The following is a 51,306-nucleotide window of genomic DNA, read 5'->3' on the forward strand; positions in this document are numbered from 1 at the left end:
CTGGCATGGGTAAGGCGGTGTTGGGGTCCGCTCAGTGTTGAGTTGTGGGGTGCTCGTCGGGCAGGGCACGGGGGGTAACGGGGCTGCGGCGGTGCTCGATGGGGCCTGGGGTGGGTTGCGATGGGGGGGCGTGATCGGCTACCCGAACGTGGCCGGTGCCCGAGGGTGGTGCCCGCTCGCTCTACTCACGGCATGGTCTGCGGGCAGATGGTGTGGGGATATCGCCCGGTTCGGCGATGTGCTGTCCTCGACCGGCTACGCTGGGCCACCTCGTCGGCCGGACTTTCGGGTGGGGGCGTCACCATGCAGGCAGCTGTCGCCCGTGGGGTGCGGGGCTCGGTGATGTCCTGGCGCGGCTGGCCCGCTCGCTGGGCGATGTGGGTGGTCGCGCGGCGGCGGTGGATCGGGTACGCGGTGGCGTGCGAGGTGGTGGCCGTCGCGGTCACGGTCACCGGGCTGGTGACCGGGTTCGGCGGGCCGGTACGGCCGGTCTGGTTCGGTGCGCTCGTCGCGGTGGGGGTCGCGCAGGCGGAAATGTCGCGACGGATCGAGCGGCTGCGACGGTGGATGAGCGGTCAGACGCACATCAACGTCACGTCTGTCTGGTACCTCTCTGGTGCGTTCCTGCTGCCGCCTGCGTGGGTCGCGTTGCTCGCGCTCGTGCTGTACCTGCACCTGTGGCTGCGCGTGTGGCGAAACGTACGTACGCGTCCTGCGCACCGCTTCGCGGCGAGTACCGCGTGGGCGATGCTGTCGTGCTTCGCGGCCTCCGCTGTGCTCACAGTCGGCGGACTGGACAACGTGGGCATCGACAGCTGGTACGGCCTCGGCGCGCTGGTCCTCGCGGCCGCGGTGTTCGAGGTCGTGAACGCCGGGCTCGTCGCAGCCGGGATCTTCCTGTACACGAACAGCCGCTCGCCCGCGGACCTCATCGGTACCTGGGAGGACAACGCCTTCGAGTTGGCCACGCTGTGTCTCGGCGGACTCGCCGCGCTCACGCTCGTGTGGCAGCCGGTGTTGGTGGTGTTCGTGTTGCCGCCGCTTCTGCTCCTGCACCGGTACCTGCTGCTGAAACAGCAGCTCCAGGTGGCTGCCGTGACCGACGAGAAGACCGGTCTGCTCAACACGGCAGGCTGGCACGACCTGGCCACTCGTGAGTTCACCCGCGCGCGCCGCCGTGGACAGGGCAGTGGGTTCGCCGTGCTGATGATCGACCTCGACTACTTCAAGCGCATCAACGACACCTACGGCCACCTGACCGGTGACGAGGTGCTCGCCGCGGTGGCTCTGGCGATCGAGCGCTCGGTGCGGCAGACCGACACCGTCGGCCGGTTCGGTGGCGAGGAGTTCGTGGTGCTGCTGCCGGCCACCGGTGGTACGCACGTGCTCGGCGTGGCCGAACGGGTGCGCAACACCGTGGGGCAACTGACCGTCGCGGTGGGTGGTGCGGTGCGGATCAGCGGACTGTCCGTGTCGGTCGGGGTCGCCTGCTACCCGGACGCGGGTGACACCCTCGACGAGGTCCTCCGCACTGCCGATGCCGCGCTCTACCGCGCGAAGGACGCAGGCCGCAACCGCGTATCGGTGTGATCCGACGCCCGAAATACCGGGCGCGGAGAGTTGTTGAACGTTGTATGAGTACTGCGGACCACACCACGGACGTCGTGGTGATCGGGGCGGGACAGGCCGGTCTCTCGGCGGCGTACCACCTGCGCCGCGCCGGCTTCGCCAACGACACCGGCTTCGTGGTCCTCGACCACGGCAAACGCGCCGGAGGAGCGTGGCAGTACCGGTGGCCGTCGCTGGTGCTGGGCAAGGTCCACGGCATCCACGACCTGCCCGGCATGGCTTTCGGCACGCCCGACGTAACGCAGCCGGCGAGCGAAGTCGTTTCGCAGTACTTCGCGCGCTTCGAGCGGACTTTCGACCTTCCGGTGCACCGTCCGGTGGATGTCACCGCGGTGCACAGCGTGGGGGAGCGCCTCTTGGTCGAGACGCCCGCGGAGACGTGGGCCGCGCACGCCGTGATCAGCGCGACCGGGACCTGGGACCGTCCCTTCCTGCCGTACTACCCGGGTAGCTTCGCCGGTCGCCAGCTGCACACCGCCGACTACCGGGGGGCCGACGAGTTCCGCGATCGGCGCGTAGTGGTCGTGGGCGGTGGTACGTCCGCGGTACAGCTGCTCATGGAGATCGCGCCGGGCGCACGGTCGACCACCTGGGTCACGCGCCGTCCTCCGGTGTGGCACGACGAGCCTTTCGACGAGGACTGGGGACGCCGCGCGGTCGCGAAGGTGGAACGGCGAGTGCGCGCGGGCCTGTCGCCGGAGAGCGTGGTCAGCGTGACCGGCTTGGCGGTGACGCCCGAGGTCCGCGCGGCCCGTGCGGCTGGGTATCTCGACCGTCTGCCGATGTTCGACCATCTTGTCCCCGAAGGCATCGTCTGGGCCGACGGCCGGTTCGAGCCCGCCGACGTCATCCTGTGGGCGACGGGCTTCCGAGCGTCGATCGACCACCTGGCCCCGCTGCACCTGCGGGCGCCCGGCGGTGGCATCCGCCTGGACGGCACGCGGGTGGTCGCCGAGCCCCGGTTGCATCTGGTCGGTTACGGCCCCTCGGCCAGCACGGTCGGGGCCAACCGTGCCGGCCGCGCGGCGGTCCGCGAAATCCGCCGGCTGCTGGGGAAGTGACCCGGGTCAGCAGCCCTGGAAGTGCCGGTCCCCGGACCAGCCCGTGTTGGCCCAGCTTTCCGGCGCCGGGGGCTGGAAACCCGGGTACTGCTTCGCCAGTTCCGCGAGCAGCCAACGGGTGAAGCGGGCCGCCCCTTGCGGACAGGTGTGGATGCCGTCCGCGCTGCGGTCGGGTTTGCCGTCCTTCACCTGGTGATAAGCGGGGCCCCAGACCTGGCCGGCGTCCAGCGCGCTCGCCTGTCCTCCGGAACCGGCTGCGACGGTCCGGGCCACGTCCGGCGTGCGATTCAGCTCCGCCATGTGCGGCTGGTAGAACTCGTCCGCCCGGATCGGCGGGGCGGTCACGAACACCGTCTTCGCGCCGGAACGGCCGGCCGTGGCCAGCAGCTTCCGGTAGCCGTCCTGTTGTTCCCGCTCGCTGCCCCAGTCGTAGGTGGTGGACTGGTAGATCACCACGGCCGGTTCGGCGGCGGCGATCTTGCCGGGCAGTTTCTTCCAGTTCTCCGCGGAGAACGGTCCCACGACGTTCCCGCCGCCGTCCGAGGCGATCGACTCGAAGCCGACACCGGCCGCCCGGAAGGCGGCGGCCATCGGCAGGGCTTCGCCCACCGCGATGGAGTCACCGAGGAAAAGAACCTTGGACAGTCCCGGATTCCCGGTGGCGGCGGACGGTTCCGAACAGGCGGTCGCGGTCAGCAGCAGCCCGGCAAGGCCGAGCACGAGAGTGCGAGTCTTGATCATGGCTTCGATGGTGCGGTCGAGACGTCCCGGACACCTCGCCGCCGTGTCGCGGTTGTGTCGCAAGAGCAGCCGAGAGCCCGGCGTGGCCGCCCCGCGTTGTCCATACTGGACCCGTGGCCGCAATACTGCTCATCGAGGACGATCCGCTGGTGCGGCGCGGACTGGAGCTCGCGCTGTCCCGGCACGGGCACGACCTCCGCAGCGCGGGAACCGGGGAGGCCGGGCTCACCGCGTTCCGTTCGTGCACACCGGAACTCGTGGTTCTCGACCTGATGCTGCCGGGCATCGACGGCTTCGAGGTGTGCCGGCAGATCCGGCAGGACGGCGACGTCCCGGTGATCATGCTCACCGCCCGCGGTGACGATCTCGACGTCGTCAGTGGGCTCGCCGCGGGCGCGGACGATTACGTCGTCAAACCGGCCCAGCCGACGGTGCTGGACGCGCGGATCCGCGCCGTGCTGCGCCGGACCAACGGCGGTTCCGACGGGGTCCGCGCGCACGGCGAGCTCAAGATCGACACCGCCGCGCTCACCGTGTCACTGCGCGACCGGGAGGTGTCGCTGACGCCGACCGAGCTGCGCCTGCTGCTGACGATCTCCCGCGGCCCCGGCCGGGTGTTCAGCCGCAGGCAACTGCTGGAAGCGGTCTGGGAGCACGACTACCTCGGCGACTCCCGGCTGGTCGACAACTGCGTGCAACGGCTGCGGGCGAAGATCGAGACCGATCCGGCGAACCCGGTCTACGTGCAGACGGTCCGCGGGTTCGGCTACCGGTTCGGGCCGGTATGCGGCTGAGCCGGCCGAGCCGGTGGCGGCCGCGGGGATTGCGGGCCCGGCTGCTGGTCGCGTTCGTACTGGTGACCGTGCTCGGCGCGGCGGTCGCGGCCTGGTCGAGCGCGGGGTCGGCGAGCACCGCGCTGGTGAATTCGACGCAGCAACGGGTCAGCGCCGCCCTCGCCGGCCAGATCAACGCGAGCGCGCCCCAGCTGACCTACCCGCCGGACCAGGACGCGCTCGACCGGCTGCGCACGGCGGTCGGCCCGAACGCGCTGGTCACCTACCGAAACCTGCGCTCCGAAGGCGGTGCCGACCTCGCCACCGACGCGCTCCGCGCCGCCGTGCGCACCCAGCAGCGGCTCGTCGCGGAGCGGATTACCGTGGACGGCACGCCGTGGCTGGTGCTCGGCACGCCGGTGATGATCACCGTGCCGGACGGCGCCCGCACTCCGTCCGGGATCGAGGTGTACTCGGCGCACGATCTCACCGGCATCGAGCAGCAGATCGACGGGCTCACCACGACCGCGGGCAGCACCGCCGGGGTGGCATTGCCGCTCGCTGTGGTGCTGGCGTTGCTGGCCGCGCGCAGTGTGCTCCGTCCCGTGCGGGAACTCCGGGACACCGCACGCCGGCTCACCGAAGGCGATCTGGACGCACGTTCGCCTCCACAAGGTGCTGACGAACTGGCCCAGCTGACCGCCAGTATCAACGAAATGGCCGAGTCGGTGCAGACGTCGATGACCGCGATGCACCGGATGCAGTCCGACGCCAGGCGGTTCGCCGCGGATGTTTCCCACGAGTTGCGCACGCCGCTCAGCACGCTGACTGCGGTCATGGAGGTACTGGCCACCGCGGCCGGCGGGATGGAGCCGGACGTGCGCGAATCCGCGCAGCTGGCGATCACCGAGACCCACCGGCTGGTCCGGCTCGTCGAGGACCTGATGGAGGTCTCCCGGTTCGACGCCGGCACTGCACAGCTACGGATCGAGGAGGTGGATGTGGTCACCGCGGTGCGGGACTGCCTGCGCGCGCGGGGCTGGACCGAGCAGGTCGAGCTGACCGCGGAGCAGGACATCGTGCTGGGGCTGGACCGGCGCCGGCTGGACGTCATCGTGGCCAACCTCGTCGGGAACGCGCTGCGGCACGGCGCGCCTCCGGTGCGGGTGCGGGTTTCGGCGGACGCTGCGCAGGTACGGATCGAGGTCACCGACCGTGGTCCCGGGCTCTCCGAGGAGGCCCTGCCCCAGGTGTTCGAGCGCTTCTACAAGGCCGACGCCGCCCGGACCCGCACTCCCGGCAGCGGGCTGGGGCTGGCGATCGCGCTCGAGAACGCCCGGCTGCACGGCGGCAGTCTCACCGCGGAGAACGCCGAGGGCGGGGCACGTTTCGTGCTGCGCCTCCCGCGAGCGGGGGAGGGCCGGTGAAACGGATCTGGCCGGTGGTACTGGCCTTGCTGCTTGCCGGATGTGGCGTCGAGCCGTCCGGGCCGGTCGTCGCGGGCGACGCACCGACCGGCCTGGCACCCGGCGTCACGCTGTACTTCCTCGACGCGCAGCGGCACCTCCGGCCCCAGCTGCGGGAGACCGGACGGCTGGGCACCATCCCGGAAGCGGTGTCACTGCTGCTGACCGGCCCCGGGCCCGACGCGGAACTGCACACGGAGATCGCGGCGGTCTCGGTCACCAGGATCCAGCTGAGCACCGCGCCGGAGCTGATCCGGCTCCGGCTCCCGCTGACCGTCCGGGACGTCACCCCGAGCGGGATCGACCAGATCGTGTGCACTGCGCTCGGCGTCCACGTGCAGAGCGGCGGGTCGCGCACGACGCGGGCGCAGGTGGTCTTCGTCCAATCCACACCGGAGTCGGAAAAGCGGCGGACCTGCCCGCTGTTCAGCCGAGCCGGGTGAGGTCGATGGCCGGCGGTGCCGGCGGCGGCACCGCCAGCCACAACGCCGCGAGCGCCACGGTCGCGGCGGCGAACACCAGCGTTCCCCGGCTGCCCCTCGCCCAGCGTGCCCGAAACCGGATCGGGTCTTCCACCAGGTACTTCGACAGTGCGGCCAGACCGATCGACACCGTGCAGACCACCGCTGTGCGAGGCCAGCCGTCGAGTCCCGTCCGTGCTGGGGAGAGCACTACGAAAACGGGCCAGTGCCACAGGTACAGGCTGTAGGAGACCAGCCCGAGCCAGCGGAGCGGGCGACCGGCGAAAAGCCGCGACACCAGCGCACGAGGATGCCCCGCGAAAAGCCCGATGAGCAGCGCCGCGACCAGCGAATGCGCGAAGAGACCACCGGTGTAGAGCCATCCGGAACCTGTTCCGTCGGCGAACACCCACAACGCCGCGATTCCGGCGGACAACACCAGCATGGCGATCCCGGCCCACCGCCGGGGCACCCGCGACAGTGCGCAACGCACCGGCTGGGTCGCTACCGCCGCGCCCAGCAGCAGGGAGGACGCCCGGGTGTCGGTACCGGTGTAGACACGGGTCGGATCCGCCGGATACACCAGCAGGACCATCAGCACCAGGGAGGCCACGGAGATGAGCACCGCGGCGACCGCGACGCGGCGCTCGACCGCGCCCCGCCGTCCCACCGCGGCCGCGATCAGCACCAAAACCGGCCACCCCAGGTAGAACTGCTCCTCCACGGCAATGCTCCACAGGTGCTCGAACACCCGGCCCTGGCCGAAGCGGTCCCAGTAGCCGGCCGATTCCGCGAGAAGGTGCCAGTTGACGAGGTTCAGCTGCACCCACGGCCCGTCGGCGAGCGTCGTCCGCACCACCCCCGCCTCGGCGAACACTCGTACCAGCACGGTGACCACGGCGAGCATCGTGGCCAGTGCGGGGAACAACCGCCGGATCCGTCGGCCCCAGAAGGCGGACAGCGATACCTTCCCAGTGGTCTGGACCTCGCGGAGCAGCAGATCGGTGATGAGGTAACCGGAGAGGGCGAAGAACAGGTCCACGCCGAGGAAACCACCGGGCAGGTGACCGGTGTGGAACAGCAGCACCCCGAGGATCGCCGCTCCGCGCACCCCGTCGAGCGCGGGGAGATGCGGTCCGGCGGCAGGGCGCGGCCTGTGAGCGGTGGTTTCGGTGGTGGCTGGCGGGCCTGGCTCGGCTTCGGCGGTCGTGGGTGGCTGGACATCCGGCATGGTTCGACCGTCCTGCTCGCCGGTGGCGGTGCCGTCTTCGCCGTGTCGCGATTGTGTCGTAGTGAGGATGGAGTTCCGGGTGCGCTCTACGATGATCGTGTCCCGGGTGTTTCGGAGAGGTACGAGGTCCTATGTCGACTGTGTTGATACCGGTTCCGGCGAGGGACTCCGACCCGACCGAAGTGGCGGTCAGCCATGCGGTGCTGGTCGGCGCGGGGCATCGCGTGCTCTTCGCGACTCCCGGCGGTGAACCGGCCGAATGCGACGAGATCATGGTCTCCGGCGTGGGCCTCGATCCGTGGAGCCGCAGTGCGAAATCGGCGCGGACCGCGGTGCTCGGCCGGCTGCTGCGCGCCGACAAACGGGCTCGGACCGCTTATACAGCACTGCAAAACGACGCGTCCTGGCAAGAACCCCTGCCGTGGCACGACATCACCGGCAGTCAGTGGGACGGCCTACTGCTGCCCGGCGGCCATCGAGCCCGCGGAATGCGCGAATACCTGGAAAGCCCGGTGCTGCAGAGGGCCGTCGTCGGCGCATTCCGGGACGATCGGCCGGTCGCCGCGATCTGTCACGGAGTGCTCCTGGCGGCGCGGAGTATCGATCCGCGGACCGGCCGGTCGGTTCTGCACGGACGGCGCACGACCGCGCTGACCTGGCGCCTCGAGTCCACCGCGTGGCGGCTGTCCCGCCGGACGCGGTTCTGGGACCCCGACTACTACCGCACCTACCTCGAAGCCGACGCTCAGCCGCCCGGGTATCTGTCCGTGCAGCAGGAGGTGACCCGCTCGCTGGCTTCGCCGTCCGACTTCCTCGACGCGCCCCGTGCAGATCGGCGCGCATCGTCGGGCATCTTCCGCGATCGCCCGGGGGACGAGCGGCCGGCCTTCGTGGTCCGGGACGGCAACTACGTTTCCGCTCGCTGGCCGGGGGACGCGCACACCTTCGCGAGGACATTCGCCGCCCTGCTGTGAGACTCGACAACTCGATACGCCGTAAACTATCATGCCCGATGACTGTTTGCGACGTAAAGAGATGAGTCATGCCCGAACTGACTTTGCCCGGCGGAAGCCGGCTGGCCGTCGAGGTGCACGGCGATGGCCCGGTGGTGCTGATGCCCCTCGACCCGCGCCCGGCCGAGGGGGAACAGGCCGAGACGATGCGGCAGTGGGGTGCCGACCCCGCACTCGGCCGTTCGCTGATCGACGGGCTGAACGGATTTCGCGTCGTCGCCTTCGGCTACGAGGGGCACGTGCTCGCCCATCCGCGGCCGGACACCCTGACTCCCGCAGCCATCGCGGCCGATTTCCTGGCCGTCGCCGATGCGGTGGGCGCGGAGAGGTTCGCCTACTACGGCTACTCGTGGCTCGCCCTTTCCGGATTGCAGCTGGCATTGCGCACCGACCGGCTCGACGCACTGGTGATGGGCGGATTCCCGCCGCTGGCCGGGCCGTACCGGGAAATGCTGGCCGTCACCCGTGCCACGCACAGACTGTCCACAGCGGAACCACCGGGGACCGGACCGGAGCCGGGCGACTGGGATTCCGTGCAGGTCACCATGTCCCCCGCGCAGACAAGACAGTTCGTGACATTGTACGAGGCTCTGCAGGAGTTCGACGACGAGGCCGCCCGCCCGTTGTGCCCGCGCCTGTGCTTCGCCGGATCGGCCGACCGGATCGAGTACGGCGAGCGCTGGGGCGGGGTGACGGTGGACATCGCCGGTCCGTTCGAACACCGCCGCGGCGACCTGCTCGGCCGCGGCTGGACAGTCGAAACCCTCGACGGGTTGGACCACCTGCGGGCGATGCAGGCCGCCGCGGTGCTGCCGATCCTGCGACCGTGGCTCGCCGAAGTGCTGGGCCAGACGGTGCCCGGTCCGGTTTGAGCCGGCGCTGAGGGATGTCTCGTGATGCGTCATCCGGGGCGGGGGTGTGCTCGACGCGAGCGCGGACTTTGCGTCGGGGTCTTCGTTTCAGCCCGGCAGCTCGGTGCTGTCCCGGGGTGTGCGATCAGGCGTGTCGGTATTCGAGTGCCCGCCTAACGACGCAGGTACCGCACCTGGCGGGGCTTGGCGGCATCGAGCTCGGCGCGGCCGGTCAAGTGTTCCGGTACTCCGACCTCCCACCATGCGCCCGCCTCGGTCCAGGCGGCCGGCAGCGTGCGGACCACGACCACCGCGGGGCGCCGGGTTGTGCGTGCAACGGAGCGGGCTCGTGCGTAGGCCTCGCGGACCTCGGCAAGTGAGTGCGCTTCGAAGGCCGCACAGCCCATCGACTCGGCGTGCCGGGCGAAGTCCACCCGGGGTGGTTCGTCGTGTCCGGTGTGGCAGTCGGGGTAGAAGTTGTTGAAGGGCTTGCCACCCTGGCCCTGCTGCAGCCGTGCGATCACCGCATAACCGTCGTTGTCGCAGACCACCGCGACGAACGGGTGGCCGGCGAAGGCGGCCGAGAACAGGTCCGAGTTGAGCATCAGGTACGAGCCGTCGCCGAGCAGGGTCGTGACCAGCCCGCCGTCGTGTGCCATGGCCGCGCCCCATGCGCCGGAAAGTTCGTAGCCCATGCAGGAAAAGCCGTATTCGACGTCCATGCTCACCTCGCCCGAGCCACGCCAGCCGCCGATGAGCTCGCCCGGCAGACCGCCGGACGCGGTCATCACGTAGTCGCGGGGTTCGGACAGCTCGTTCACCACACCGACCACCTGGGCGTAGCTCGGGATCTCCGACGACGCCGAGCGCAGCGAATCGATGTGCGCGTCCCAGCGGGCCCGTTCGCCTGCCGCCCGCGTGGTCCACTGTGGATCGGCCCGCCAGCTCTCCAGCTGCGCGCCGAGGTCGGCCAGCCCTGCCGAGGCATCGCCGACCACGGCCAGTGCGCCGTGCTTGACCGCGTCGAACCGGGCTGCGTTCAGCGAGACCAGGCGCATCTGCGGGGAAAAGACGGTCCACGACGCCGTGGTGAAGTCCTGGAGCCGAGTGCCGACGGCGAACACCACGTCGGCCTCGGCGGCGAGCACGTTCGCCGCTGTCGAGCCGGTGATGCCAAGCGGACCGGCGTACAGCTCGTGCTCGTGCGGCACGAGGGTCCGCCCGGCGGTGGTCTCGGTGACCGGAATTCCGTGCCGTTGCGCGAATTCCAGCGCCTGTGCACCGGCTCCGGAATAGCGGACGCCGCCGCCGAGCACCAGCAACGGCCGTTGCGCCGCGCGGAGTGTCGCGGCCGCCGCGGTGAGCGAACGCCGGTCCGGGCGGGTCCTCGGCGGCCGGTGGGTGACCGGTTCGAACAGCGCATCGGGGAAGTCGTACGATTCGGCCTGCACGTCCTGGGGCAGGGCCAGGGTGACCGGCCCGGAGTCGGCCGGATCCGTGAGTACTCGGGCGACCTGCGGTAACGTCGCGAGGAGCTGTTCGGGCCGGGTGATCCGGTCGAAATAGCGGCTGACTGCGCGAAAGGCGTCGTTCACCGTCGCGGTGCCGTCGTGGAAGGGTTCCGCCTGTTGCAGCACCGGATCCGGTGCCCGGCTGACGAACGTGTCACCCGGCAGCAGCAGGAGCGGCAGCCGGTTCGCGTGCGCGACGCCCGCCGCGGTCACCATGTTCAACGCCCCCGGCCCGATCGACGACGTGACCACCCCGACCTGTCGCCGGTGCGTGGCTTTCGCGTAGCCGACCGCGGCGAGCGCCATGCCCTGTTCGGTGTGCCCGCGCCACACCGGGAGTTCGTTGCGGTGTTCCTCCAGCGCGGTACCGAGGCCGAGTACGTTGCCGTGCCCGAAGATCGCGAACACACCGGGGAACAGCGGCACCTCACCGCCGTCGAAAGTCTCCGACCGCTGCGCCAGCAGCCAGCGCACCAAGGCCTGTGCCGTCGTCAGCTTCACAGCAGCTCCTCGATCTCGGCGACGGTGGGCATCGCGTCGGCGCAGGCCAGCCGGGCGGCCACGATCGCGCCCGCGGCATTCGCGTACTCCGCGATCCGCACCGGATCCCACCCGGACAGCAAGCCGTGCACCAGCGCGCCGCCGAAGCCGTCGCCCGCGCCGAGGCCGCACACCACCTCGACCCGCTGTGGTGGCACGGTCCGGCGTCCTTCGGGCGTCGCGATCAGCACCCCGTCCGCGCCCTTCTTGATCACCGCGAGCCGCAGCCCGCGGGCGAGCATCCGATCCGCAGCTTCGTCCGGATCGGCGGTGCCGACGGCGACTTCCACCTCGGTCCGGTTCCCCACCGCGACGCTCACGTGGTCGAGCATCCAGCCGATCTCCGCCCGTGCGGCCTCGGTGTCCGGCCAGAACATCGGCCGGTAGTCGAGGTCGACGACGGTGTGCTCGCGACGGCCGCGCGCCTCCAGGATCTTCCGCTGTGTGGCCCTGGCCGGTTCTGCCGAGACGCCGGTACCGGTCACCCACAACAGCGGCACTTCACGCACGAGGTCCCACGGCACGTCGGCACCGGTGAGCGTGAGGTCCGGCGCGATCGGGTCGCGGTAGAACAGCAGCGGCGGATCCGCGGGCGGGTTCAGCTCGCAGAACACCGCCGGCGTGTGCAGCTCCGGCGAAGTGCCGACGTGGTCCGGCGAGACGCCGAAGCCGGACAGCGCTTGCCGCACGTAATCGCCGAACCCATCCGCGCCGACCTTGGTGAGCACGGCGCTCCGGCGGCCGAGCCGCGCGGCGGCGACCGCGACGTTGGTCGCGGTACCGCCGAGCGATTTGGCAAAGGTGGTCACCTCGGCCAACGGCACCCCGCTCTGCTGGGGGTAGAGGTCGACCCCGACCCTGCCGACGGTGAGCGCCTCGATCCGCCTGGTCACGGCCGAGCCCGTGTCGGTCTGCTTGGCGTCGGCCGGGTCGGTGCCGGTCTGCTTGACCCCGGCCGAGCCCGTGTCGGTGGACCCGGTCACGTCGATTCCACCTGCCGCAGTTCGTGTTCCAGTGCTTCCAGTTCCGCGCCGCCTGCCATCTGGCGGGTCAGTTCCGGCAGCCCGATCTCGGACTTCTCGTACGAGCCGAGTGCCGCCCCGCGTTTGAGCAGCAGGAACCGGTCGGCCACCGGATAGGCGTGGTGCGGGTTGTGCGTGATCAGCACGACGCCGAGACCGCGGTCGCGGGCCTGCGCGACGTACTTGAGCACCACCCCGGCCTGTTTCACGCCCAGCGCCGCGGTCGGTTCGTCCAGGATCAGCACCTTGGCGCCGAAGTGCACGGCCCGCGCGATGGCCACGCACTGCCGTTCGCCGCCGGAGAGCGTGCCCACCGGCTGTTCCACGTCGCGCAGGTCGATGCCCATGTCCGCGAGCGCCTTCTTGGTCAGCTCGCGGCCCTTCTTCCGGTCCAGCGCGCGGAACGGGCCGAATCCGGCAGTGGGTTCGGAGCCGAGGAAGAAGTTGCGCCACACGCTCATCAGCGGCACCACTGCGAGATCCTGATACACCGTGGCGATCCCGCGGTCCAGTGCCTCCCGCGGCGAGGCGAACCGCACCGGCGAACCGTCCACCAGGAACTCGCCGTGGTCGTGCTGGTGCACCCCGGCCAGTATCTTGATCAACGTGGACTTACCCGCCCCGTTGTCGCCGAGCACGCAGGTGACCTGCCCGGCACGGACCACAGTGGACACGTCGCGCAGGGCCACCACACTGCCGTAGTGCTTGCCGATGTCGTTGACCTCGATCAGCGGAGCGTTCATCGCCGCACCCTTTCCGCGCGTCGCCGGAAGGCGTTGTTGACCAGTACCGCGGCCAGCAGCATGATGCCGAGGAACAGCATGAACCAGTCGCTGTCCCAGCCGGCGAACACGATGCCCTGGCGCGCCATACCGAAGATCAGCGCGCCGATCGCGGCACCCACTGCCGAGCCGAACCCGCCGGTGAGCAGGCAGCCGCCGATCACCGCGGCGATGATGTACTGGAACTCCAGCCCGATGCCCTGGTTCGCCTGCACACTCGCGAACCGCAGGATGTTGATCGAACCGACCAGCCATCCGGCCAGCGCGGTACCCATGAACAGCAGGATCTTCGTGCGCACCACCGGCACGCCGACCGCGCGCGAGCTGGCCACCGAACCGCCGACGGCGAAGATCCAGTTGCCGAACCGGGTGCGCACCAGCAGCCACGAGGCCACCGCGGCCACCCCGATCCACCACACGATGGAGATCTGGAACGGCGTGCCGCCGATGTCCACTGTGGAGGCGAACACGAACCCGGACGAGGCGTAGCCCTCGGCCGAGCGCATCCCGGAAACCTGCACGGTGCCGGTCACCAGCCGCGTCACGCCGAGGTTGAGGCCCTGCAGTGCAAGGAACGTGCCGAGGGTGACGATGAAGCTGGGCAATCCGGTCTTCATCACCAGCCAGCCGTTGAACGCGCCCACCGCCAGTGCGAACACCAGCGACACGAGCAGCGCGAGCCACACGTTCCAGCCTGCCGCCGTCGCGAGGATCGCGGTGACCAGTGAGGTGGACGCGGTCAGCACCCCCGCGGACAGGTCGAATTCGCCGCCGACCATCAGCAGGGACACCGCCACCGCCATGATGCCCAGCGTTGCCGCGTCGTCCAGCCAGGTGGCCGCACCGCTGGCGCTGAAGAACTTGTCCGTGACGAAGGAGAAGAAGAGGAAAACCACCACCGCACCGAGCAGTGCGCCGATCTCCGGCCGGACCACGAGGCGGTCGGCCAGCCGCGGTTTCAGGAACCGCTCGTCGAGGGTCGTCATCGGGTGCCCCTTTGCACGTACTGGCCGACCTGGTCCACTGTGGATTTGTCGACCAGATCGGGGCCGGTGAGCACCGGCTTGCCGCCGCCGACGACGTTCGCGTTGTCCCGGTAGAGCTTGAGGAACTCCACCGGCAGGTAACCCTGCTCGTACTGCTGCTGGTCGACCGCGAAGACCACGTCCCCGGACTTGATCGCGGCCACCACGTCGGAGTTCAGGTCGAACGTGCCGACCTGCGCCCGCGAGCCGACCGACTTGATCGCGCTCACCGCCCGCGCCGCGACCTGCGAGTTCAGCGTGAGCACGGCGTCGATCGCCGGATCGGTCTGCACCGCGCCGCGGATGCGTGATTCGGCGTCGGTCGGGTTGGTGATGTCCACCTGCAGCATCTGCACGGCGCCGGCGAACCCGGTCTTCGCGCCGTCGCAGCGCTGCGCCTGCCCGACGTTGCCCGCCTCGTGGACCACGCACAGCAGCTTCTTCTTGCCGAGGTCCTTGAACTTCTTCCCGGCTTCCACACCCGCGATGGACTCGTTCTGCCCGACGTGGGTGAGCGCGCCGTACTCCGCGCTCTTGTCCTCACCGGAATTGATGGTGATCACCGGGATCCCGGCGCGTACCGCGGCCTCGATCGAGGGCCGCAGTGCCTCCGGGTTCGCCATCGAGACGACCAGGCCACCGGTCTGCTGCGCGACTGCGTTGTCGATCAGCTTGGCCTGTGCGCCGGGATCGCCGTCGGCGGTGTACTCGACCTGCACACCCAGATCCTTGCCCGCCTGCTCCGCGCCGTTCTTCACCACGTTCCAGAACGCGTCGCCCGCGGTGCCGTGGGTGATCACCGAAACCTTCAGCGGCCCGGATTCCACCGGGGCGGCGGCGGGCGCGGTCGCCTTCGGCTCGGCGGCCGGCCCGGTACACGCCGCCAGCGCCAGGCCGGTCACCAGCAGGCCCGTCACCAGGCGGCCGGAGCGCCGTGCGCGCTCCCAGCGATGGGACATCGTCGTCTCTCCTCGCTCTTGCGTCTCCCTATCCGGCCAGGCGGCCGGCGATGCCCGTGAGGCAGGCGAGGCTGATGGCCACATCCCGTCCCGGGCGATCCATGGGGCTGTCGTCCCCGAGTGCGGTATCCTGCTCCAGGACGTACCACCCGGTATAGCCCGCCTCGGCGACGAAGCGGACCATGGCCTCGATGTCCACATCGCCCTCGCCGAGCGGCACGAACAGACCCCGGCGCACCGCCTCGGTGTAGGGCAGTTCGCCCGCGCGCACGGCCTCGGCCAGTTCGCCGCGCACGTCCTTGAGGTGCAGGTGGCCCACCCGCGACGGATGCTCGCGCGCCAGCGCGACCGGGTCGGTGCCGCCGATCAGCAGGTGCCCGGTGTCCAGGCACAGCGCCACGTCCGAATCGGCCAGGAACCGCTCGACCTCGGCCGCGGTCTCCACGTGCGTGCCGACGTGCGGGTGCAGTACGGTGCTGAGCCCGTGTTCGCGTGCCACGTCGCGGATCCGGCCGGTCGTGGTGACCAAAGTGGACCATTCGGCGGCGGAGAGCGAGGGTCGTTCGTCGTAACCGGCCAGCCCGGTCGCCGCGGCGAGCACGAGCACGTCCGCGCCGCACGCGGCGAACAGTGCGGCGGATTCGGCCGCTTCGGCGACCGCGGCGTCCGGATTCTCGTGCAGTGCCACGGCGAGGAAGCCGCCGACCAGCTGCAGCCGGTAGTCCGCCAGCAGTGCTTTCAGCTCGGCCGGATCACGCGGCAGATAGCCGGGCGGGCCCAGCTCGGTCGCGGCGATACCGAGCCCGGCCATCTCGCCGAGCACGGTCGAAGCGTCGAGCACCCGGCCCCAGCCGGGTACCTCGCAGACGCCCCAGGAGATCGGGGCGGCTGCCACACGGATCTTCGGCACAGCTGTCATGAATACCTCTCCGCCACCCGAGGGGCCGGTCGGGCGTCTGCTTGATTAGAGCGCTCTAATCTTGTAACGTCCGGCACATCGAGTCAAGGGAGGGGTTTCCGGCCCGTGAGCACGTCACCGGGAGACCGCCGGATGGGGAAACCCACCATGGCGGACGTCGCCGCGCACGCCGGTGTCTCCCGCGCGTTGGTGTCGCTGGTGATGCGTGATTCGCCGAAAGTCTCCCCGCAGCGACGGGCGGCAGTGCGGAAGGCCGCCGCGGAACTGGGATATTCGCCGCATGTGATGGCAAGGGCGCTGGCCAGCCGGACGTCCACTGTGGTCGGTGTGATGGTCAACGACCTGCGCAACGCCTTTTTCGCCGACGTGGTCGAGGGCCTGGACGCGGCAGCGCAGGCAGCCGGGTTCGATCTGATCCTCAACACCGGCGGCCGGGTGCCTGCCCGGGAGGGAAACGCGTTGCGCAGCCTGCTTTCCTTTCGCCCGGCGGGAATCGTGCTGTTGTCACCGGTGGTCCCGGCCGCGGAGATCGAAGCCGCCGCGCGCCAGTGCCCGGTGGTGCTGGTCTCGCGCACCTCCCGGCTCGGCGGCGTGGACACGGTGAACGACGACGGCGAAGCCGGTTCCGCGCTGGCCGTCGAGCACCTGATCGGGCTGGGACACCGGCGGATCGCGCACCTGGACGGCGGGGGAGCGGCCGGTGCCGCCGCCCGCCGTCGTGGCTTCCGGCGGGCGATGCGGGCACGCGGGCTGGAACCGATCGTGGTGCGCAGCGAGCACACCGACACCGCGGGCGAGAAGGCGGTGCAGGAGCTGCTGTCCGGCTACCACCGGACCGGTCTGCCGACCGCTTTGCTGGCAGGCAACGATTTCAACGCGGTCGGCGCGATTTCCGCGCTGACCGAAAACGGGCTGCGGGTACCGGAGGACGTTTCGGTGGTGGGCTACGACAACACCTCGCTGGCCTCGCTGCGGCACCTCTGTCTGACCACTGTGGACCAGCCGCGGACCGAAATGGGCAGGCTCGCCCTCGAAGCACTGCTGGAACGGGTGCGCGGCGAGCGGACCGAACCGGTGCGGCACCTGCTGCACCCGTCGCTGGTGGTGCGCAACACCACCGCGCGCCACCGGGACGAGGACCAGGAGGCAGGACGATGAGGGTGGGACTGGCGGGCACCGGGCGGATCGGCGCGGCGCACGCGGAGACGCTCCGGGATTTCGCCGAGGTGTCGTCGGTGGTGCTGGCCGACGTCGACGCCGGGCGAGCGAGAGCGATCGCGGCGGAACTCGGCGTGGCGGCGGTCGACGGGCTCGACGCACTGTTCGGCGCCGGTCTCGACGGACTGGTCGTCACCGCGGCCACCGACGCGCATCCGGAGCTGATCATCCGCGCGGTGGACGCCGGGATCCCGGTGTTCTGCGAGAAACCGGTGGCCGCGGACATCCCCGGCACGCTCGCGGTGATCGACCGGATCTCCGGTTCGGCGGTCCCGGTGCAGATCGGGTTCCAGCGCCGGTTCGACGCGGGCTACCTGGCCGCGCGGGCCGCGGTGGAAAGCGGCGAGCTGGGCTGGCTGCATTCGGTGCGGGCGACCACTTTGGACCCGGCGCCGCCGCCGGCGGAGTACGTGGCGCACTCCGGCGGGCTGTTCCGCGACTGCGGGGTGCACGACTTCGACATCATCCGCTGGGTCACCGGCCGGGAAGTCGACGAGGTCTACGCGGTGGGGCGCAACAAGGGCGAGCAGTTCTTCACCGAAGCCGGTGACGTGGACACTGCGTCGGCCACGCTCACCCTGGACGACGGCACGCTCGCCACGGTCTGCCTGTCCCGCTACAACGGCGCGGGCTACGACGTGCGTTTCGAAGCACTCGGTTCGGCCGGGAACGCGGTGGTGGGCCTCGACGACCGGGCACCGCTGCGGACCGTCGAACCGGACACCGCGCCGTTGCCCGGTCCGCCCTACCCCGGCTTCATGGCCCGGTTCGGTCCTGCTTACTCCGCGGAGCTGAAGGTCTTCCTCGAAGTCGCGGCCGGTACCCGGACGAGCCCGGCCGGGGTCGCGGACGCCCTCGAGGCCTTCCGCATCGCCGAGGCCTGCGAGCTTTCCCGCCGGGAACACCGTCCGGTGGCGGTGGCCGAAGTCCGGACCTGAGCACGGCGGGGTGGTCTGCCGGATCAACGGGTAGCGCAGGGGATCGTCGTGTGCCAAGCTGCCGGGCGTGCCTGTCGCCGGAGAATCCGAGATCGCCCTGATCCCGCTCGACGAGCCGGGTCTGGCGAGGCTGCTGGCGGCCGCGGTCGCCGAGGCCGATCCGCTCGAGGTGATGCCTCCGGTGGACGGTCCGGAAGGGTGGACCGACCACCGGCGCGAGGTGTTCCTGGCCTTTCACCGGCGGCGTTCACTGGATCCGGAGACCGCCATCGAAAGCACCTGGGTGGTCGAGTTCGACGGCGCCACGGTGGGCGCGGCCCGGCTCCGGCCGGTCTCCGCGGACAGCGCGCTGGAGGTCGAGGCAGGCGTGTGGCTCATCCGTTCGATCCGCGGTCGCGGCATCGGCCGCCGGGTGGCCGCAGTCCTGCTCGAATCGGCCCGCGACGGCGGCGCCGCCCGGTTCGTCGCGACGACCACGGTGGACAACACCGCCGCCCACCGGCTGCTCCGCGGCACCGGCGCGGACCTCGACGTGCACGGCGCCAACGTGGATGCCCGGCTGGAGCTGTGAACGCCCTCCCCGGGTGAGCACGGCTCCGGCACCGCCCCGGATCGGCTCACTGTGGCGGCCCCGGTGCTGGGCACCGTCTTGCCGATCAGCCGCCGCAGCAGTTCCCGTTCGGTGCGTGCGTGGAACGGGGAGCGGGCCTCGGCGGCGTCGGGGAATCGTTCCCGGGTTTCCCGGCCGGTGCGCCTATCCCCGTCGGTGCCACGGTATTCACGTGCCGGCGCTGCCCGCCCGCATCAGCCGCCCGGCCCGCGCCAGGCTCGCCCGCTCCGGCAGATGCCTGCCGGCCCTGGCGAACAGCGCGTTCCGCCTGCCGTCCACGACCGAGGCCTTGCGTTTGGCCAGCGCCCGGAAGGCGGTCGTGACAACCTGTTCCGGGGTGCGAAGCCCACCGACCGCGGGCACCAGACCTTTCGAGTACATCCCGGTGGCGGTCACCCCGGGGCACAGCGCCAGCATCCGGACGCCCGCTGCCGCGACCTCGGCGGCGGTGCCCAGCGTGAACGACTGCACCAGGGCTTTGCTCGCCGCGTACGCGGCCATGTGCGGCACGGGCTGGAAAGTGCCCGTGCTCGACACGTTCACGACCACCCCACGGCCACGCGACACCATGCCGGGAAGGAAGCGGATCGTGTTTTCCACGACGGCCTCCGCGTTGAGCCGCAGCATCGCCGAAACGCTCGCCGCGTCCGCGTCCGCCGTCGCTCCCGCCACCCCGGCGCCGGCGTTGTTGACGAGGAAGCCGACCTCGATCCCTTCCTCGATGGTCCGGTCGAACAGGTACCGCGGGGCGTCCGGTTCGGACAGATCCCGGCCCCCGTCCCTGCCGGGGACGGGGGCCGTGGCCGGCCGGTGGTCAGTCCACCTGCAGTTCCGGTGAGTACATTTCGAACCAGTGGTACAGGTCGATCGAACGGTCGAGGCCGACCCGCTGGCGGCTGTCGATGGTGCTGCTGTCCACTTCGCCGATCCGGTGCAGCCAGTCCCGGTCGATCACCTGGAACACCGGGTGGTCGCGTTCGGCCAGGATCTCCTTGGCCTGCGACTGCAGTGCCACCGCGTAGCCGGGGTCCTGCGTCGACGGGTACGGGCTCTTCACCCGGTCCCGCACGGACGCGGGCAGCACGTGCTTCGTCGCGTGCCGCAGCAGGCTCTTTTCCCGGTTGTCGAAGGTTTTCAGCGACCACGGCGCGTTGTAGACGTACTCCACGAGCCGGTGGTCGCAGAACGGCACCCGCACTTCGAGGCCCACCGCCATGGACATCCGGTCCTTGCGGTCGAGCAGCTGGCGCACGAACCGGGTCAGGTGCAGGTTCGAAATGGTGCGCATCCGGGATTCGCGGGCCGATTCGCCGTCGAGGCCCTCGACCTGCGCGACCGCGGTGCGGTACTGGTCGGCCACATAGGAGTCCAGGTCCAGGGTGGCGTCCAGCCGCTTGGTGAGCATGCTTTCCCGCCGCTCGGTCAGTGAGTTGCGGAAGGCCAGCCACGGGAAGGTGTCCGCGTTCACCGCGGCCTCGTCGTGGAACCAGCGGTAGCCGCCGAACACCTCGTCGGCCGACTCGCCGGACAGCGCCACCGTGGACTCCGCGCGGATCGCCTTGAACAGCAGGTACAGCGACATGTCCATGTCACCGAGCCCGGCCGGGATGTCCCGTGCCCGGATCACCGCGCGTCGGACGTCCACATCGGACAGTTCGGACGGGTTCAGCATCACGTCCTTGTGCGCGGATCCGACCAGCTGCGAGACATCGCGGATGTAGGGCGAGTCCGGGGTGTCGCGCATTTCGTCCGGCTGGAAGTTCTCCTCCTGTCCGTAGAAGTCCACGGAGAACGTGCGCAGCTGCTCGCCCTGTTCGGACAATCGCGCCGCGGCGAGGCCGGTGACCGCGCTCGAATCCAGTCCGCCGGACAGCAGCACGCACCGCGGCACGTCCGCGACCAGCTGCCGGTTGACGATGTCGGTCATCAGCTCGCGCACCTTGCCGACGGTGGTTTCCTGGTCGTCGGTGTGCGGGCGGGCGTCGAGCTGCCAGTAGGTGCGGGTGTTGATGCCGTCTCGGGTCACCGTGACCACGGTGCCCGGCAGGACCTCGTACATGCCCTTCCACAGCGACCAGCCCGGCTGCTTGGTGAAGGCGAACAGCTCACGTAGGCCGTCCGCGTCGACCACCTTGCGGGCCAGCGGATTGGCGAGGATGGCCTTGGGCTCCGAACCGAACAGCACCCCGTCCCGGGTGGGGTAGTAGTAGAACGGCTTGATGCCCATCCGGTCGCGGATCATCACCAGCTTCTGGTCCCGCTCGTCCCAGATCGCGAAGGCGTACATGCCGTTGAGGTGGTCCACCAGTTCGGTGCCCCACTCGAGGTAGCCGTGCAGCACGACCTCGGTGTCACTGTCGGTTTCCCAGCGGTGGCCGAGCTTCGTCAGTTCCTCGCGCAGTTCGGTGAAGTTGTAGGCCTCACCGCTGTAGACCATGGCGACCTCGCCGTTCGGCGTGCGCACGCTCATCGGCTGCCGCCCGCCGGGGAGGTCGATGATCGCGAGCCTGCGGTGCCCGAGCGCGACCGACCGGCGCACCCAGGTGCCCCGGTCGTCCGGGCCACGGCAGGCCATGGTCTCGGTCATGGCATCGACGACCTCCTGGCGCTGGGTCAGATCGCTCTCATACGCGACCCAGCCGGCGATTCCGCACATGCTCCGCCTCCCGAGAATTTTACTTAGCTGATACAACTATCTGTAACTCAGGTGTAACACAGCCCGGCCCGGCTGTCTGCCCGAATTGCACGCTCCGTCCGTGCTCGGCTACCAGGTGTGGCGTCGATCACTTACCAGTTGCAGGCCCGTCACCGGCAGGAATTCCCGGTTCGGCGGTCCGGCCGGGCGCCCGCGCGGATCCGCCGGGTTTCCGTGGGCACGCTCACCCGGCGTCAAGATCTCGTAAACAGCGCCAGGTCACGACGTCAAGGAGGCGTCAGACGGGGTCCGGCACCCGGCCCGGAGACCGCACTGTGGCCGGACCAGCGATCACCCGACCCGGGTGACCCTTCCGGAGAGGTGCCTCGTGGCCGATTTCCTGTACGCCCTGTTGCTGATCGGCGTTTTCCTGGCGCTCGCCGGCGTCCTGCGCGGGCTGGAGAAGCTGTGAGCGGCGTGGGCACGGTGGCCGATGTCGTCGGCGGACTGCTGGCGCTCGGCCTGATCGCGTACCTGTTCGTCGCGCTCGTACGGCCGGAGAAGTTCTGAGATGACTGACGTCGGTGCCGGCCTGATCCAGGCCGGCCTGCTCCTGGCCGCCCTCGCGGCGGTCTACCAACCGCTCGGCGACCACCTCGCCCGGGTCTTCTCCGGCGAGCGGCACCTGCGGGTCGAGAAGGCCCTGTACCGGTTCGTCCGGGTCGACCCGGATTCGCGCCAGCACTGGAAAACCTACGCGTCCGGGGTACTCGGGTTCTCGTTCGCGTCGGTTGTGCTGCTTCATCTGCTGCAACGGCTGCAAGCGGTGCTGCCGTGGAACTTCGGCCGCGGACCGGTCCCGCCCGCGGTCGCGTTCAACACCGCGGTGAGCTTTGTGACCAACACGAACTGGCAGTCCTACGTCCCCGAGCAGACGATGGGCCACTTCGTGCAGATGGCAGGGCTCACCGTGCAGAACTTCCTGTCCGCCGGGGTCGGGCTCGCCGTGGCGATGGCGGTGATCCGCGGGTTCACCGGCTCGCGCACGGACCGGCTCGGCAATTTCTGGGTGGACCTCACCCGCGGCACCGTCCGGGTGCTGCTGCCGATGGCGTTCGTGTTCGCCGTCGTGCTGATGGCGCTCGGCGTGGTGCAGAGCCTGCGTTCCGGGGTCGCGGTGACGAATCCGGACGGCAGCCGGCACACGATCGCGCTCGCCCCCGCGGCGAGCCAGGAAGTGATCAAGGAACTCGGCACCAACGGCGGTGGCGTCTTCAACGCCAACTCCGCGCACCCGTTCGAGAACCCGAGCGTCTGGACGAACCTGATCGAGATGTTCCTGATCCTGGTGGTCCCGGTCTGCCTGACCCGCGCGTTCGGGCAGCTCGTCGGCAATCGCAAGCAGGGGCACGTGCTGCTGGGCGTGATGGGCCTGCTGTGGGGTGCGATGCTCACGGTGATCTGGCTTTCCGAAGCCCGCACCGGCAGTCCGGCCGCGGCCGCCGCGGGAGCGAATCTGGAGGGCAAGGAACAGCGGTTCGGGCTGAGTCTCACTTCGCTCTTCGCGGACACGACCACCGGTACGTCGACCGGTGCGGTCAACGGCGCGCACGACAGCCTGTCCGGCACCGGCGGCGGCGGGGCACTGCTGAACATGCTCTTCGGCGAGATCTCGCCGGGCGGCGTCGGCACCGGGCTCTACAGCATCCTCGTGATGGCCGTGCTCGCGATGTTCCTCGCCGGGCTGATGGTCGGGCGAACGCCGGAGTACCTCGGCAAGAAACTCGGCAAGCGCGAGGTGAGCTGTGCGGCGATCGCGATGCTCGCGATGCCGACGGTGGTGCTGCTCGGCTCCGGTATCGCGCTGATGCTGCCGGGCACCTCGGGGGCGCTGGGCAACTCGGGGGCGCACGGGCTGTCGGAAATCCTCTACGGCTATGCGTCCACCGCCAACAACAACGGCAGTGCGTTCGGCGGTCTGACCGCGACGAGCGATTGGTTCCAGGCCTCGTTCTCGGTCGCCATGCTGATCGGCCGGTTCGTGCCGATCCTCGCGGTGCTCTGTCTTGCCGGTTCGCTCGCCCGGCAGCACAAGGTGCCGGAGACTGCGGGCACGCTGCCCACGACCGGACCGCTGTTCGGCGCGATGCTCACCGGCACCGTCGTACTCGTTGCGGCGCTCACCTTCATCCCGGCGCTGGCGCTGGGACCCATTTCGGAGGCGTTGGCATGACTGTCCTGGAAGAGCGGAGTCCGGTCACCGGGCGGCCGGGCAGTGCCGGACGGGTCGGCGCCGGGGTGTTCCGCCCCGGGCAGCTGTGGTCGTCGCTGCCCGAAGCGCTGCGCAAGCTGAACCCGAAGCACCAGCTCAAGAACCCGGTGATGTTCGTGGTGTGGGTCGGTTCGCTGCTGACCACCGTTTTCGCGGCCACCGATCCGAGCGTGTTCACCATCCTCATCGCGGTGTGGCTGTGGTTCACCGTGCTGTTCGCGAACCTGGCCGAAGCGGTCGCCGAGGGCCGCGGCAAGGCGCAGGCGGAGACGTTGCGGCGGACCAAGAAGGAGACCTTGGCACGGCGGCTCACCGAGGACGGGTCGGAGCAGCAGGTGCCCGGCGCGGACCTGCGCGTCGGTGACCTCGTGGTGGTCGAGGCGGGGCAGGTGATCCCCGGCGACGGCGACGTGGTCGAGGGCATCGCGTCCGTCGACGAGTCGGCCATCACCGGCGAGTCGGCTCCGGTGATCCGGGAGTCCGGCGGCGACCGGTCCGCGGTCACCGGCGGCACCACGGTGCTCAGCGACCGGATCGTGGTGCGGATCTCCACCGGGCCCGGTGAGTCCTTTGTGGACCGCATGATCGCGTTGGTGGAGGGAGCGTCGCGGCAGAAGACGCCGAACGAGATCGCGCTGACCATCCTGCTGGCCACGCTCACGATCATCTTCCTGCTCGCGGTCGTGGCGCTGCAGCCGATGGCCGCCTACTCCGGCAGCGAGCAGTCCGTGGTCGTACTGGCTGCGCTGGTGGTGTGCCTGATCCCGACCACGATCGGCGCGCTGCTGAGCGCGATCGGCATCGCCGGGATGGACCGGCTGGTGCAGCGCAACGTGCTCGCCACGTCCGGGCGTGCGGTCGAGGCCGCGGGGGACGTGTCCACGCTGCTGCTCGACAAGACCGGCACGATCACCTTCGGCAACCGGCGGGCCACCGAGCTGATCCCGGTCGGCGAGTCCACCGTGGACGACCTGGCACGCGCGGCTCGGCTGTCCAGTCTCGCCGACGGCACCCCGGAAGGCCGGAGCATCGTCGAGCTGATCGCCGAGCGGCACGGGCTTGCGGCCGCGGCGGACGACGGCGAGAAGCTCGCCGAGTTCGTGCCGTTCACCGCGCAGACCCGGATGAGCGGCGTCGACTTCGACGGCCGCGAGATCCGCAAGGGCGCGACTTCCGCGGTGCGGCAGTGGGTTCGCGACCGCGGCGGCGACGTCCCGGACGAGACCGAACGCGTCGTCGACGAGATCAGCCAGCAGGGCGGGACCCCGCTGGTGGTGGCCGAGGCCGCAGGTGGCACGGCGAAGGTGTGCGGCGTGACCTGCCTGTCCGACGTGGTGAAGCCGGGCATGCGGGAGCGCTTCGGGGAACTGCGCGCGATGGGCATCAAGACGGTGATGATCACCGGGGACAACCCGCTCACCGCGCAGGCCATCGCGAGGGACGCCGGCGTCGACGATTTCCTCGCCGAGGCCAAGCCCGAGGACAAGATGGCGCTCATCAGGCAGGAGCAGGAGGGCGGCCGGCTGGTCGCGATGACCGGCGACGGCACGAACGACGCCCCCGCGCTGGCGCAGGCCGACGTCGGGGTGGCGATGAACACCGGGACGATGGCGGCCAAGGAAGCGGGCACCATGGTCGACCTCGATTCGAACCCGACCAAACTGATCGAGATCGTGGAGATCGGCAAGCAGCTGCTGATCACCCGCGGCGCGCTGAGCACCTTCAGCGTGGCCAACGACCTGGCGAAGTACTTCGCCATCCTGCCTGCCATGTTCACCGGTATCTTCGCCCAGCTCGGCGCGCTGAACGTGCTGCAGCTGGCCACCCCGCGCTCGGCCATCCTCTCCGCGGTGGTCTTCAACGCGCTGATCATCGTGGCGCTGATCCCGCTCGCCCTGCGCGGCGTGCGGTACCGGCCCTCGTCGGCGTCCGCGCTGCTGCGCCGGAACTTGCTCGTCTACGGCCTCGGCGGCATCGTCAGCCCGTTCCTCGGGATCTGGGTGATCGATCTGCTCGTGCGCCACATTCCGGGAATCGGGTGAAAACGATGCACACGCTGCTCAAACAGACCGGGGCCGGCCTGCGCCTGCTGCTCGCGATGACGGTCCTGCTCGGCCTGCTCTACCCGCTCGCGGTGTGGGCGGCCGGGCGGATCCCCGGTCTGCAGGACCGCGCCGAGGGCTCCATCGTCAGCGAGCACGGCCGGGCGGCGGGCTCGGCGCTGATCGGGATCGACCCGGTGCCCGCCGATCCGGCGCGCGATCCGTGGTTCCACACCCGGCCGTCGGCGGCCCCGGAAGGCGCTTCCGGGGCGTCGAACCAGGGGCCGTACAACGAGGATCTGGTGCGGGCCATCGCCGAACGGAGGACCCTCATTGCCAAGCGGGAAGGCGTGCCGGCCGACCGCGTGCCGCCGGACGCGGTGACCGCTTCGGGCTCCGGGCTCGACCCGTCGATCAGCGTTGCCTACGCCGAGCTGCAGATCCCGCGTGTGGCCCGGAGCACCGGGCTGAGCAAGGAAAAGGTGCGGGAGCTGGTGGAAGACGGCAGCACCGGCGGAATCGGGGTGCCCGGGGCGAACGTGGTCCTGCTCAACCTTGCCGTGCATTCGGCCGCTCCCGGCGCACACTGAACGCTGTGAGCACATCGGAGGACAGCACGAAGCCACGCCGAGGCGAACTGCGCATCTACTTCGGTGCGGCTCCTGGCGTCGGCAAGACCTACGCGATGCTGGGGGAGGCGCGCCGCCGGCTCGACCGCGGCACCGACGTGGTGGTGGGGCTGGTCGAGACACACGGCAGGCAGAAGACCGCCGACCTGCTCGACGGGATGGCGGTCGTGCCGCGGTGCACGGTCTCCCACCGCGGGCACGAATTCGCCGAGCTGGACCTCGACGCGGTGCTCGCCAGGGCACCGGAAGTGGTCGTGGTCGACGAGCTGGCGCACACCAACGTGCCCGGCGGACGGCACGAGAAGCGCTGGCAGGACGTGCACGAGCTGCTCGACGCCGGGATCGACGTGCTGTCCACGGTCAACGTGCAGCATCTGCAGAGCCTCAACGACGTCGTCGAGCGGATCACCGGGGCGGCCCAGCAGGAGACCGTGCCGGACGAGGTGGTCCGGCGGGCCGGGCAGCTGGAGCTGGTGGACATCACCCCGGAGGCGCTGCGGCGCCGGCTGGCGCACGGCAACGTGTACCCGGCCGAGCGGATCGATGCCGCGCTGGGCAACTACTTCCGGCCGGGCAACCTGACCGCGCTGCGGGAGCTGGCGTTGCTGTGGGTGGCCGACCAGGTCGACGTCGCGCTCCAGCGCTACCGCGCGGAGCAGCGGATCACCGACACCTGGGAGGCCCGCGAACGCGTGGTCGTCTCGGTGACCGGCGGACCGGAGAGCGAGACGCTGATCCGCCGCGCCAGCCGCATCGCCACCCGGGCCGGTGCCGAACTGCAGGTCGTGCACATCCTCAGCGGAGACGGGCTGGCCGGCCGGTCCTCCTTCCCGTCGAGCGCGGTCGCGATGGCCTCGTGCCGGACGCTGGCCGAGGAGGTCGGAGCCACCTTCCACACCGTCGTCGGCGACGACGTGCCGACCGCGCTGCTCGATTTCGCCCGCGGGGTCAACGCCACCCAGCTGGTGCTCGGGACGTCCCGGCGTTCCCGGGTGGCGCGGTTGTTCGACCAGGGCATCGGTGCCACGGTGGTCCAGCAGTCCGGGCCGATCGACGTGCACATGGTCACCCATCCGCACGCCGGCGGACGGTTGCGGGCCAGGCCGGGCACGAGCCCGCTGGCCCGGCCGCGGCTCGTGGCGGGCTGGCTGCTGGGTCTGCTGCTGCCGCCTGCCGCGACCGGGCTCGGGGTGCTGCTGCGCGACACTGTGGAGTTCTCCACGGACGTGATCCTCTACGTGCTCGCGACGGTCGTCGTGGCGCTGGTGGGCGGCCTCGGGCCGGCGCTCCTCGCCGCGGTCTTCGGGGCCGGGCTGCTGAACTTCTACTTCACCCCACCGCTGTACACGCTGAACGTGCACCGCCCGCAGAACGTCGTCACGCTCATCGTGATGATCGTGGTCGCCGTGCTGGTGGCTTTGGTGGTCGCCTCCGCGGCACGACGGGGGGCGGCTGCCGCACGGGCACGGACCGAGGCGTCGTTGCTGGCCTCGTATGCGCGCACCGTGCTGACCAATTCGCGCCCGATCGAACGGCTGCTGGAAAAGGTTCGTGAGAACTTCGGGCTGAATTCGGTGACCCTGCTGGAGAAACGGGACGGCCGATGGCAGAGGGCCGCAGCGGTCGGGGAGGAGCCGTGTGCAGACCCGGACGAGGCCGATGTGGACATCGCGGTGACGGCCGACGTGCACCTCACGTTGCGCGGGCGCACGCTGCCCGCCGCCGACCGGCAGGTGCTGGAAGCCGTTGCGGGGCAAGCACTGCTCGCGCTGCGTCAGCAACGGATGGCGGCCGCGGCGGCCGCGGCCGAGCGCAAGGCCGAGACGACCGAGCTGCGCACCACGCTGCTGTCCGCGGTCGGGCACGATCTGCGCACCCCGCTCACCTCGATCAAGGCCGCGGTCGGCAGTCTGCGCGCGCCCGACCTGTCACTGTCGCAATGCGACACCGAAGAGCTGTTGGAGACGGTGGAGCTGTCCGCCGATCGGCTTGCCGGGCTGATCGAAAACCTGCTCGACTCCTCCCGGCTGGCGACCGGTGCGGTGACCCCGCACCTGCGTCCGGTCGGGTACGACGAGGTGTTGTCGCACGCACTATCCACTGTGGACAACTCGGCGGAGGTGCGGATCGAGGTGGATCCCCGGTTGCCTCCGGTGCTGGCCGATCCGGGGCTGCTCGAACGCGTGATCGCGAACGTGCTGGACAACGCGGTGCGGCACGGCGGCGGCGTGGTCTCCGCGCGGGCCGGCGCGCATTCGGAGTTCGTCGAGCTGCGGATCGTGGACCACGGCAAGGGATTGCGGAAGGGGACCGCGGAATCGGCGTTCGCGCCGTTCCAGCGGCTCGGCGGCGACCGCGCCGCGGTGCCGGGCGTCGGCCTCGGGCTGTCGGTGGTCAAGGGGTTCACCGAGGCGATGGGCGGTACCGTGCGGGCCGAGGACACGCCGGGTGGCGGACTCACCGTGGTGCTCTCGCTTCGTGGCTGCACCGGAGGCGAAATCGCAGGCGTGGAAGGGGAATCGGCGCCGGAGGGGGTGGCTCGGTGAGCGACGGGGTGGCGGCGACCGTGCTCGTCGTCGACGACGAACCGCAGATCGTGCGGGCGCTGCGGATCAACCTCAACGCGCGCGGGTACCGGGTGATCACCGCGCACGACGGCACCGCGGCGCTGAAGGCGGTCGCGGAGACCAAGCCCGACGTCGTGGTGCTCGACCTCGGCCTGCCGGACCTGGACGGCACCGAGGTGATCGGCGGACTGCGCGGCTGGACCACGGTGCCGATCATCGTGCTGTCTGCGCGTGGCGACTCCGCGGACAAGGTGCGTGCGCTCGACGCGGGCGCGGACGACTACGTGACCAAACCGTTCGGCATGGACGAACTGCTGGCCCGGCTGCGGGCCGCGGTGCGGCGTTCGGCGGTGCTGGGTGCGGACGGCGGGGAAGCGGTCGTGGACACCGGTTCGTTCACTGTGGACCTGGCGGCGAAGCGGGTGCGCCGCGACGGCCGCGAGGTGCATCTGACCAAGACCGAGTGGGGCGTGCTGGAAATGCTGGTGCGCAACCGTGGCCGGCTGGTCGCGCAGAAACAGCTGCTGCACGAGGTGTGGGGCCCGTCGTACCAGACCGAATCGCACTACCTGCGGGTCTACCTGGCGCAGCTGCGGCGCAAGCTCGAACCGGAACCGTCCCGGCCCCGGCACCTGCTCACCGAACCGGGCATGGGCTACCGCTTCGAGGCCTGATCCGCCGGGAAGACCGCCCGGCGGGAACCGGATTCCCGCCGGGCAGCCCTTCGCGGACGTGGCTCAGTGCGAAGGGGGCGGTGCGCTGTCCGGAGTGGACGGACCGGGTGCGTCGCTGGTCGGCTCGCCGCTGCTGGAGCTGCCACCGCCGCTGCTGCTGGTCGGGCTCGTCGGATCCGAAGACGGCGGGCTCGTCGGATCGGTCGTCGGCGACGACGGCGTGGTCGGTGTCGTCGGCTTGGTCGGGGTGGTCGGGGTGGTCGGCGGCGGGTTCGAGGTCGGCGGGTCGCTGCGCGGCGTGGTCGTGGGCGCGCCGCCGCCGGGCTGGTTCGGTGGCGGGGCCACCACGCTGGTGGTCGGCACGCCGTCCGCGCCCACCGACACGAGAGTGGTCGGCGTGGCCGGCACGGTCGAGTCGCCGGAGCTCGACGAACCGGGTGCGGTCGTCGGACCGCCCGGTATCGCGCTGCCCGGTTCGACCTGCGAGGTGCCGGGCAGGGTGCCCTGGCCGCCGCCGGGCACGTTCGTGGCGTTGTCGGCGGGAGCGCCGGGGCCGGCCAGTTCGGCGACCGCGGCGAACGCCGTGGCCACCACGAGGCCGCTCACCCCGAGGATCGCGAGACCGGCCCGGTTGGACCGGCCGCCGGGCGGCGGGGCGGTGCTCTTCGGGGCGGCCGATACGGAGACGCTCGGATCAGGCCCGTCGGGGCGGGACATGCAGGCTCCTCTGAGGTTTCGGACGCGGTCACTGGCTCTTGTGTCACTCGGTCCGGGGCCCCGCGGAACGGGGGATTCGGGGCGGCCGGACGCGGACCCCGGCGGGGAGGCTATCACCGCAGGCACGAGGTTCGCCCGGATGTGGGGTGCCGTGGTCACTGTCCGCAGTCATGGCGGTAGGGCAGGATGGGTCCGGTGAGTGAGCAGGAAACGCCCGTCCGGCTGGCCGCCTGGGTGCACGGGCACGTACAGGGCGTCGGTTTCCGCTGGTGGACCCGGAGTCGGGCGCTGGAGCTCGGCCTGTCCGGTTTCGCCCGCAACCTCCCGGACGGCCGGGTCGAGGTGGTGGCAGAGGGTACCCGGGACCACTGTGCGCGGCTGTTGACCGCCCTGCGCTCGCGGACCTCACCCGGACGAGTGGACCACGTCGTCGAACGCTGGAGCCCGGCCAAGGGCGACCTGACCGGGTTCACCGAACGCTGACCCGGCGGTGCGGCGCGGTCCGCGCCGGATGCCTGCGGTGCGCCGGGGCCGGTGAGGCCGGTGTGACGAAAGGGGTGCACGAGGTTGCCGGGACCGTCGGCTCTGTGCTAAGGCACGCCGGGGACCCCGCCTGCCGGGATCGGGCGCCGGGCCCGGGTAACCTGTGCGGATCGGAACGCCAGTACCCGCGGCCAGAGGGGTCAGCACCACGTGCACCTGAAAAGCCTGACGCTCAAGGGCTTCAAGTCCTTCGCCTCGGCGACCACGCTGCGATTCGAACCGGGGATCACCTGCGTGGTCGGGCCGAACGGCTCGGGCAAGTCCAACGTGCTCGACGCGCTGCGCTGGGTGATGGGCACCCAGGGTGCCAAGGACCTGCGCGGCGGCAAGATGGAAGACGTCATCTTCGCCGGCACCGCCGGCCGCGCCCCGCTCGGCCGGGCCGAGGTCACGCTCACCATCGACAACGCCGACGGTGCGCTGCCGATCGACTACGGCGAGGTCTCCATCACCCGCCGGATGTTCCGCGACGGCGCGAGCGAGTACGAGATCAACGGTGACCGCTGCCGGCTGATGGACGTCCAGGAACTGCTGTCGGACTCCGGTATCGGCCGCGAGATGCACGTGATCGTCGGACAGGGCCAGCTGTCCGCGATCCTCGAGTCGAAGCCGGAGGAACGCCGCGCCTTCATCGAGGAGGCGGCCGGCGTCCTCAAGCACCGCAAGCGCAAGGAACAGACCTTGCGCAAGCTCACCAACATGCAGGGCAACCTGGACCGCCTCGGCGACCTCACCACCGAGCTGCGCCGTCAGCTCAAACCGCTGGGCAAACAGGCCGAGATCGCGCGCAAGGCGCAGTCGGTGCAGTCCGAGCTGCGCGATTCCCGGTTGCGGCTGCTCGCCGACGAGCTGGTCACCCAGCGCGATTCGCTGGCAAGGGAAGAGGCCGACGAGCGCACCGCACGGCAGCGCCGGGCCGAGGTCGAGCAGGCGCTGGAAGTGGTGTCCGCCGAGGAGACCGAGCTGGAGGCCTCGCTCGCCGAGGACGCACCGCGGCTGCAGACCGCGCAGGAGACCTGGTACAAGCTGTCCGCGCTGGCCGAGCGGCTGCGCGGCACGGTGCGGCTTGCCGTGGAACGCCAGCGGCACCTGTCCTCCGACGTCGACGCGCCCACCGGCGGCCGGGACCCCGAGGAGCTGCTGGCCGAGGCGGAAGAGGTCGCCGAGCGCGAGCAGGAGCTGAACGAGGCGGTACTGGAAGCCCGTGAGCTGCTCGCCGAAACGGTGCTGCGGCGCGAGGATCTCGAACAGCGCGTGCAGGCCGCCGAGCGGGCGCACTGGGCGGCGGTCCGCGCCATTGCCGACCGTCGCGAGGGCATGGCGAAGCTGACCGGTCAGGTCGAGGCGGCGCGCAGCAAGAACGGCGCGACCGCGGAGGAGATCGACCGGCTCACCGTGTCGCTCGAGGAATCCACCGAGCGTGCCGAGATCGCCGTCGAGGAGCTGGAAGAGGCGAAGGCGTCCGGCGGGGTCGAGGATTCCGACGACGCCGAGCTGCGCGAACGCCACGACCGTGCGGTCGAGGCGAACGACGCGGCGAAGGCCCGCGTCGAGGAGCTGGTGAAGGCCGAGCGCGGTGCGGAGCGGGACATCGCTTCGGAGAAGGCCCGCGTCGAGGCGCTGTCCATGGGGCTCAAGCGCAAGGACGGTGCGGGCGCCCTGCTCGGCGCGTCCGCCGAACTGCCGGGGCTGCTCGGGTCGGTGGCCGCACTGCTGACCGTCGAGCCCGGCCACGAGGTCGCGCTGGCCGCGGCACTCGGCCCGGTGGCCGACGCGGTCGCGGTGTCCGGCGGCGAGCAGGCGTTGTCCGCGCTGAAGTACTTGAAGGACACCGATTCCGGCCGGGCGGGCATCGTACTCGGCGATCTTCCGTCCACTGTGGACACCAGTGGCTGGCCGGTGCTGCCCGGCGGTGCGCGCTGGGCCCGCGAGGTGGTGCGTGCGCCGGAGCAGCTGCGGCCCGCGGTGGAGCGGGCGCTGGAGCAGCTTGCGCTCGTACCGGATCTGGACGCCGCGCGGCGGCTGGTGGCCGGGCACCCGCACGTGCGGGCGGTCACCGCGGAGGGCGATGTCGTCGGTGCGCACTGGATGGCCGGTGGTTCGGCCGCGCGGGAGAGCGTGATCGAGGTGCAAGCCGCGGTCGACGAGGCGGCCGAGCGGCTGCGCACGGCCGAGCGCGCGGTGGAGCGGCATTCCGCGGAGCTGGCCGGTGCCAAGGCCGAGCAGCAGGCCCGCCGGGACGAGGTCGGACAGGCCAAGGAAGCGTTGAGCGAGGCGAAGGTCCGCAAGGCCCGCTCCTCGGAACGGCTGAACCGGCTGGAGCAGGTGGCCCGGTCCGCGCGTGCCGAGGTGGAACGGCTCACCGGGCAGCGGGCGAAGGTCGAGCAGAGCCGTGCGGAGGCGCTCGTCCAGCTCGCCGAACTGGAGGAGCGGCTGACCGCGGTCGCCGAGCAGCCGGTGGAGGACGATCCGGACACCGCCGAGCGCGACGAAGCCGCCGAGCAGCTTGCCGTGGTGCGGCAGGAAGAAGTCGAGGCCCGGCTCGCGCAGCGCACCGCGGAGGAGCGTGCGCGGGGGATTGCCGGGCGTGCCGAGTCGTTGCGCCGCGCGGCGCACACCGAACAGCAGGCTCGCGAACGGGCCGCGCGCGCCAGGGAATCCCGGCAGCGCGGGGCGGAGATCGCCACCGCGGTGGTCAACGCCGGTGAGTTCGCGCTGGAGCGGATCGAGCATTCCGTGCAGCGTGCGGCGGCCGAACGCGACGAGGCACAGGCGCAGCGCCAGACCAGGGAAACCGCGCTCACCGCGGTGCGGGCCAAGGTGCGGGAGCTGTCCGGGGAACTCGAGAAGCTGACCGACGCGGTGCACCGCGACGAGGTGCTGCGGGCCGAGCAGCGGCTGCGCCTGGAAACGCTGGAAGCCAAGATCTCCGAGGACTTCGGCATCGGGCTGGCCGATCTGGTCGCCGAGTACGGTCCGGACGTGCCGGTGCCGCCGAGTGCGGGCGAGATGGCCGAGTACGAGGCGGCGAAGGAACGTGGCGAGGAGGTCACCGCACCGCCGCCGATGCCGTATGACCGCGCCACCCAGGAACGCCGTGCCAAGCGTGCGGAGAAAGACCTGACGCTGCTGGGCAAGGTGAACCCGCTGGCGCTGGAGGAGTTCGCGGCGCTGGAGGAGCGCTACAAATTCCTCTCCACCCAGCTGGAGGACCTCAAGGACACCCGCAAGGACCTCGAGGCGGTGATCAAGCAGGTGGACGAGAAGATCCTGGAGGTCTTCACCTCGGCCTACTACGACGTCGCGCGCGAGTTCGAGACGGTGTTCGGGGTGCTGTTCCCCGGCGGTGAGGGCCGCATGGTGCTCACCGAACCGGACGATCTGCTCTCCACCGGCGTCGACGTGGAAGCCCGGCCGCCGGGCAAGAAGGTGAAGCGGCTGTCGCTGCTTTCCGGCGGGGAGAAATCGCTGGTGGCAGTGGGCATGCTGGTCGCCATCTTCCGTGCCCGCCCCTCGCCGTTCTACGTGATGGACGAGGTCGAGGCCGCGCTGGACGACACCAATATGCGCAGGCTGATCGGGCTGCTGGAGCAGCTGCGCGATTCGTCGCAGCTGATCATCATCACCCACCAGAAGCCGACCATGGAGATCGCCGACGCACTGTACGGCGTGAGCATGCAGGGCGACGGGATCACCAAGGTCATCTCCCAGCGGCTGCGTGCCGAGGAGGAGCCGGTCCCGGCTCCCTGAGCGAGGACCGGCCCCGGCACGGGTTTCCGCCCGATCGGGGGCCGGTCGCTCGGTTACTCCCGGGTGCTCGTGGCGGGCGTGCCCGCCTTTTCGAGTTCGGCCTTCGGATCCGCGTCGTGGTGGCGCAGCGCCAGCAGTCCGCCCACGATCAGCGTGATCAGCACCCCGGCGAAGGTGTACCAGTAGGTGGCCAGCGGGACGAGCGTCTTCGTCGCCGAGCCGAACTGGATGTGCACCGCCGAAGTGTCCTTGTCGAACTTGACGAACAGGATCAGGAACGCCATGCCCACCACCGAACAGGCGAACCCGATCACCGCGTCGGACTGGCGGGCCCTGCGGATGAGCAGGCCGAGGAAGAACGAGCCGAGCAGCGCGCCGTAGGTGTAGCCGACGATGCCGAGGCCCTGCTGGATCACCGGGTCCTTCGAGTTGGTGAACAGCGATGCGAAGATCGCGAACACCACCGCCCAGATCAGTGTCCACATGCGACCGTGGCGCAGCAGCTTGGCGTCCTCGATGGAGCGGTGCGTGAACCGCTGGTAGAGGTCGGCGATGGTGGAGGTGGACAGTGCGTTGAGCGCGGACGCGAGCGCGCCCATGGTCGAGGCGAGGATGCCGGCGATGAGCAGTCCGGCGAGGCCGACCGGCAGATCGTTGACGATGAAGTTGGAGAACACGTCGTCGGCGGGCATCGTGCCGTCCGCGACCGCGGTCGCGGTGGCGCCGTTCTTACCGCCGGTGAACACCCACAGCATCGCGCCGACCACCAGGAACAGCGCGAACTGCACGAACACCACGATGGACGAGCCGATCAGCGCGCGCTGGCCGTCGCGCAGGCTGCGGCACGACAGCAGCCGTCCGACGATCAGCTGGTCCGCGCCGTGCGAGGCCATGGACAGGAAGGCACCGCCGACCACCGCGCCGACGAAGGCGTACGGGCTGGTGAGGATGTTCGACGCGAAATCGGTGAGCTGGAACCGGCCCTGGCTCGAGGCGGTGGACAGCCAGCCGTCCGGCATCTTGGTGGACAGGAAGATCACCGCGCCGATTGCGCCGAGGATGTAGAGCGACCACTGGATCACGTCGACCCAGATCACCGATTTGATACCGCCGACGAATGCGTAGATCAGGGTCAGCGCGGTCAGCAGCACCACGATGTGCCAGTACGCGGTGTGGATGCCGTAGTGGTCGAGGATCGCCTTGATCGGGATCGCGCCTGCGAACAGCCGCAGGCCCTCGGCCAGCAGCCGGGTCACCACGAAGGTGACCGACGCGGTGCCCTGCAGCCCGCGGCCGAAGCGGCGGCCGAGGAATTCGTAGGCGCTCACGTAGTTCCCGCGGAAGTAGCGCGGCAGGAGCACGAAGGCGGCGATCACCCGTCCGACGATGTAGCCGAAGGCCACCTCCAGGAACAGGAACGCGCTGCCGAAGACCAGGCCCGGCGTGGAGATGACGGTGAGCGTGGACGTTTCGGTGGCCACCACCGAAAGCGTCACCGCCCACCAGGGCATGCTGCGTTCACCGACGAAGTAGTCGTTCGCGGATTTCTGTCTGCGGCCGACCAGCACGCCGATGATCGGCATCGCCGCGAGGTACACGATGACGATCACCAGATCGACGGGGTTCATGGGTTTCTCCTACCGTGATGCGCCGTTTTCCGCGACCCGGAGCCGGGTCACGGCGCCCCCCAGCGGGGCGGGAAGGGACAGGGGGTGGCGGCCCGGCGTCACCGCACCGAGCAGCCGCGGACCGCGTGCGCCGGTGGCCGACGGCCTGCTTGCGGGCACCCCGCACCAGCTCAGCCAGCCGAGCAACGCGGTCAGGTAGGCCTCCTTGCCCGCGCCGGGCAGGCCGAGGTCGTCGCTCGTGCGGAGTGCGTCGGCAGGCAGGTGCCGGGCCAGTGCGGCGATCACCGCGGGGTTCGCCACGCCGCCGCCGGAGGCCACCACGGTGGCCGCGTCGTGCCTGCGGCATTCCGCGGCGACGGTGACCGCGGTCAGTTCGGTCAGGGTGGCCAGCAGGTCTTCCGGACGCAACGGCGGCAGACCGGTCAGCGCGGCGTCGAGGTAGCCGCTGTGGAAGTGCTCCTTGCCGGTGGATTTCGGCGGGGCGGCGGAGAAGTAGGGGTCGGCGAGCAGCCGGTCCAGCAGGTCCACCCGCACCGCGCCGGCGAGCGCCAGCAGTCCGTCCACATCGGCGCTCGCCGTGCCGCCGGTCACCCGCGCGGCGGCGAGGTCGAGCAATGCGTTGGCCGGTCCGGTGTCGTAGCCGAGCACCGCGTCGCCCTCGGTGACCACGGTGATGTTCGCGATGCCACCCAGGTTCAGCGCCACGACCGGCCGCCCGGTCTGCTCGGCGAGGCCGCGCAGCCACAGCTCGTCCAGCGTGCTCGCCAGCGGGGCACCCTGCCCGCCCGCGGTGATGTCGCGGATGCGCAGGTCCGCGATCACCGGGACCCCGGTGCGCTCGGCGATCCAGGCCGGCTGCCCCAGCTGCAGGGTGCCGAGTGCGACGCCGTTTTCGACCCAGTGGAAGACGGTCTGGCCGAGCGAGGAGATGACGTCCACCGGCCCGTGTTCGGCGATCCCGCGCTCGGCGGCTTCGGCGAAGGACTGGCCGACGCGGGTGTCGAGCATGGTCAGCGCGCCGGCACTGCTCGGCCGTGGCGGCAGCGCGTCGAGCAGCGCGGTCCGCAGCCCGGCGGGGTAGGGCACGTCGAGTGTGCCGAGCGGGGTGAGCACCACGGTCTGCTCTTCGGCGTGCAACTCGGCAACGGCGACGTCGATGCCGTCGACCGAGGTCCCGGACTGCAGCCCGAGGACGCGGAAGCGGTGGCTGGTCATCCGGAGTGGTTTAGTCAAGCCGCCCCGGCGACGCAAGCTGCGCCGTGAAGTCTTGGCCGAATCGGAACCCTCCGGGTTATCTCTTGGCGCCAGGTGTGGGGCGTCCGGGCGGCCCGCGGCGCGGATGACAGGATGGTGCCGTGTCGAGCACTTGGTTCTGGATCGTCATCGCCATCGTCGTGGTACTGGTCGCCGTGCTGGTGACGGGCCTGCTCATCGCGCGACGGCGGCGGATCAGCATCGCCGAAGCCCGCGCGGTCGAGGAGAAGCCGAAGGGCGGCGGGTACACCGCTGCCGGCGGGATCACCTTCGCCCCCGGCGGGGAGGCCGAACCGGCGGAGCCGGAGCCGCATCCGGTGGCGGAGCGCCCGGAGGTCGACGGGCAGCCGGGCGTCGGCGACGACGCCGCGGTCCCGCGGGATTCCGACCAGCGTTCGGTACGCGACGTCAAGCTGCCCGAACCGGAGGAGGCGGCCCCGGAGGCGGCCGACCCCGGCACCGTGGAGCCGATCGAGCCGGTGGACACCGATGCTCCGGTCGCCCCGGCCGAAGCCGCCGAGACCGTCGAACCCGTCGACACTGCCGGGGCCCCGGAGCGGGACGAGATCGACCCCGCGACCGGTCGGCTGGAGCGGCTGCGCGGACGGTTGTCGAAGTCGCGCTCGATGTTCGGGCAGAGCCTGCTCGGCCTGCTCGGCGGTGGCGACCTCGACGAGGACTCGTGGCAGGACGTGGAGGACATGCTGCTGGTCGCCGACCTCGGAGCGGCCACCACGACGCAGATCGTGGAACGGCTGCGGGACGAACTCGGCCGCCGCGCGGTGCGCAGTTCCGCCGAGGCCCGCGACGTGCTGCGCGAGGTGCTGACCGCCGAGCTGTCCACCGACGCCCAGCGCTCCGTGCGCGCGCTGCCGCACGAGGTGGACGGGGCGAAGCAGCCCGCGGTCGTCCTCGTCGCCGGGGTGAACGGCACCGGAAAGACGACCACGACCGGCAAACTGGCCAGGGTCCTGGTGGCACAGGGCGGCACGGTGGTGCTCGGTGCGGCGGACACGTTCCGCGCGGCGGCCGCCGACCAGTTGCAGACCTGGGCCGAGCGCGTGGGCGCTTCGGTGGTGCGCGGCAAGGAAGGCGCGGATCCGGCGGCGGTCGCCTTCGACGCGGTGAAGCAGGGCATCACCGAGGGCGTCGACGCGGTCCTGGTGGACACCGCGGGACGGCTGCACACGAAGACCGGCCTGATGGACGAGCTGGGCAAGGTCAAGCGCGTGGTGGAGAAGCAGGCGCGGGTGGACGAGGTGCTGCTCGTGCTCGACGCCACCACCGGGCAGAACGGCCTCGCCCAGGCACGGGTGTTCGCCGAGGTGATCGACGTGACCGGGATCGTGCTGACCAAACTGGACGGCACCGCCAAGGGCGGCATCGTGTTCCAGGTCCAGCGCGAACTCGGCGTGCCGGTGAAGCTGGTCGGGCTCGGCGAGGGCCCGGACGATCTGGCCCCGTTCGAACCCGGCGCGTTCGTGGACGCCTTGCTGGGCTGACCCGAACGGGTGATCACGGGATAATCCACCCATAGTTCCCCTCGGCTTCTGCCAGGTTTGATCACTGATGATGATCAACCGGTAATCGAGGGGTTCGAGGGGATGACTGGTGGTTTCGGCACGGTGCCGGAAGAGCTCACCGATGCGGCGAATCACATCGGGGACGTGGTGGGCCGGGTCGGTGAACTGCCGTGGCCCGGCCCGAGCGGCGACTACGGGCACCCCGGCGTGCAGCAGGGCTGGCGCTCGTTCATCGAGGACACCGAGTCGGTCGTCGACGGGCTGATCGAGCAGGCCAGGGAGCACGGCGAAGCGCTGCGCCGGGCGGCGAGCTGGTACCTGCTCGGCGACGAGCAGGCCGAAGGCGAGATCGGCAAGGCCGGCGCCGGTGTCCTCGACCCGTTGGGCTCCGGTGGTGCAACGAAGATCGGCGCCGGTGTGCTGAACCCGCTGGGGTCCGCCGGCGAGGCGAAGATCGGTGCCGGGCTGAACGGCGTGCCGGGCGGCGGGTTCACCGGCGGTCTCACCCCGGCACAGCTGGACGAACGGCTCGGCAGGCAGGCGGATCCGGACGGCGGGTGGTCCGGCGAGGCGACCGGCCGGATCAGCGGGTCGATCGACGACGGCCCCGCGGGCGTGATGAGTCCGCAGCGGTCCCGGGAGCTGTTTCCCGGGGCGAGTGCCGAAGCAGGCGAACCCGGCGCCGAAGGGCCGGTGTTCTGATGGCGGCCGAGCTGGGGGAGACGCGCAACCCCAAGGATCTCGTCCCCGGCGAACCGCAGCTCATCTCCGGCGATCTCAAGCAGCTCGCCGGCACCATCCAGAAGATGGCAGGCATCGCCGACGAGCTCGCCGGGGTCAACCCCGCGCAGTGGACCGGCGCCGCTGCCGACGAGTTCCGCCAGAAGTTCGGTGCGGAGCCGAAGAAGTGGCTGGACGCCATCGGTTCACTCGGCGAAGGCGCTTCGGCGCTGGCCGACTACGGCGAAGCGCTCACCAAGAGCCAGTCCGACGCGCAACGCGCGATCGAGATGTACACCCAGGGACAGGCCGCGACCCGGGCGGCCACCGCGCAGTGGAACGCACAGCTGGTCCAATCGATCGCCACCGGCGGACCGATGCCGCCGTTCACCGACCCCGGCCGGGCCGCGACACAGCAAGCCGAACAGCTCCTCGCCGGCGCACGCCGCGCCCTCGAAACGACCGGCGACGAGGTCGCGAAGAAGCTGGGCTACCAGAAGGATTCGGGCGGCGGCTTCACGAAGGAGTGGAGCACGGAGTTCACCAAGGGCAAGAGCCGCGAGGTTTCCTGGGGCTCCGGGCAGTCCGACGGGATGCTCACCGACAAGCTGGGCGGCTTGCTCGAGGAGCTCGGCATCGACACCGACGAGAGCACGACGTCCGCTTCCGCCGGGGTCTCCGTGCTCGACGGATCGGTGGACGGCAAGTTCGGCGACGGAACGTTCGGCGGCAGCGGGAAGCTCGACGGCGCGGTGCTCGGCGCCGGTGCGGGGGCGCATGCCGGCGCGAGCAATCTGGGGGTCAACGCGGGTGCGTTCGCGGAGGCCTACGCGGCCAAGGGCAGCGCGGAGGGCGAGCTGCACTACGGTGACCACGTTTCGGTGCAGGGCAGTGCGTCGGGCGAGATCGGTGCCAAGGCGTCCGCGGAGGGCTCGGTCGGCTGGACCGGGGCGCAAGGGAAGGTCGAGGCGTTCGGGGGCGGCCGGGTCCAGGCCGACGTCAGCGGCGAGGTCGCCGGTGTCACCGCCGGTGCGCACGGTGAGGCCTGGGCCGGATTCGGGGCCGAAGCGAGTGGCCAGTTCGGCATGGGCGACGACGGGAAGTTCCACATCGGCGCTTCGCTCGGCGTGGCCGTCGGGATCGGCGGCAAGGCCGGGTTCGACCTCAGCTTCGACCCGGTCGAAGTCGCCGATACCGTGCAGGACGTTGCCGATGACGTGGCCGGCGTGGCTTCCGACGTGGGCAACGGCATAGCCGACGCAGCCGGCGCCGTTGGCGATTTCCTCGGCTTCTGACCTCCGGCAGTGGCAGATTCCGCTTAGACACAGCAGATTCGGAGCAGACACAGTGGCAGGCACTCTTCCCGTCCCGATCGTGTTCGAGTTGCCGGACGGGTGGCGATCGGTTCCCCCCGACGAGGTCGGTACCCCCGAGGCGGCGTTCGTGGCGTTGCACCCCGGGTCGGCGCGTGAAGGATTCACCGCGAACATCGCGATCACCGGTGAGATCCGGCACGACGACGCACCGCTCACCGCGGTCGGCGACGAGGCGGTCGAGAACCTGCGCCGGGCCGGTGCGGAGGGCGTGCAACTCGGTCGTCGCAACGAGGTCGGGTCCGCGCAGAACCCCGGCCTGACCCAGGCCGTGCGGCTGATCGCCGGAATCAACGGCCGCCGGCTGGAACTGGTGCAGTTCCAGGTGTTCATGGTGCTGCGCGATCAGCGGGAGCCGGGGCGGCGGGCGGTACTGCACGTCGTGCTGTCGGCATTGCTGCAGGACCAGTTCGAGCACGTCATCGACGATTTCCAGAAGTTCCTCGGCACGATCAAGCCGGAGCAGGCATGAACGAAACAGCACGGCAGCTGCTGTCGCGCATCGAAGCGATCGACGCCTCCGCCGCGGACAACCGCCTGCGCGCGGAGGCTTATCAGCGCGTGGTGGGCGAGCTGAAGGACGTTTCGGGGCGGGCGACGTCGCCGGACGGCGTGGTCACCGTGATTGCCGGTCCGGGTGGGGTGATTTCGTCGGTCACCTTCACCGAGCGGGCCGGCGAAACCGACCCGTCGGTGCTGTCCGCGGACGTCATGCGGGCGATCGGCCAGGCGCAGGCCGCCGCGGCGCGGACGCAGGCCGACGTCGTGCGGCGGGGCTTGGGCGACACCGAATTGCTCGACCGGGTACTCGACTCCGACGAGCGGTTGTTCGGCGCTGCCCGGCCGGATTCCGTGGCGCCGCCGGCCCCGGTGCCGGCGAGTGCGCAACCGGACGTGGTGGATGAGGAGTACTTCGAGGAATTCGATTTGTTCGACGACGATGATGAGCCCGCGCGGTGAGCGTCGCGCTCATCCTGACCAGCACCATCGGTGGCACGCTGGTGTTTGCCGGTCTGATGGTCTGGTTCTTCATCTGGAACAGTCGTTCCGGCAAGCGCGCCGAGGCGCGTGCGTTGGCCCGGTTGCGGGAGGAAGGGCCCCGGCGGGGCTGGCGGTTCGACGTACGCAACGACGCCTTCTGCGACTATTACAACGAGGCGGTCAACGCGCCTTCGGACTATTGGCGAAGTGATCGCACGATCGTGGACGCGGCGCTCATCCCGCGGGATCCGTTCTACCGGCCGCCCCGGGCGATCAAGGCGCGCAATGTCATTACCGGGATGCACCGGGGCCGTCCGTTCCTCGCTGCGGAATTCTACCGGCGGCACCGGGCGGACAACGGCTGGACGAGAGAGATCTGGGTACGCCTTCCGCGGAATTGCCCGCCGCTGCGGGTACGGGTGGGGGTTCCGCTCGCGAGCCGGATCAATCAGTCGATCGGGCGCGGTGACCTGCAGACCGGCGACCGGGAATTCGACGATCGATTCGAGGTCGCCGCTGCCGACGAGCGGTTCGCCCGTGCGGTGCTGACCCCGCCGGTGACCCATTTCCTGAAGACCGATCCGCGAAAGTTCAAGGGCTTCTTGATCAACGGCCCGAACCTCGATTTCCTGGACCCGTTCTACCGGAACAGCGATCCCGCAAAACCAACGTCTTCATTCGATCACCGTGATCCCGATCTGCTCATTCCCGCACTGGATCTCCGGTGCGATCTGCTCGATCTGATTCCCCGTTCCGTCTTGGCCTGAGGAGGCTTGCTGTGTTCCGTCGTGCGGTGCTGGCTGTGGGTATGGCCGCGGTGGTGCTGGCCGGGTGTTCGGCGCAGGTCGAGGTCAAGCGGCAGGTGGCGAAGGCCGAATTCGAGAAGGGGATTTCCGACGCGCTCGAGCAGTCGATCGGGCAGCGGCCGGATGCGATCGTGTGCCCGGGGCCGATCGATGCCGTGCCGAACAAGCAGATGCGGTGTCAGCTGGTGAGCGGGTCCGTGAAGTTCGGCCTCACAGCCACCATCCGGTCGGTCGACGGCAGCGACGTGCGGTACGGCGTCAAAGTGGACGACAAGCCGCTGTCGTGACGCCGCGAGCGCGGTCAGCTGACCGGCAGCTGCTGCGAAAGCCGGTCCGCGATCTTCTGCACCACCGGCGCGAGGTGCGCGACCGCCTCCGCGGTGAGCCTGCCGGACGGGCCGGACACCGACACCGCGGCCGGTACCGGTGCGCCGGGCACCGCGACCGCGATGCAGCGGACGCCCAGTTCCTGCTCGGCCTCGTCGAGGGCGTAGCCCTGGCCGGTGATCTTCTTCAGCTCGGCTGCCAGCGCGTCCGGATCGGTGAAGGTGTGCTCGGTGTAGGCGGGCATGCCGGTGCGGGCCAGCAGCGCGGCGACGTCGGCGGCGGGAAGCTGCGCCAGCATCGCCTTGCCGACGCCGGTGCCGTGCGGCAGCAGCCGGCGGCCCACCTCGGTGAACATCCGCATCGAATGCTTCGACGGCACCTGCGCCACGTACACCACTTCGTCGCGTTCCAGCACGGCCAGGTTCGCCGTCTCGCCGACCTCCTCGACCAGCTCCGCCAGCAGCGGCCGCGCCCACGACCCGAACTGCATGCTGGCGTTCTCGCCGAGCCGGATCAGCCGGGCGCCCAGTGCGTAGTGCCGGTTGCTGTTCTGCCGGACGTACCCGAGGTCGACCAGTGTGCGGATCAGCCGGTGGATGGTCGGCATCGGCAGCCCGGACAGGGTGGCCAGTTCCGACAGGCTGGCCTCGCCGCCCGTGTCCGCCAGGTGCTCCAGCAGCTCGAACGCACGCTGCAGGGACTGCACGCCGCCGTCCCGTCCGCTCTTCTCCGCCACCGGTGGTCCTCCTCACAGCTGCACTGCCTACGATCGTTTGAGCTTCCGCTATGCAGAAACTATAGTCCGTGATGTAAAAACCGTAGGGACGTTATCCAACGCACGACTCGGGGTGTTTCGCATGTCTGAAGCCCAGGTTCTCGGCGGATCGGTCGAGCGCGGGGACGAGATCCTGACGCCGGAGGCGCTCGCCTTCGTGGCGGGGCTGCACGACGCCTTCGCCGCGCGCCGGGACGAGCTGCTCGCCGCCCGCGGCAAGCGCCGGGAGGAAGCCAGGACCACCGGCAGGCTCGATTTCCTGCCGGAGACCAAGGAGATCCGCGAAGGTGACTGGCAGGTCGCCGAGGCTCCCGCCGCACTGCGCGACCGCCGGACCGAGATCACCGGCCCGACCGATCGCAAGATGACCATCAACGCACTGAACTCCGGTGCCAAGGTGTGGCTCGCCGACTTCGAGGACGCGAACACGCCGCACTGGGCCAACGTCGTCGGCGGCCAGGTCAACCTGCGCGACGCGGTCCGCGGCGCGATCACGCTCGAGCAGAACGGCAAGCACTACGCACTGCGCGACGACGTCGAGCACGCCACCATCGTGGTCCGTCCGCGGGGCTGGCACCTCGACGAGCGCAACCTCGGCTTCGGCGGGCGCAAGGCGGTCGGCGCGCTGGTCGACTTCGGGTTCTACTTCTTCCACAACGTGCGTGCGCTGCTGGCCGCCGACAAGGGTCCGTACTTCTACCTGCCCAAGATGGAGAGCCACCTCGAAGCGCGGCTGTGGAACGACGTGTTCAGCCACGCGGAGAAGGAGCTCGGCATCGAGCACGGCACCATCCGCGCCACCGTGCTGATCGAGACCATCCCGGCGGCGTTCGAGATGGAGGAGATCCTCTACGAACTGCGCGAGCACGCGTCGGGCCTCAACGCGGGCCGCTGGGACTACCTGTTCAGCGTGATCAAGTACTTCCGCGACGCAGGTGAGAAGTTCGTGCTGCCGGACCGCAACTCGGTCACCATGACCGCGCCGTTCATGCGGGCCTACACCGAACTGCTGGTGCGCACCTGCCACAAACGCGGCGCGTTCGCGATCGGCGGGATGGCCGCGTTCATCCCGAGCAAGGACCCGGAGACGAACAAGGGCGCCTTCGACAAGGTGCATGCGGACAAGTCGCGCGAGGCGACCGACGGCTTCGACGGATCCTGGGTCGCGCACCCGGGCATGGTCGAGCTGTGCAAGGAAGAGTTCGACAAGGTGCTCGGTGACCAGCCGAACCAGCTGGAGCGCACCCGCGACGAGGTGAGCGTGACCGCCGACCAGCTGCTCGACGTCGCGTCGACGCCCGGCAGCGCCACCGCCGCCGGGCTGCGGGCCGCCGTCGACGTCGGTGTCCGCTACATCGCCTCCTGGCTGGGCGGCAACGGTGCGGCGGCCATCCACAACCTGATGGAAGACGCCGCCACGGCGGAGATCTCGCGGTCGCAGGTGTGGCAGTGGGTGAAGAACGGCACGCAGCTGGACAACGGCGAGAAGGTCACCGCGGAGCTGGTGCGCGGGGTCGTCGCCGAGGTGCGCGGTGAGCTGTCCGCGGAGGTTCCCGAAGAGCTGCTGAAGCCGGCCGTCGAGCTGTTCGAGCAGGTCGCGCTTGCCGACGAGTTCCCGGACTTCCTGACCCTGCCTGCCTACGAGCACATCCAGTAATGGCAGGACGGCTCACCGAGGACGTCTACACCGCAGCCGACGCGCGCCTGGCCGAGGCCGACGCGCGCGTCGCGGCCCGCTACCCCGGTGAGCCGCCGGGGCGCCGGCCCGTGCACACGGTGTACGTGCCGGCGTCGCAGTACCGCACGCGCCTGGTCGCCGACTGGGGCAAGCAGGCGATGCGGGTGTTCGTGGAGCACGAGGACCTGCTGAACCTCGATCCGGATGTGGCCGAGCGCGTGCGTGCGAAGCTGCTCACCGAACCGATCGAAGATCTGCGGATCGATTTCGAGGACGGTTACGGCCGTCCGGATGACGACGTCGAGGACGCCGCCGCGCTGGCCGCCGGGCGCACGCTCGCGACCACCGGCGGCACTCCGTTCGTCGGCATCCGTTTCAAGAGCTTCGAGGCCGCGACGCGGCGCCGGGGCATCCGCACCCTCGACCTGTTCCTGTCCGGCCTGCTGGAGGCGGGGCCGCTGCCCGCCGGGTTCGTGGTGACGCTGCCGAAGGTCACCGCGGTGGAGCAGGTCGAGGCGGCCGCGGACGTGCTCGCCGGGCTGGAATCGGCGTACGGACTGACCGAGGGCGCGCTGCGGTTCGAGGTGCAGATCGAGACCGCGCAGTCGATCCTCGCCACGGACGGCACGGTTTCGGTGGCGCGGATCATCCAGGCCGCGGCCGGACGCTGTTCCGGACTGCACTACGGCACCTACGACTACAGCGCCGGCCTCGGCATCAGCGCGGCGCACCAGAGCATGGCGCATCCGGCTGCCGACTTCGCGAAGCAGTTCATGCAGGTCGCGGCGGCAGGCACCGGGGTGCGGCTGTCCGACGGTTCGACCAACCGGCTGCCGGTGGGCGAGGATCTGGCCGGCGCGTGGGCGGAGCACCTGCGGCTGGTGCGCCGTTCCCTGGAGAACGGCTTCTACCAGGGCTGGGACCTGCACCCGCACCAGCTGCCGACCCGGTTCGCCGCGACCTACGCCTTCTACCGCGAAGGGCTGCCGTCCGCGGCCCAGCGGCTGCGGGACTACGCGTCCCGGACCGCGGGCGGGGTGCTGGACGAACCGGCCACGGCCGAGGCACTCGCCCGGTACCTCCTCGGCGGTTTCCACTGCGGCGCGCTCGCGGAGCGGGAGTTGCCGTTCGAGGTGGCAACCCTGGATGCCTACGCCCGCCGTGCGGTACGCGGGTAGACTTCCGGCCGGTCTTTCAGGGGCGGAAGGAAACGCAACACGATGGTTGAGGAAACCGGATCGGTCGAGACTCTCGAGTTCCAGTCCGAGGCACGCCAGCTGCTGCAGCTGATGATCCATTCGATCTACTCGAACAAGGACATCTTCCTGCGCGAGCTGGTGTCCAATGCCTCCGACGCACTCGACAAGCTGCGGCTGGAGGCATTCCGCGACAAGGAACTACAGGCGGACACCGACGATCTGCACGTCGAGATCCAGCTGGACGAACAGGCGCGCACGGTCACCGTGCGCGACAACGGCATCGGCATGAGCCGGGACGACGTGGTGGCACTGATCGGCACCATCGCCAAATCCGGCACCGCGGAGTTCCTGCGCAAGCTCAAGGAGTCGAAGGAAGAGTCGAAGGGCACCGTCGGCCAGGATCTGATCGGCCAGTTCGGCGTCGGGTTCTACTCCAGCTTCATGGTCGCGGACAAGGTCACCCTGGTGAGCAGGCGCGCGGGCACCGACGAAGGCGTGCGCTGGGAGTCCTCCGGTGAGGGCACCTACACCATCGAGCCGGTGGCCGACGCGCCGCAGGGCACCGCCGTCACGCTGCACCTCAAGCCCGCCGACGACGAGGACCACCTCTACGACTACACGTCGCCGTGGAAGGTCCGCGAGATCGTCAAGCGCTACTCCGACTTCATCACCTGGCCGGTCCGGATGGCCAAGACCGGCTCGGGCGACTCGGCCGACGCGGATGCGGAAGGCGCCGAGGCGGCCGCCACCGAACTCGAGACCGTCAACTCGATGAAGGCGCTCTGGGCGCGGTCGAAGGACGAGGTCTCCGACGAGGAGTACCACGAGTTCTACAAGCACATCAGCCACGACTGGAGCGATCCGCTGGAGACCGTGCGGATGCAGGCCGAGGGTACCTTCGAGTACCAGGCGCTGCTGTTCCTGCCGTCGCGGGCGCCGGTGGACCTGTTCATGCGGGACGCGAAGCGCGGCGTGCAGCTCTACGTCAAGCGCGTGTTCATCATGGACGACTGCGAAGCGCTGATGCCGAACTACCTGCGCTTCGTCAAGGGTGTCGTGGACGCGCAGGACCTTTCGCTGAACGTCTCGCGCGAGATCCTGCAGCAGGACCGCCAGATCCGCGCCATCCGGCGGCGGCTGGAGAAGAAGATCCTCTCCACGCTGAAGACGATGATGACCGAGGACGCGGAGAAGTACGAGACGTTCTGGCGCGAGTTCGGCCGTGCGGTCAAGGAAGGGCTGCTCGACGATCCGGAGAACCGCGAGCAGATCCTGGAGATCTCGTCGTTCGCCTCGACGAACCACGCGACCAAGGAGACCTCGCTGCGCGACTACCTCTCGCGGATGAAGGACGGCCAGGAGCACATCTACTACGCGACCGGTGAATCGCGCACCACGATCGAGAACTCGCCGCATCTGGAGGCGTTCGCCGCCAAGGGCTACGAGGTGCTGATCCTCACCGACCCGGTCGACGAGATGTGGGTCGATGCGGTCACCGGCTTCGACGGCAAGAGCTTCCAGTCGGTGGCCAAGGGCGAGGTCGACCTCGGCGACGACAAGACCTCCGACGAGCAGAAGGCGGAGTACGCCGACCTGCTGAAGTGGATGTCGGCGACGCTGTCGGAGACGGTCAAGGAGGTCCGCCTGTCGTCGCGGCTGACCACCTCGCCCTCCTGCGTGGTCGGCGACGCCGGCGACCTCACGCCGACGCTGGAGAAGATGTACCGCGCGATGGGCCAGGAACTCCCGCCGGTGAAGCGGATCCTGGAGCTGAACCCGGAACACCCGCTGGTGGCAGGTCTGCGCAAGGCGTACGCGGAGAACCCGGCCGAGGGCGCGCTGGCGGAGACGGCGGAACTGCTGCACGGTATGGCACTGCTGGCCGAGGGCGGCGAGCTGAGCGAGCCGAGCCGGTTCCTCAACCTGGTGGCCGACCGCGCGGCGAAGGCGCTCTGAGATCCCCTCCGGTGGTGGCGCGGTCGTCACCACCGGAGGGTCGGCGCAGGCCGGGGAGTCCGACCCGGGCGAAGACCGGATGCGTTCCGGTGGCAGCCGCCGCATGCTCCGGGTACCCGGGACGGGCAGGGAGATGGCGCTCGGCGAGGGACAGGCCGGGATCGGCGATGCGATCCGCCGCTGCGCCGGCCTTGTCCGCGTAATCCGCCCGCTGCTGCCGGACGCGGCGGTGGTTTTCACTCGCCGTCCTCTGCTCGGTCCGCTATTGCGCGGTCAACGCGAGGTAGACCTCGACCTGGGTGGTGAACTCGCCCAGGTCGGCGCCGAGCAGTTCGGCGGCTCGGCCGATCCGGTAGCGCAGCGTGTTCACGTGGATGTGCAGTGCTTTCGCGGCACGGGTCGGCGAGCCGGAGCACTCCAGGAACACCCGCACGGTCCGCACGAGGTCCGAATGCTGCTCGGCGTCGTAGTCCAGCAGCGGGCCGAGCAACCGGCGCCGTAACGCGCCCCGCAGTTCCGCGGACGCGCCGGCCAGCAGCAGCTGGTGCACACCCACCTCGTCGGCGGGGACCACGACGGCGGGGCCGGGCCGTGCGGCGGCGAGGGTCAGCGCGTGCCGGGCGACTTCCAGTGCGCCGTCCGCTTCGGCGGCGGGCATCGCGTCGGCGAAGCCCGCCACGACGCGCGAAGCACGCAGCAAAGGTTCCACTGTGGACAGTGCGGCGGCCGCGGCGGCCGCCCAGCCGTCGGGCCAGACCGGGCCGGGGACCAGTGCGAAGGCCTCGCTCGCGTCCGTCCTGGCGAAGGCGAACGGGCCGGGGGCGAGCAGCTCGGACAGAACATCGGCGGCCTCGTCCGAGCCTTCGGTGCGCAGGGCGATCGCGCGGACCGGACCTTCGGTGACGGCGGCCGGTTCGTGCCTCGTGCGGGCTCGGGCGAGGCCGATCAACCCGGCCAGTTCTTCGGCAAGCTCGGCGTGCGCACCGCTCAGCGGGCCCGCCACGGCGAGCAGCCACGGCACCGCGTGTCTGCCTTCGACCGGGAGCACGCTGAGCCCGCCGGCCGCGGTGGGCCGGCCGTGCGCGGTGGCGAAACGGCGGGCCGGTTCGGCCGGGTCGATCGGCAGCGGGGCGGTCCCGGCGACCACCCTGGGCACCGCGGAGAGCACCCAGCATGCGGTGCCCAGTTCCGCGGCGGCGCGATCGAGCAGGCCGGGCACCGGCGTGCCTTCGGCAGCGGCGGTGAGCAAGCGTTTGCGTGCCCCGTCCGCAGCGGTGGCGAGGGCGAGCACCACCCGTTCGGTGACGACCGCGAACGACAGGTCCGGCGGCACTTCCAGCAGCGGGACCCGGTGCCTGCCGCAGGCGGCGACGAGATCGTCCGGGATACCGCCCGAATCCGCGCCGGAGGCGGCCAGCGCGGCGGCCCCGGCTTCGGCGAGTGCGGCCACGAACGGCTCCGCGTCCCCCGGCTCCCGCCACCACAGCAGTCCGGACAGCACCAGCTCACCCGCGCTCAGGTAGCGGCCGGGGTCGGGCAGCTCGGTCACGTAGAGCCGGGTCACCGGCCGGTCGAGCAGCTCTTCCCCGGTGCTCGGGTGCCGCCGCAGGCCGGGCAGGCCCAGCAGAGTTCGCACGGTCGTCATCAGGCTTGTAGGAAAGCACAAACGGGTGGTCTCGCGCTGCGCCCGCTTTCATGGCGCGCCGCCGTTGCCGAGTGCCGCGCGTTCGGCGTGTACTGGGTTCTCCCCCCGAGAGGAGGAGCCCGCACGTGGAGTTCCTGCGTCCCGATTCGCTCGCCGGAGCACTCGGCGAGCTGGCCGCCCACCCGGCGGCGGTGCCGATCGCCGGGGGCACGGACGTGATGGTCGAGCTGAACTTCGACCATCGACGGCCCGGTGAGCTGCTCGACCTGACCAGGGTGCCGGAGCTGGCGGAGTGGTCCATTTCCGGCGGCGAGGTCCGGCTCGGCGCGGCAGTGCCCTACGCACGGGTCATCACCGAGCTGGGGGACCGGCTGCCGGGGCTGGCGATGGCTTCGCGCACGGTCGGTTCGCCGCAGATCCGCAACCGGGGCACGGTCGGCGGGAACCTGGGTGCCGCCTCGCCGGCCGGGGACATGCATCCGGTGCTGCTGGCACTCGGCGGCCGGGTGGAGGTGGCCTCGACGCGGGGCACCCGGGTCGTTCCGGCGGAGGAGTTCTACCTCGGGGTGAAGCGGAACGCGTTGGAGCCGGGGGAATTGATCACCGCGGTGTACCTGCCCGCGGACGCCGGACCGCAGCAGTTCAGCAAGGTCGGTACGCGTAATGCGATGGTGATCGCCGTGTGCTCCTTCGCCTTGGTGCTGAGCCCTGAGCACCGGACGGTGCGTGCCGCGCTCGGTTCGGCTGCTCCGACGCCGCGGCGGGCGGTGGCGGCGGAGGAGTTCGTGTCGGGGGAGTTGTCGTGGGATCGGCCGGTTGCGTTGGCTGATTCGGTGCGGTGGCGGTTTGGTGAGCTGGTGGC

The 51,306-nt window shown here is 70.4% G+C and carries 44 protein-coding genes; 29 read left to right on the top strand and 15 right to left on the bottom strand.

The window, feature by feature from the left end; translation table 11 throughout:
• The first annotated feature begins 375 nt into the window (after positions 1-375).
• The gene (locus tag ABD793_RS39810; RefSeq protein ID WP_425548846.1) at positions 376-1,590 is read left to right on the top strand and encodes a GGDEF domain-containing protein; all 1,215 of its coding nucleotides are present in this window, start codon (positions 376-378) and stop codon (positions 1,588-1,590) included.
• Positions 1,591-1,634: 44 nt separating this feature from the next.
• Positions 1,635-2,690: an NAD(P)-binding domain-containing protein gene (locus ABD793_RS39815; protein ID WP_344868823.1), complete on the top strand. Its 1,056-nt coding sequence runs from the start codon at positions 1,635-1,637 to the stop codon at positions 2,688-2,690.
• Between the two features lie 6 nt (positions 2,691-2,696).
• Here ABD793_RS39815 and ABD793_RS39820 read toward each other — a convergent pair whose 3' ends face one another.
• On the bottom strand, positions 2,697-3,431 hold the full coding sequence (locus ABD793_RS39820; RefSeq protein ID WP_344868824.1) for an SGNH/GDSL hydrolase family protein: 735 nt from the start codon (positions 3,429-3,431) through the stop codon (positions 2,697-2,699).
• A gap of 113 nt (positions 3,432-3,544) precedes the next feature.
• Between ABD793_RS39820 and ABD793_RS39825 the strand changes: the two genes are divergently transcribed.
• The 3 genes from ABD793_RS39825 to ABD793_RS39835 are packed head-to-tail and all read left to right on the top strand — an operon-like array spanning position 3,545 to position 6,113.
• Entirely contained in the window at positions 3,545-4,225 is a 681-nt protein-coding gene (locus ABD793_RS39825; RefSeq protein WP_344868825.1) for a response regulator, read from the top strand.
• Entirely contained in the window at positions 4,216-5,631 is a 1,416-nt protein-coding gene (locus ABD793_RS39830) for an ATP-binding protein (protein WP_344868826.1), read from the top strand. The genes ABD793_RS39825 and ABD793_RS39830 overlap by 10 nt, the downstream gene beginning before the upstream one ends.
• Positions 5,628-6,113: a hypothetical protein gene (locus ABD793_RS39835; RefSeq protein WP_344868827.1), complete on the top strand. Its 486-nt coding sequence runs from the start codon at positions 5,628-5,630 to the stop codon at positions 6,111-6,113. Before ABD793_RS39830 ends, ABD793_RS39835 begins: the two co-directional genes overlap by 4 nt.
• On the opposite strand, the gene ABD793_RS39840 is transcribed toward ABD793_RS39835, so the two are convergent.
• Positions 6,097-7,362, bottom strand: a complete 1,266-nt coding sequence (locus ABD793_RS39840) for an acyltransferase family protein (RefSeq protein ID WP_344868828.1) — start codon at positions 7,360-7,362, stop codon at positions 6,097-6,099. The genes ABD793_RS39835 and ABD793_RS39840 overlap by 17 nt on opposite strands.
• A gap of 131 nt (positions 7,363-7,493) precedes the next feature.
• On the opposite strand from ABD793_RS39840, the gene ABD793_RS39845 reads away from it, so the two are divergent.
• Complete coding sequence (locus tag ABD793_RS39845; protein WP_344868829.1) at positions 7,494-8,336, top strand: type 1 glutamine amidotransferase domain-containing protein; 843 nt, start codon at positions 7,494-7,496, stop codon at positions 8,334-8,336.
• Positions 8,337-8,404: 68 nt separating this feature from the next.
• Positions 8,405-9,247 carry an alpha/beta fold hydrolase gene (locus ABD793_RS39850; protein ID WP_344868830.1) on the top strand — a complete coding sequence of 281 codons (843 nt, stop codon included), beginning with the start codon at positions 8,405-8,407 and terminating at the stop codon, positions 9,245-9,247.
• 152 nt (positions 9,248-9,399) lie between these two features.
• On the opposite strand, the gene iolD is transcribed toward ABD793_RS39850, so the two are convergent.
• The 6 genes from iolD to ABD793_RS39880 all read right to left on the bottom strand — a co-directional run bounded on the left by iolD (position 9,400) and on the right by ABD793_RS39880 (position 15,984).
• Entirely contained in the window at positions 9,400-11,238 is a 1,839-nt protein-coding gene (gene iolD, locus ABD793_RS39855; protein WP_344868831.1) for a 3D-(3,5/4)-trihydroxycyclohexane-1,2-dione acylhydrolase (decyclizing), read from the bottom strand.
• Entirely contained in the window at positions 11,235-12,170 is a 936-nt protein-coding gene (gene iolC / locus ABD793_RS39860) for a 5-dehydro-2-deoxygluconokinase (protein WP_344868871.1), read from the bottom strand. The genes iolD and iolC overlap by 4 nt, the downstream gene beginning before the upstream one ends.
• Before the next feature lie 86 nt (positions 12,171-12,256).
• Complete coding sequence (locus ABD793_RS39865) at positions 12,257-13,042, bottom strand: ATP-binding cassette domain-containing protein (RefSeq protein WP_344868832.1); 786 nt, start codon at positions 13,040-13,042, stop codon at positions 12,257-12,259.
• The gene (locus tag ABD793_RS39870; RefSeq protein ID WP_344868833.1) at positions 13,039-14,067 is read right to left on the bottom strand and encodes an ABC transporter permease; all 1,029 of its coding nucleotides are present in this window, start codon (positions 14,065-14,067) and stop codon (positions 13,039-13,041) included. The genes ABD793_RS39865 and ABD793_RS39870 overlap by 4 nt, the downstream gene beginning before the upstream one ends.
• Positions 14,064-15,065 carry a substrate-binding domain-containing protein gene (locus ABD793_RS39875; protein WP_344868834.1) on the bottom strand — a complete coding sequence of 334 codons (1,002 nt, stop codon included), beginning with the start codon at positions 15,063-15,065 and terminating at the stop codon, positions 14,064-14,066. The genes ABD793_RS39870 and ABD793_RS39875 overlap by 4 nt, the downstream gene beginning before the upstream one ends.
• A 28-nt stretch (positions 15,066-15,093) precedes the next feature.
• Positions 15,094-15,984, bottom strand: coding sequence for a sugar phosphate isomerase/epimerase family protein (locus ABD793_RS39880; protein ID WP_344868835.1), 891 nt, complete (start codon positions 15,982-15,984; stop codon positions 15,094-15,096).
• 132 nt (positions 15,985-16,116) lie between these two features.
• On the opposite strand from ABD793_RS39880, the gene ABD793_RS39885 reads away from it, so the two are divergent.
• The 3 genes from ABD793_RS39885 (at position 16,117) to ABD793_RS39895 (ending at position 18,711) form a co-directional block, all read left to right on the top strand.
• Positions 16,117-17,142 (top strand): LacI family DNA-binding transcriptional regulator, encoded by a 1,026-nt coding sequence (locus tag ABD793_RS39885; RefSeq protein ID WP_344868836.1) that lies wholly within the window; start codon positions 16,117-16,119, stop codon positions 17,140-17,142.
• Positions 17,139-18,140 carry a Gfo/Idh/MocA family protein gene (locus ABD793_RS39890; RefSeq protein WP_344868837.1) on the top strand — a complete coding sequence of 334 codons (1,002 nt, stop codon included), beginning with the start codon at positions 17,139-17,141 and terminating at the stop codon, positions 18,138-18,140. The genes ABD793_RS39885 and ABD793_RS39890 overlap by 4 nt, the downstream gene beginning before the upstream one ends.
• Positions 18,141-18,207: 67 nt before the next feature.
• Positions 18,208-18,711, top strand: coding sequence for a GNAT family N-acetyltransferase (locus ABD793_RS39895; protein ID WP_344868838.1), 504 nt, complete (start codon positions 18,208-18,210; stop codon positions 18,709-18,711).
• Positions 18,712-18,918: 207 nt separating this feature from the next.
• Here ABD793_RS39895 and ABD793_RS39900 read toward each other — a convergent pair whose 3' ends face one another.
• Together ABD793_RS39900 and asnB are read right to left on the bottom strand one after the other, a co-directional pair.
• The gene (locus tag ABD793_RS39900) at positions 18,919-19,515 is read right to left on the bottom strand and encodes an SDR family NAD(P)-dependent oxidoreductase (RefSeq protein WP_344868873.1); all 597 of its coding nucleotides are present in this window, start codon (positions 19,513-19,515) and stop codon (positions 18,919-18,921) included.
• Between the two features lie 49 nt (positions 19,516-19,564).
• On the bottom strand, positions 19,565-21,406 hold the full coding sequence (gene asnB / locus ABD793_RS39905) for an asparagine synthase (glutamine-hydrolyzing) (protein WP_344868839.1): 1,842 nt from the start codon (positions 21,404-21,406) through the stop codon (positions 19,565-19,567).
• Between the two features lie 447 nt (positions 21,407-21,853).
• Here asnB and kdpF point away from each other — a divergent pair, with 447 nt between their 5' ends.
• Genes kdpF through ABD793_RS39935 form a run of 6 tightly spaced genes read left to right on the top strand, consistent with a single transcriptional unit; the run spans position 21,854 to position 29,569 of the window.
• Positions 21,854-21,955: a K(+)-transporting ATPase subunit F gene (kdpF, locus tag ABD793_RS39910; RefSeq protein WP_344868840.1), complete on the top strand. Its 102-nt coding sequence runs from the start codon at positions 21,854-21,856 to the stop codon at positions 21,953-21,955.
• Between the two features lies 1 nt (position 21,956).
• Positions 21,957-23,618, top strand: a complete 1,662-nt coding sequence (gene kdpA, locus ABD793_RS39915; protein ID WP_344868841.1) for a potassium-transporting ATPase subunit KdpA — start codon at positions 21,957-21,959, stop codon at positions 23,616-23,618.
• Entirely contained in the window at positions 23,615-25,699 is a 2,085-nt protein-coding gene (gene kdpB, locus ABD793_RS39920; protein ID WP_344868842.1) for a potassium-transporting ATPase subunit KdpB, read from the top strand. The genes kdpA and kdpB overlap by 4 nt, the downstream gene beginning before the upstream one ends.
• A 5-nt stretch (positions 25,700-25,704) precedes the next feature.
• Positions 25,705-26,289 (top strand): potassium-transporting ATPase subunit C, encoded by a 585-nt coding sequence (locus ABD793_RS39925; RefSeq protein ID WP_344868843.1) that lies wholly within the window; start codon positions 25,705-25,707, stop codon positions 26,287-26,289.
• A gap of 5 nt (positions 26,290-26,294) precedes the next feature.
• Positions 26,295-28,874 (top strand): sensor histidine kinase, encoded by a 2,580-nt coding sequence (locus ABD793_RS39930; RefSeq protein ID WP_344868844.1) that lies wholly within the window; start codon positions 26,295-26,297, stop codon positions 28,872-28,874.
• Positions 28,871-29,569: a response regulator gene (locus ABD793_RS39935; RefSeq protein WP_344868845.1), complete on the top strand. Its 699-nt coding sequence runs from the start codon at positions 28,871-28,873 to the stop codon at positions 29,567-29,569. The genes ABD793_RS39930 and ABD793_RS39935 overlap by 4 nt, the downstream gene beginning before the upstream one ends.
• Before the next feature lie 63 nt (positions 29,570-29,632).
• Here ABD793_RS39935 and ABD793_RS39940 read toward each other — a convergent pair whose 3' ends face one another.
• The gene (locus ABD793_RS39940) at positions 29,633-30,286 is read right to left on the bottom strand and encodes a hypothetical protein (RefSeq protein ID WP_344868846.1); all 654 of its coding nucleotides are present in this window, start codon (positions 30,284-30,286) and stop codon (positions 29,633-29,635) included.
• A 186-nt stretch (positions 30,287-30,472) separates the two neighbouring features.
• On the opposite strand from ABD793_RS39940, the gene ABD793_RS39945 reads away from it, so the two are divergent.
• Both ABD793_RS39945 and smc read left to right on the top strand, forming a co-directional pair.
• A complete protein-coding gene (locus ABD793_RS39945) occupies positions 30,473-30,769 on the top strand; it encodes an acylphosphatase (protein WP_344868847.1) in 297 nt (98 codons plus the stop codon).
• A gap of 210 nt (positions 30,770-30,979) precedes the next feature.
• On the top strand, positions 30,980-34,579 hold the full coding sequence (gene smc / locus ABD793_RS39950; RefSeq protein ID WP_344868848.1) for a chromosome segregation protein SMC: 3,600 nt from the start codon (positions 30,980-30,982) through the stop codon (positions 34,577-34,579).
• Between the two features lie 53 nt (positions 34,580-34,632).
• On the opposite strand, the gene ABD793_RS39955 is transcribed toward smc, so the two are convergent.
• Positions 34,633-36,207: a sodium:solute symporter gene (locus ABD793_RS39955; protein ID WP_344868849.1), complete on the bottom strand. Its 1,575-nt coding sequence runs from the start codon at positions 36,205-36,207 to the stop codon at positions 34,633-34,635.
• 9 nt (positions 36,208-36,216) lie between these two features.
• Positions 36,217-37,422 (bottom strand): anhydro-N-acetylmuramic acid kinase, encoded by a 1,206-nt coding sequence (locus ABD793_RS39960; protein ID WP_344868850.1) that lies wholly within the window; start codon positions 37,420-37,422, stop codon positions 36,217-36,219.
• Between the two features lie 140 nt (positions 37,423-37,562).
• Here ABD793_RS39960 and ftsY point away from each other — a divergent pair, with 140 nt between their 5' ends.
• From ftsY to ABD793_RS39995, 7 genes are all read left to right on the top strand, one after another.
• Positions 37,563-38,963, top strand: coding sequence for a signal recognition particle-docking protein FtsY (ftsY, locus tag ABD793_RS39965; protein WP_344868851.1), 1,401 nt, complete (start codon positions 37,563-37,565; stop codon positions 38,961-38,963).
• 102 nt (positions 38,964-39,065) lie between these two features.
• On the top strand, positions 39,066-39,686 hold the full coding sequence (locus ABD793_RS39970) for a hypothetical protein (protein WP_344868852.1): 621 nt from the start codon (positions 39,066-39,068) through the stop codon (positions 39,684-39,686).
• On the top strand, positions 39,686-40,999 hold the full coding sequence (locus ABD793_RS39975) for a putative T7SS-secreted protein (RefSeq protein ID WP_344868854.1): 1,314 nt from the start codon (positions 39,686-39,688) through the stop codon (positions 40,997-40,999). Before ABD793_RS39970 ends, ABD793_RS39975 begins: the two co-directional genes overlap by 1 nt.
• A 52-nt stretch (positions 41,000-41,051) precedes the next feature.
• Entirely contained in the window at positions 41,052-41,549 is a 498-nt protein-coding gene (locus ABD793_RS39980; protein ID WP_344868855.1) for a hypothetical protein, read from the top strand.
• A complete protein-coding gene (locus ABD793_RS39985) occupies positions 41,546-42,037 on the top strand; it encodes a YbaB/EbfC family nucleoid-associated protein (RefSeq protein WP_344868856.1) in 492 nt (163 codons plus the stop codon). The genes ABD793_RS39980 and ABD793_RS39985 overlap by 4 nt, the downstream gene beginning before the upstream one ends.
• Positions 42,034-42,825 carry a hypothetical protein gene (locus tag ABD793_RS39990; RefSeq protein ID WP_344868857.1) on the top strand — a complete coding sequence of 264 codons (792 nt, stop codon included), beginning with the start codon at positions 42,034-42,036 and terminating at the stop codon, positions 42,823-42,825. The genes ABD793_RS39985 and ABD793_RS39990 overlap by 4 nt, the downstream gene beginning before the upstream one ends.
• An 11-nt stretch (positions 42,826-42,836) precedes the next feature.
• Positions 42,837-43,151 carry a DUF4333 domain-containing protein gene (locus ABD793_RS39995; RefSeq protein ID WP_344868858.1) on the top strand — a complete coding sequence of 105 codons (315 nt, stop codon included), beginning with the start codon at positions 42,837-42,839 and terminating at the stop codon, positions 43,149-43,151.
• 14 nt (positions 43,152-43,165) lie between these two features.
• On the opposite strand, the gene ABD793_RS40000 is transcribed toward ABD793_RS39995, so the two are convergent.
• Positions 43,166-43,927, bottom strand: coding sequence for an IclR family transcriptional regulator (locus ABD793_RS40000; RefSeq protein WP_344868859.1), 762 nt, complete (start codon positions 43,925-43,927; stop codon positions 43,166-43,168).
• Between the two features lie 121 nt (positions 43,928-44,048).
• On the opposite strand from ABD793_RS40000, the gene aceB reads away from it, so the two are divergent.
• Genes aceB through htpG form a run of 3 tightly spaced genes read left to right on the top strand, consistent with a single transcriptional unit; the run spans position 44,049 to position 48,799 of the window.
• Positions 44,049-45,623: a malate synthase A gene (aceB, locus tag ABD793_RS40005; RefSeq protein ID WP_344868861.1), complete on the top strand. Its 1,575-nt coding sequence runs from the start codon at positions 44,049-44,051 to the stop codon at positions 45,621-45,623.
• Complete coding sequence (locus ABD793_RS40010) at positions 45,623-46,822, top strand: DUF6986 family protein (RefSeq protein WP_344868862.1); 1,200 nt, start codon at positions 45,623-45,625, stop codon at positions 46,820-46,822. The genes aceB and ABD793_RS40010 overlap by 1 nt, the downstream gene beginning before the upstream one ends.
• Positions 46,823-46,864: 42 nt before the next feature.
• The gene (gene htpG / locus ABD793_RS40015; protein ID WP_344868863.1) at positions 46,865-48,799 is read left to right on the top strand and encodes a molecular chaperone HtpG; all 1,935 of its coding nucleotides are present in this window, start codon (positions 46,865-46,867) and stop codon (positions 48,797-48,799) included.
• 262 nt (positions 48,800-49,061) lie between these two features.
• Here htpG and ABD793_RS40020 read toward each other — a convergent pair whose 3' ends face one another.
• Positions 49,062-50,444 (bottom strand): PucR family transcriptional regulator ligand-binding domain-containing protein, encoded by a 1,383-nt coding sequence (locus tag ABD793_RS40020; RefSeq protein ID WP_344868864.1) that lies wholly within the window; start codon positions 50,442-50,444, stop codon positions 49,062-49,064.
• Between the two features lie 125 nt (positions 50,445-50,569).
• On the opposite strand from ABD793_RS40020, the gene ABD793_RS40025 reads away from it, so the two are divergent.
• On the top strand, positions 50,570-51,306 hold a 737-nt coding region (locus tag ABD793_RS40025; RefSeq protein ID WP_344868865.1), incomplete at its 3' end, for an FAD binding domain-containing protein.

The sequence above is a fragment of the Amycolatopsis ultiminotia genome, from assembly GCF_039536925.1.
In the GTDB taxonomy this organism is placed as follows: domain Bacteria; phylum Actinomycetota; class Actinomycetes; order Mycobacteriales; family Pseudonocardiaceae; genus Amycolatopsis; species Amycolatopsis ultiminotia.

What these genes read in the sequence shown, in the direction of transcription:
- ABD793_RS39810 (WP_425548846.1), top strand. Translation starts at nt 376, where the DNA reads ATGTGGGTGGTCGCGCGGCGGCGGTGGATCGGGTACGCGGTGGCGTGC.
- ABD793_RS39815 (WP_344868823.1), top strand. Translation starts at nt 1,635, where the DNA reads ATGAGTACTGCGGACCACACCACGGACGTCGTGGTGATCGGGGCGGGA.
- ABD793_RS39820 (WP_344868824.1), bottom strand. Translation starts at nt 3,431, where the DNA reads ATGATCAAGACTCGCACTCTCGTGCTCGGCCTTGCCGGGCTGCTGCTG.
- ABD793_RS39830 (WP_344868826.1), top strand. Translation starts at nt 4,216, where the DNA reads ATGCGGCTGAGCCGGCCGAGCCGGTGGCGGCCGCGGGGATTGCGGGCC.
- ABD793_RS39840 (WP_344868828.1), bottom strand. Translation starts at nt 7,362, where the DNA reads ATGCCGGATGTCCAGCCACCCACGACCGCCGAAGCCGAGCCAGGCCCG.
- ABD793_RS39845 (WP_344868829.1), top strand. Translation starts at nt 7,494, where the DNA reads ATGTCGACTGTGTTGATACCGGTTCCGGCGAGGGACTCCGACCCGACC.
- ABD793_RS39850 (WP_344868830.1), top strand. Translation starts at nt 8,405, where the DNA reads ATGCCCGAACTGACTTTGCCCGGCGGAAGCCGGCTGGCCGTCGAGGTG.
- ABD793_RS39865 (WP_344868832.1), bottom strand. Translation starts at nt 13,042, where the DNA reads ATGAACGCTCCGCTGATCGAGGTCAACGACATCGGCAAGCACTACGGC.
- ABD793_RS39870 (WP_344868833.1), bottom strand. Translation starts at nt 14,067, where the DNA reads ATGACGACCCTCGACGAGCGGTTCCTGAAACCGCGGCTGGCCGACCGC.
- ABD793_RS39875 (WP_344868834.1), bottom strand. Translation starts at nt 15,065, where the DNA reads ATGTCCCATCGCTGGGAGCGCGCACGGCGCTCCGGCCGCCTGGTGACG.
- ABD793_RS39880 (WP_344868835.1), bottom strand. Translation starts at nt 15,984, where the DNA reads ATGACAGCTGTGCCGAAGATCCGTGTGGCAGCCGCCCCGATCTCCTGG.
- ABD793_RS39885 (WP_344868836.1), top strand. Translation starts at nt 16,117, where the DNA reads ATGGGGAAACCCACCATGGCGGACGTCGCCGCGCACGCCGGTGTCTCC.
- ABD793_RS39890 (WP_344868837.1), top strand. Translation starts at nt 17,139, where the DNA reads ATGAGGGTGGGACTGGCGGGCACCGGGCGGATCGGCGCGGCGCACGCG.
- asnB (WP_344868839.1), bottom strand. Translation starts at nt 21,406, where the DNA reads ATGTGCGGAATCGCCGGCTGGGTCGCGTATGAGAGCGATCTGACCCAG.
- kdpA (WP_344868841.1), top strand. Translation starts at nt 21,957, where the DNA reads ATGACTGACGTCGGTGCCGGCCTGATCCAGGCCGGCCTGCTCCTGGCC.
- kdpB (WP_344868842.1), top strand. Translation starts at nt 23,615, where the DNA reads ATGACTGTCCTGGAAGAGCGGAGTCCGGTCACCGGGCGGCCGGGCAGT.
- ABD793_RS39925 (WP_344868843.1), top strand. Translation starts at nt 25,705, where the DNA reads ATGCACACGCTGCTCAAACAGACCGGGGCCGGCCTGCGCCTGCTGCTC.
- ABD793_RS39940 (WP_344868846.1), bottom strand. Translation starts at nt 30,286, where the DNA reads ATGTCCCGCCCCGACGGGCCTGATCCGAGCGTCTCCGTATCGGCCGCC.
- ABD793_RS39945 (WP_344868847.1), top strand. Translation starts at nt 30,473, where the DNA reads ATGGGTCCGGTGAGTGAGCAGGAAACGCCCGTCCGGCTGGCCGCCTGG.
- ABD793_RS39955 (WP_344868849.1), bottom strand. Translation starts at nt 36,207, where the DNA reads ATGAACCCCGTCGATCTGGTGATCGTCATCGTGTACCTCGCGGCGATG.
- ABD793_RS39960 (WP_344868850.1), bottom strand. Translation starts at nt 37,422, where the DNA reads ATGACCAGCCACCGCTTCCGCGTCCTCGGGCTGCAGTCCGGGACCTCG.
- ABD793_RS39970 (WP_344868852.1), top strand. Translation starts at nt 39,066, where the DNA reads ATGACTGGTGGTTTCGGCACGGTGCCGGAAGAGCTCACCGATGCGGCG.
- ABD793_RS39975 (WP_344868854.1), top strand. Translation starts at nt 39,686, where the DNA reads ATGGCGGCCGAGCTGGGGGAGACGCGCAACCCCAAGGATCTCGTCCCC.
- ABD793_RS39985 (WP_344868856.1), top strand. Translation starts at nt 41,546, where the DNA reads ATGAACGAAACAGCACGGCAGCTGCTGTCGCGCATCGAAGCGATCGAC.
- aceB (WP_344868861.1), top strand. Translation starts at nt 44,049, where the DNA reads ATGTCTGAAGCCCAGGTTCTCGGCGGATCGGTCGAGCGCGGGGACGAG.
- ABD793_RS40010 (WP_344868862.1), top strand. Translation starts at nt 45,623, where the DNA reads ATGGCAGGACGGCTCACCGAGGACGTCTACACCGCAGCCGACGCGCGC.
- htpG (WP_344868863.1), top strand. Translation starts at nt 46,865, where the DNA reads ATGGTTGAGGAAACCGGATCGGTCGAGACTCTCGAGTTCCAGTCCGAG.
- ABD793_RS40020 (WP_344868864.1), bottom strand. Translation starts at nt 50,444, where the DNA reads ATGACGACCGTGCGAACTCTGCTGGGCCTGCCCGGCCTGCGGCGGCAC.